Origin of the sequence: Streptomyces sp. NPDC017202, assembly GCF_044331705.1 — a bacterium.
Taxonomy (GTDB): domain Bacteria; phylum Actinomycetota; class Actinomycetes; order Streptomycetales; family Streptomycetaceae; genus Streptomyces.
The window spans coordinates 56,599-112,793 of the sequence record NZ_JBIRNP010000023.1 but is presented as its reverse complement, the minus strand read 5'-3'; the positions used below and the strand labels follow the sequence as shown (position 1 = coordinate 112,793).

The following is a 56,195-nucleotide window of genomic DNA, read 5'->3' as shown; positions in this document are numbered from 1 at the left end:
GTCGTGTCCGCCGGGTTCATGAAGATCGTCGGCAAGGAGTTCCTGGCGCGGTTCGGTGGGCGGTTCGTCAACACCCACCCCGCCCTGCTCCCCAGTTTCCCGGGTGCCCACGGGGTGCGGGACGCGCTCGCGTACGGCGCCCGGGTGACCGGCTGCACCGTCCACTTCGTCGACGACGGCGTCGACACCGGCCCGATCATCGCGCAGGGCGTGGTGGAGGTCCGGGACGAGGACGACGAGAGCGCGCTGCACGAGCGCATCAAGGAAGTCGAGCGAAGGCTGCTCGTCGAGGTCGTGGGGCGCCTCGCCCGCAACGGCTATCGCATCGAGGGACGAAAGGTAGTTATCCAGTGACCGCCGAGAGCAACGAGAGCACCCAGCGGCCGATCCGTCGCGCGCTCGTCAGCGTCTACGACAAGACCGGCCTCGAAGAGCTGGCCCGCGGGCTGCACGAGGCCGGTGTCACCCTCGTCTCCACCGGGTCCACCGCCTCCCGCATCGCCGCCGCCGGCGTCCCCGTCACCAAGGTCGAGGAGCTGACCGGCTTCCCCGAGTGCCTGGACGGCCGCGTCAAGACCCTGCACCCGCGCGTGCACGCCGGCATCCTCGCCGACCTGCGGCTGGAGGACCACCGGCGGCAGCTCACCGAGCTGGGCGTCGAGCCCTTCGACCTCGTCGTCGTGAACCTCTACCCGTTCCGCGAGACGGTCGCCTCCGGTGCCTCGCCCGACGAGTGCGTCGAGCAGATCGACATCGGCGGGCCGTCCATGGTGCGCGCCGCCGCCAAGAACCACCCGTCGGTCGCCGTGGTCACCAGCCCCGAGCGCTACGGCGACGTCCTCGCCGCCGTCCGGGGCGGCGGCTTCGACCTCGCCACCCGCAAGCGGCTGGCCGCCGAGGCCTTCCAGCACACGGCCGCCTACGACGTCGCCGTCGCCTCCTGGTTCGCCGACGACTACGCGGCCGTCGACGACAGCGGCTTCCCCGACTTCCTGGGCCACACCTACGCGCGCAAGAACACCCTGCGGTACGGCGAGAACCCGCACCAGGGCGCGGCGCTCTACGTCGACGGCACCGGCGGTCTCGCCGAGGCGGAGCAGCTCCACGGCAAGGAGATGTCGTACAACAACTACACGGACACGGACGCCGCCCGCCGTGCCGCGTACGACCACGACGAGCCCTGCGTCGCGATCATCAAGCACGCCAACCCCTGCGGCATCGCGATCGGCGCGGACGTCGCCGAGGCGCACCGCAAGGCGCACGCGTGCGACCCGCTGTCGGCGTTCGGCGGCGTCATCGCGGTCAACCGCCCGGTCTCCAGGGAGATGGCGGAGCAGGTCGCCGAGATCTTCACCGAGGTCATCGTCGCGCCCGGCTACGAGGAGGGGGCCCTGGAGGCCCTCGCCAAGAAGAAGAACATCCGGGTGCTCAAGGCCGAGGGCGCCCCGGCCGCCCCGGTCGAGGTCAAGCCCGTCGACGGCGGCGCCCTCCTCCAGGTCACCGACCGCCTCCAGGCCGACGGCGACGACCCGGCCCACTGGACACTGGCGACCGGCGAGGCCCTGAGCGAGACCGAGCTGGCCGAGCTGTCCTTCGCGTGGAAGGCCTGCCGGGCCGTGAAGTCCAACGCGATCCTGCTCGCCAAGGACGGCGCCTCGGTCGGCGTCGGCATGGGCCAGGTCAACCGGGTGGACTCCGCGAAGCTCGCCGTCGAGCGGGCCGGCGCGGAGCGCGCGCAGGGGTCGTACGCCGCCTCCGACGCGTTCTTCCCCTTCCCCGACGGGCTGGAGATCCTCGTTGAGGCCGGGGTGAAGGCCGTCGTGCAGCCGGGCGGTTCGGTCCGTGACGAGCTGGTCGTCGAGGCCGCGAAGAAGGCGGGCGTCACCATGTACTTCACGGGGACGCGCCACTTCTTCCACTGACGCCGACGGTCCGCCGCTGACGCGGGGCGGGCGGCTCGGCACCTGCCGGACCGCCCGCCTTCCGCCGTCGACGCCCGGTGGCTCACGTCAGCCGCCGCGCGCAGGAGCCGGAGGTCACCCACTTGTGGGAGCGGATGTCGTTGTTCACGACGGACCCGTCGGTGAAGGTGTGGTCCGTCAGGTTGTCCGCGAAGTACTCGTCGGGCGACAGGCAGGTGCAGCCCCCGCCGTAGTTCTCCGGGTACCGGAACCGGACGACGTCGTTGCCGCCCGTGCGACCCGCGTTCCTCACGGACGACGCGCGGTCCCGGGCGTCGACGAAGCCGCCGCCGGCCGCGCCCCGGTCGGCGGCGTTGCCCGCGTGACCCTAGCCCTCGCAGTCCAGGGTGTCCCGGGCGTGGACGTTGCCGTTGCGGCCCGGCCACTTGTTGTTGCGTCAGTGGCGCGGCCGGCGGAACCAGCCCGCGCTCTCGCGCTTCGCGCAGAAGACGATCACCAGGATGCTGACGGCGATGAGGACGAGGCCGAGGCCCCAGGCCGACAGCATGAAGATGCCGGTGACGATGGCGAACGAGCCGTACACGATGGAGCACACGCGCACGGCGTTGCCGCCCTTGGCGTACTGCAGGAGCAGCACGACGCCGAGGATCGCGAACACGGTGGCCAGGCCCGCCATGAACACCACGATGCCCTTGCCCAGGTCGGCGTAGCGCTCCACGTCCGGGTCGTCGGTCACCCCGGCCTTCAGCATCTCCTCGTCCCACCGGGACAGCACCCACACGTACGAGCCCGCGACGATCAGGTGGGCCAGGGCGATCACGCCCACCAGGACCTGCGCGACGCGCGTCGGCCGCGGCATCTGCGCCGGGCCGCCGGGGTGGTGGCCGCCCTGGAAGTACGGGTCCCCGCCCGGGTGCTGCGGGTACGCCTGCTGCGGATACGGCTGCTGCTGGTACGGCGGGGCCTGCGGGACGCCGTACCCGGGGGCGGGCGGCTGCTGCGGGTGGCCGTAGCCGGGCGCGGCCGGGGGCTGCTGGGGCGGCGGCCCGTAGGGGTTGTTCGGCTCGCCGAAGCTCATGGCGGTCCTTCCTCCGTGTGCACTCGGGTGCGGGGACGACGCGTGGCACGTGCGGAGGAAGTTCTCACGGTGCGGTGCGTCCCCCCGGTACTGCCCGCGGCACTGGACGTCAATCGTTCGTCAGCGACCGGTTCGTTGTCCAGCCGGTGACCCGGGACGTTGTGCAAGTGCAACTCGGTGGATCACCGCCGGAGCGGTCGCCGCACCGGCCCGGCGGGCATGTCCGGCGGCGGGGTCACCCGGATTGGAACCGGGAGGGCGTCATCCGGGAAGATGGGCCCATGACCGCCCAGATTCTCGATGGCAAGGCCACCGCAGCCGAGATCAAGTCGGACCTGACCGCCCGAGTGGCGGCGCTGAGGGAGAAGGGCGTCACGCCCGGCCTCGGCACGATCCTCGTCGGGGACGATCCCGGCAGCCAGAAGTACGTCGCCGGCAAGCACCGTGACTGCGCCGAGGTGGGCATCGCCTCCATCCAGCGCGAACTGCCCGGCACGGCCACGCAGGAGGAGATCGAGGCGGTCGTCCGCGAGCTGAACGAGGACCCGGCCTGCACCGGTTACATCGTGCAGCTCCCGCTGCCCAGGGGCATCGACGAGAACCGCGTCCTCGAACTGATGGACCCCGCCAAGGACGCCGACGGCCTGCACCCGATGAACCTCGGCCGCCTCGTCCTCAACGAACCCGCCCCGCTGCCCTGCACCCCCAACGGCGTGCTGACCCTGCTGCGCCGCCACGGCGTCGAGATCAAGGGCGCCGAGGTCGTGGTCGTCGGCCGCGGCGTCACCATCGGCCGCTCGATGCCGCTGCTGCTGACCCGGCGCAGCGAGAACGCCACGGTCACCCAGTGCCACACCGGTACCCGCGACCTCTCGGCGCACCTGAGGCGGGCGGACGTCATCGTCGCCGCCGCGGGCTCGGCCCACCTGATCCGCGCCGAGGACGTCAAGCCGGGCGCGGCCGTCCTCGACGTGGGCGTCTCCCGCAACGCGGAGGGCCGGATCGTGGGCGACGTCCACCCGGACGTCCGCGAGGTGGCCGGCTGGATCTCCCCGAACCCGGGCGGCGTCGGCCCGATGACCCGTGCCCAGCTGCTCGTCAACGTGGTCGAGGCGGCGGAGCGCAGTGTCGGCTGACCGCGGGAACCACCCCGACCGCACCCACGCCGACGACCGCACCGAAGCGGGCGACCGCACCGAATCGGGCGACCGCACCGAATCGGGCGACCCGGCCGACGCCACGGAGCGGACCGATGCCGCGGACCGGACCGATGCCGCGGACCGGACCGATGCCACGGAGCGCGCCGATGCCGCGGACCGGGCCGACGGCGTGGAGCACCCCGGCGCCGCGGACCGCGCCGACGGCGGTGAGCCGGCCCCGTCCGCCGAGGAGCGTGCGTTCGTGGAGCCCGTCGTCCGCGACCCGGTCAGCGCACCCGACGCCGACGGCGTCCCGCGCCGCACCACCCGCCGCTTCCCCCTGTTCACGCGGGACACCGCCCGTCCCGAGGGCGGCGGCCGGGCCGCACCCCAGGACGCGCCCGCGCCCGCCCGGCAGTGGCCGATCCTGGCCGTCCTCGGCCTGGTCGCCCTCGGCCTGCTGGTGACCGCCTTCGACCAGTTCCGTGTCGGCACGATCCTGATCGGCGCCGCCCTGCTCGGCGGCGCCGCCCTGCGCTGGTTCCTGCCCGGCGTCGGCATGCTCGCCGTCCGCTCCCGGTTCACCGACATCGCGACGTACGGCGTGCTGGGGGCGGCGATCGTCCTGCTGGCGCTGATGGCCCAGCCCGGCCCGTGGCTGCAGATCCCCTTCCTGAAGGACACCCTGCACTTCACGGTCGACGGCTGACGGCCCCGCCCCGGCGCGCGTACGGCGGCCCGTCCTCTCCCCCGAGAAGGACGGGCCGCCGTCGTGTCCCACGCTGCCGCACGGGGAGCGCGCCGTTCAACGCCCGGCCGCGCGCTGTGGCACAGCGGTGACCGTTCCGCCACCGTGTGCGCGCCCGGCCACAGTCACCCCCGGACCGGGAACCGGTCCCGCCGGGGGAGCCGCGGTGCCCGGCCGGGCGCTACCGTGGCCGCGGGGGACACGGCGGCGGAAGGGGGACCGATGCCTCGCTGGAATGATCTGCCGGACGCGCTGGATCCGCAGGTCCGGGAGTTCGTCACGCGGCTGCGCCGGATCGCGGACGACAGCGGTGCGGGCCCGGCCGCGCTCGCCGACGGCACCGGCTACGGCGAGGCATCCTGGGAGCGCTACCTCGACGGCCGGCTGCTCGCCCCCAAGGGCGCGGTCGTCGCCCTGGCCGAGGTCACCGGCACCGACCCGGTCCCGCTGATCACCCTGTGGGAACTGGCCGAGCGGGCCTGGAGCCGCTCCGCGCTGCGCCACGGCGACGCCACCGAGGCCGTCCTGCTGTCCCGTGCCCGCACGGTGACGACCCCGGCGCCCGGCCCCGGCCGGCCCGCGCGGCGCCCGGCGGTGTTCCTGGCCGGCGCGCTCGGCGCGGTGACCGTCACCGTGGGCGCCTTCCTCCTGACCGACGGCGGACCCCCCGACAGCGGCCGGACCGCCGCCCGGACCCCCGCCCCCTCCGCAGCCTCCACCCCCGGCCTGCCGCCGGGCGTGCTGTGCGCCGGCCCCGGTTGCACGGGCAAGGACCCGGAGAAGATGGGGTGCACGGGCGAGCACGTCACCACGGCACGGAGCGTCACCGTCGGCGCGGCCCTGCTGGAGGTCCGCTACAGCGACACCTGCGGCGCCGCCTGGGGGCGCCTCACCGGGGCGGTACCGGGCGACACCGTCCGGGTGACCGTGGGCGGGACGAGCGGGACCGGCGGCATCACCGGCGGCGGCGAGACGATCGCGTACACCCCGATGGCGGCCGTGAAGGAGCCGGGCGAGCTGCGCGCGTGCGCCGAACTGGCCTCGGGGCAGCGGGGCTGCACGTAGGGTCTTTCGTTCGGGTCAGGCCGGATCAGGGAGCGTGGGCCGGCCTGACCCGAACGAAAGACCCTGGCCGGGGACCGGTCCGGCCGCCGGAACCGGCCGGGGAAAGAAATCGGCGCGCGCAGGCATACCCCGCTCCGCCCCGGGCACGCGAACGGTAACCCCACGGGAGTCCGGCACGACCCGGCACCCCCACCGGCGGCCGCCCGGTTCCCCCCTCTCCCGGACCGGCGGCCGCCTTTCGCGCCCTCGGGCCGGGGAACGCACGACGTGGTGCGGCGACCGCGACCGGATGTCACTCTGTGGGACGGGCCACACAACCCCGGACGTACGGCATCCCGGATGCGCGGTAGCCTGACCGCTGGTCGATCTCTTGACGCCAAGAGATCGATCAAACGTCCGGGGCAGGGACGCCCCACCGCCAGCTGTCATACGGAGAACGCCATGACCCGCACTCCCGTGAACGTCACCGTCACCGGCGCGGCCGGCCAGATCGGTTACGCACTGCTCTTCCGCATCGCCTCCGGCCAGCTGCTCGGCGCGGACGTGCCGGTCAAGCTGCGCCTCCTGGAGATCACGCCCGCGCTGAAGGCCGCCGAGGGCACCGCCATGGAGCTGGACGACTGCGCGTTCCCGCTGCTCCAGGGCATCGACATCACCGACGACCCGAACGTCGCCTTCGACGGCACCAACGTCGCCCTCCTCGTCGGCGCCCGCCCCCGCACCAAGGGCATGGAGCGCGGTGACCTCCTGGAGGCCAACGGCGGCATCTTCAAGCCGCAGGGCAAGGCCATCAACGACCACGCCGCGGACGACATCAAGGTCCTCGTCGTCGGCAACCCGGCCAACACCAACGCGCTGATCGCCCAGGCCGCCGCCCCGGACGTACCGGCCGAGCGCTTCACCGCGATGACCCGCCTGGACCACAACCGCGCGCTGACCCAGCTCGCGAAGAAGACGGGCTCCACGGTCGCCGACATCAAGCGCCTGACCATCTGGGGCAACCACTCCGCCACGCAGTACCCGGACATCTTCCACGCCACGATCGCCGGCAAGAACGCCGCCGAGGTCGTCGACGACGAGAAGTGGCTGGCCGAGGACTTCATCCCGACCGTCGCCAAGCGCGGTGCGGCCATCATCGAGGCGCGTGGCGCGTCCTCCGCCGCCTCCGCCGCCAACGCGGCCATCGACCACGTGTACACCTGGGTCAACGGCACCGCCGAGGGCGACTGGGCCTCCATGGGCATCCCGTCCGACGGCTCCTACGGCGTCCCGGAGGGCCTCATCTCCTCCTTCCCGGTCACCACCAAGGACGGCAAGTACGAGATCGTCCAGGGCCTGGACGTCAACGAGTTCTCCCGCGCCCGCATCGACGCCTCCGTGCAGGAGCTGGCCGAGGAGCGCGAGGCGGTCCGCGCGCTCGGCCTCATCTGAGCCACGGCTCACCGCACCACCGCACCACCGCACTTCCCGATCCCCGGACGGCACCCGCCGCCCGGGGATCGGTGCGTCCGGGGCCCTGCCGGGCCCGCGCCGTCCGGGGTTCCACCCGTTTTCATCTGCTTCTGTCCGCATTTTCAGTGACGCCGCGCACTTTCGGCCATGGATTGCGCATGCGATCGGGGTCGAAGGGCATGCGCTCACGGTCCCGAGGGGTGACGCCGGCGTCACCGAGGGGAACGGAACCGGAACGGAAGGCGATCCCGATCATGACGGACACCGCGGACAGGACGGACAGGGCGGACGGTACGGAACTCCAGGCGCGCAGGACCGTCTGCGCGGGCGGCGAATGGCGCGCGGCCGTCTCCGGCGCCACGCGCGAGATCCTCGACCCCGCGGACGCCCTGCCGTTCGCCCTGGTCGCGGAGGGCGACGAGAAGGACACCGATCTCGCGGTGGCGGCGGCCCGGCAGGCCTTCGACCACGGTGACTGGCCGCGCACCCCCGCCGCCGAGCGCGCCGCGCTGCTGCGCCGCGTCGCCGACCTCCTCGTACGCGACCGCGAAGAACTCGGCCTGCTGGAGAGCCGGGACGCGGGCAAGACCGTCGAGGAGGGCCGCGTCGACATCGACTGTGTCGCCGACGCCTTCCGCTACTTCGCCGACCTCGTCGCCGCGGAAGCCCCCGGCCGGGTCGTCGACGCGGGCTCGCCCGACGTCCACAGCGTCGTCGTCCACGAACCGGTCGGCGTGTGCGCGCTGATCACCCCCTGGAACTACCCTCTCCTGCAGTCCAGTTGGAAGATCGCCCCGGCGCTCGCCGCCGGCAACACCTTCGTGGTCAAGCCCAGCGAGATCACCCCGCTGACGACGGTCGCGCTCATCGGCCTGCTCGCCGAGGCCGGGCTGCCCGCCGGCGTCGCCAACATCGTCACCGGTCCCGGTCACTCGGTCGGCGCCCGCCTCGCCGAGCACCCCGACGTCGACCTGGTCTCCTTCACCGGCGGCCTGGTCAGCGGCACCAAGGTCGCGCAGGCCGCCGCTCCCGGCGTCAAGAAGGTCGCCCTCGAACTCGGCGGCAAGAACCCCAACGTCGTCTTCGCCGACGCCTGCGCCACCGAGGAGGGCTTCGACACCGCCGTCGACCAGGCCCTCAACGCGGCCTTCATCCACAGCGGCCAGGTCTGCTCGGCGGGCTCCCGCCTCATCGTCGAGGAGTCCGTCCGCGACCGCTTCGTCACCGAACTCGCCCGCCGGGCCGGGCGGATCCGCCTCGGCCGCGGCACCGAGGACGGCGTCGAGTGCGGCCCCCTCGTCTCCGCGCAGCAGCGCGCGAAGGTCGAGGCGTACGTCGAGTCGGCGCTCGCCGAGGGCGCCGTACTGCGCTCCGGCGGCAAGCGCCCCGACCCCTGCCCGCAGCGGCCGCGGGACGGCTACTTCTACGAGCCGACCGTCCTCGACCACTGCCACCGCGAGATGCGTGTCGTCCGCGAAGAGGTCTTCGGCCCGGTCCTCACCGTCGAGACCTTCCGCACCGAGGACGAGGCGGTCGCCCTCGCCAACGACACCGAGTACGGCCTCGCGGGCGCCGTCTGGACCGCCGACGCGGGCCGTGCGCGCCGGGTCGCCGGCCGGCTCCGCCACGGCACCGTCTGGATCAACGACTTCCACCCCTACCTCCCGCAGGCGGAGTGGGGCGGCTTCGGCAGGAGCGGCGTCGGCCGCGAACTCGGCCCCGCCGGACTCGCCGAGTACCGCGAGACCAAGCACGTCTACCAGAACCTGGCGCCGAAGCCGGTCCGCTGGTTCGCGGGCTGACCCGCGGCCCCCGCACCCGGCCCACCCGCGGCCCGCACGTCCGGTCCACCCGCGGCCCGCACGTCCGGTCCACCCGCGGCCCGCACGTCCGGTCCACCCGCGGCCCGCACGTCCGGTCCACCCGCGACCCCGCTCGCCCGCCCTCTCCAGGAGTGCTCATGCCCGAGACCCCCCACGTCTACGACTACGTCGTGATCGGCGGTGGCACCGCCGGCTCCGTCATCGCCTCCCGCCTCACCGAGAACCCCGACGTCACCGTCGCCGTCGTCGAGGGCGGCCCCAGCGACGTCGGCCGCGACGACGTCCTCACCCTGCGCCGCTGGATGGGCCTGCTCGGCGGCGAACTCGACTACGACTACCCCACCACCGAACAGCCGCGCGGCAACTCCCACATCCGGCACAGCCGGGCCCGCGTCCTCGGCGGCTGCTCCTCCCACAACACCCTCATCGCCTTCAAGCCGCTCCCCTCCGACTGGGACGAGTGGGAGGCGGCCGGTGCCGACGGCTGGGGCGCGGCCGCCATGGAGACGTACTACGCCCGCCTGCTGAACAACATCGTCCCGGTCGACGAGAAGGACCGGAACGCCATCGCCCGCGACTTCGTCGACGCGGCGCAGGCCGCACTCGGAGTACCCCGCGTCGAGGGCTTCAACCGGCGGCCGTTCACCGAGGGGGCCGGCTTCTTCGACCTGGCCTACCACCCCGAGGACAACAAGCGCTCCAGCGCCTCGGTCGCCTATCTGCACCCGGTCATGGACGAGCGCCCGAACCTGCGCATCCTCCTGGAGACCTGGGCCCACCGGCTGGAGCTGGACGGCACCCGGGCGACGGGCGTACGCGTACGCGCCGCCGACGGCGAGGAGTTCACCGTCCGGGCCCGCCACGAGGTCCTGCTGTGCGCGGGCGCCGTCGACTCGCCCCGCCTGCTCCTGCACTCCGGCATCGGACCGAAGGCCGACCTGGACGCCCTCGGCATACCCGTCGTCCACGACCTGCCCGGCGTCGGCGAGAACCTCCTCGACCACCCCGAGTCGGTGATCGTGTGGGAGACGCACGGCCCGATCCCCGAGAACTCCGCGATGGACTCCGACGCGGGCCTGTTCGTGCGCCGTGACCCCGAACAGCCGGGCCCCGACCTGATGTTCCACTTCTACCAGATCCCCTTCACGGACAATCCGGAGCGCCTCGGCTACGAACGCCCGCCCCACGGCGTCTCGATGACCCCCAACATCCCGAAGCCGAGGAGCCGCGGCCGCCTGTACCTGACCAGCGCGGACCCCGCCGTGAAGCCCGCCCTGGACTTCCGCTACTTCACCGACGAGGACGACTACGACGGCCGCACCCTCGTCGACGGGATCAGGATCGCCCGCGAGATCGCGAAGACCGAGCCGCTCGCCGGCTGGCTCAAGCGCGAGGTGGCCCCCGGCCCGCACGTCACCGGCGACGAGGAACTGAGCGAGTACGCCCGCAAGGTCGCCCACACCGTCTACCACCCGGCGGGCACCTGCCGCATGGGCGCGCCCGACGACGAACTGGCCGTCGTCGACCCGCGGTTGCGCGTCCGCGGTCTGGACGGGCTGCGCATCGCCGACGCGTCGGTGTTCCCGACCATGACCGCCGTGAACCCCATGATCGGCGTGCTGATGGTCGGCGAACGGGCCGCCGAACTGGTCGGCGGACGGCCGGACGCCGAAACCGGTGGAACCGGTGAACGGCCGGGCGGCTTGACCGCCGAAACCGGTGAACGGCCGGGCGGCGTGACCGCCGAGCGGGCCGCGGGCCCGGTCGGGGGCGGTGCGCGATGACCACGAGCCCCGCCGGCCCCGCGGCCCCCACCCCCGCGGCCTCCGCCCCCGTCTTCTCCGTCGAAGGCCTCTGGAAGGTCTTCGGCCCGAAGTCCGAACGCGTCCCCCTCGACCCGGAGCTGGCCGCCCTCCCGGCCGCCGAGCTGCGCTCCCGCACCGGCTGCACGGCCGCCGTCCGGGACGTCTCCTTCGACGTCCGCAAGGGCGAGGTCTTCGTCGTGATGGGCCTGTCCGGCTCCGGCAAGTCCACCCTCGTGCGCTGCCTGACCCGGCTGGTCGAGCCGACGGCCGGCACCATCGTCGTCGACGGCGAGGACGTCCGCGCGATGGACCGCACCCGCCTGCGCGAACTCCGCCGCCACCGCGCCGCGATGGTCTTCCAGCACTTCGGCCTGCTCCCGCACCGCACGGTCCTCGACAACGTGGCGTACGGCCTGGAGATCCAGGGCGTCGGCAGGTCCGAGCGCCGCGAGCGGGCCGGCGAGGTCGTCGCCAAGGTCGGCCTGGCGGGCATGGAGCACCGCAGGCCCGGCCAGCTGTCCGGCGGCCAGCGCCAACGGGTCGGACTGGCAAGGGCGTTGGCCGTGGACCCGGAGGTCCTCCTCTTCGACGAGCCGTTCAGCGCGCTCGACCCGCTGATCCGCCGGGACATGCAGGAGGAGGTGATCCGCCTGCACCGCGAGGAGGGCCGCACGATGGTCTTCATCACCCACGACCTGAGCGAGGCGCTCAAGCTCGGCGACCGCATCGCCCTCATGCGGGACGGCCGCGTCGTCCAGCTCGGCACCCCGGAGGAGATCGTCGGCTCGCCCGCCGACGACTACGTCCGCGCGTTCGTCCGCGACGTCCCCCGCGAGCAGGTTCTCCCCGTCCGCACCGCCATGCGCGCCGCGACCCCGGCGGACGCGGGCCACGGCCCGGCCGTCGCCTCCGACGCCACGGTCTCCGAGGCCATCGAAGCGGTCGCCCGCACCGGCATCCCGGCCCGGGTGATGGACGACGGCCGCTGCGTGGGAGTCGTCGACTCCGACGCCCTGCTGGGGGTCGTCGCGGGGACGACGCCCGGTGCCGCGACAGGGGCGGAACCCCGTGAGGAGGCCGTCTGATGGCGACGATCACCGCCCCCGCCCTCCGCGTCCCCCTTCCCGGCGTCCTGCGCGGCCGCGCCGTCCGCAAACTCCTCGTCCTCGCCCTCGCGGCGGCGGTCCTCGTCCCCCTCGCCCACGCCCGCTGGCACAGCGGGACCTGGCCCGCGGCCCTCACCGTCGACCTGACCGGCCCGCTGACCCGCGCCAACGACTGGATCATCGACAACCGCGACAGCCACCCCCTGTTCCTCTACTTCTTCGGCCACATCAGCAACGCCGTCGTCCTCTCCGTGCGCGCCGTCTACCTGTTCCTGCTGGCCGCGGGCTGGGCCGGCGTCACCGCACTCGGCGCGGTCGTCGCCTGGCGCACGGCGGGCGTACGACCGGCGCTCGGCACGGCCGCCGCGTTCCTGACCTGCGGCCTGCTCGGCATGTGGGTGCCGACCATGCAGACCCTCGCCCTCATGGTGGTCGCCGTCCTCGCGTCCGTCGTCGTGGGCGCGCTGCTGGGCCTCGCCGCCGGCCTCTCCGACCGCATGGACCGAGCCCTGCGCCCGGTCCTGGACACCATGCAGGTGCTGCCGGCCTTCGCCTACCTGCTCCCCGTGGTCCTGGTGTTCGGCATCGGCGTCCCGGCGGCCGTCCTGGCCACCGTCGTCTACGCCGCCCCGCCCATGGCCCGCCTCACCTCGCTCGGTCTGCGCGGCGCCGACAAGGAGGTCCTGGAGGCGGTCGAGTCGCTCGGCGCCACCGCCCGCCAGCGCCTGCTGACCGCCCGCATCCCGCTGGCCCGCAGGGAGCTCCTCCTCGGCCTCAACCAGACGATCATGATGGCGCTGTCGATGGCGGTCATCGCGTCGGTGATCGGCGGCGGCGGACTCGGCGACCGCGTCTACCAGGCGCTCGCCTCGGTGGACGTGGGCGCGGCCCTCGCGGCCGGCATCCCCGTCGTGCTGCTCGCGGTCGTCCTCGACCGGGTGACGGCCGCCGCCGGACGCGGCACCGGGCCGGCCCACGGCCGCCGCACCACGTACGCCCTGCTCGCCGCCGCCGCCGCCGCCGCGGCCCTCGCCGTCGCCGTACGGCTGGCCGGCCGGCCCGACTGGCCGGACGCGTGGACGGTCGCCGTCGCCGAACCGGTCAACCGCGTCGTCGACTGGATGACCGGCCACCTCTACTCCGGCGTGCCCGTCGTCGGCGGCACCGCCGACTGGGCGGCCCACTTCACCACCTGGGTCCTGGACCCGGTCCGCGACGGCCTCCTGTGGCTGCCCTGGTGGTCGGTGCTGCTGCTGGTCGCCGCGCTCGCCTGGCCGATCGGCACCTGGCGCACCGCGCTGACCGCCGTCGCGGCCATGGCCGCGACCGGTGTGCTCGGCGTGTGGGAGCCGTCCCTGGACACGCTGTCGCAGGTCCTCGCGGCGGTCGCCGTCACCCTCGTGCTGGGCTTCGCCACCGGAGTCGCGGCGGCCCGCAGCGACCGCGTCGAGCGGCTGCTGCGCCCCGTCCTGGACGTCTTCCAGACGATGCCGCAGTTCGTCTACCTGATCCCCGTCGTCGCCCTGTTCGGCGTCGGCCGCGCACCGGCGGTCGCCGCGGCCGTCGTCTACGCGCTGCCCGCCGTCGTGCGCATCACCACCCAGGGCCTGCGCCAGGTCGACCCGGCCGCCCTGGAGTCCGCCCGCTCGCTCGGCGCGACCGGCGGCCAGCAACTGCGCCAGGTCCAGCTCCCGCTGGCCCGGCCCGCGCTGCTGCTCGCCGTCAACCAGGGCGTCGTCCTGGTCCTCGCCGTCGTCGTCATCGGCGGCCTGGTCGGCGGCGGCGCCCTCGGCTACGACGCCGTCTTCGGCCTCGCCCAGGGCGACCTCGCGACCGGTCTGGTGGCCGGCGCCGCGATCGTCTGCCTCGGCCTGATGCTCGACCGCGTCACCCAGCCGGCCGCCCGGCGCACCGGGAAGGGAGCCTGACATGCGACTGCGTACGACCGCCGCGGCGGCGGGCCTGCTGCTGCTGACCGGCTGCGGCGCCGCCGACATGACCGAGCAGGCCTCGCCCTTCGCGGGCGCCCGGGGTGCGAGGACCGTGACCCTGTCCGTCCAGTCCTGGGTGGGCGCGCAGGCCAACGTGGCCGTCGCCCGGTACCTGCTGGAGCACGAACTCGGCTACCGCGTCGACACCGTCCAGGTCGACGAGGTGCCCGCCTGGGACGCCCTCAGCCAGGGCCGCGTCGACGCGATCCTGGAGGACTGGGGCCACCCCGACCAGGAGCGGCGCTACGTCGACGACAAGAAGACCATCGCGCGCGGCGGCGACCTCGGCGTCACCGGGCACATCGGCTGGTACGTCCCCACGTACTTCGCGAAGGCGCACCCCGACGTCACCGACTGGAAGAACCTGAACAAGTACGCCGGGCGGTTCCGCACCGCGGAGAGCGGCGGCAAGGGCCAGCTGATGGACGGCTCCCCGTCGTACGTCACCAACGACAAGGCCCTGGTGGAGAACCTGGACCTGGACTACCAGGTCGTCTTCGCCGGCTCCGAGGCCGCGCAGATCACCCAGATCCGCCGGTTCGCCGAGGAGAAGAAGCCGTTCCTGACCTACTGGTACGCCCCGCAGTGGCTGTTCGAGAAGATCCCGATGACCGAGGTGAAGCTGCCCGCCCACGAGGAGGGGTGCGACGCCGACCCGCAGAAGGTCGCCTGCGGCTATCCGCACACCCCGCTGGAGAAGTACCTCAACGCGGACTTCGCGAGGACCGGTGGCCGGGCGGCGGCCTTCCTGAAGAAGTTCAGGTGGACCACCGAGGACCAGAACATGGTCTCCCTGCTGATCGCCGACCGGAAGCTCAGCCCGGAGGAGGCGGCGGAGAAGTGGGTGGACAGCCACGAGCCGACCTGGCGCGCGTGGCTGTCCTGACGGGACCGGCTACGGCCGCTCGCGCAGCCGCGCGGCGATCTCCGTGACCGCCGCCGTCGCCCGCTGCTGCACCCCCGGCCCGAACGTGACCCGGGTGGCCCCGAGTTCGCCGAGTTCGGCGGGCGAGGGGCCCTCGCCGACCCGCGCGAGCACGTTGACCGGCCCCTCGGTCCCGGCCCGCAGCAGCGGCAGTACGGCGGTGGGGACGCCGATCGGGTACACGCAGTCGGCGCCGGCCGCCACGTACAGCGCGGCCCGCTCGAGGGCCCGCGCCGGGTCGGGCTCGCCCCGTAGGAAGGTGTCGATCCGCGCGTTCACGAACAGCCGGCCGGCGGCGGCCGCGCACACCTCGGCGAGCCAGTCGGCGTGGGCGTGCGCGTCCTTGAGGACGCCCCCGCGCGAGTCCTCCAGGTTGCAGCCCACGGCCCCCGCCTCCAGCAGCCGCTCGACCAGTTCCCCCGGCGGCAGGCCGTAGCCGTCCTCGACGTCCGCCGAGACCGGCACGTCCACGGCGCGGGTGATGCGCCCGACCGCCGCGAACATCTCCGCGGCCGGCGTCTCCCCGTCCGCGTGGCCGAGCGAGGCGGCGACCCCCGCGCTCGGCGTGGCCAGCGCCGGGAAACCGGCGTCGGCGAGGGCGCGGGCGCTGGCCGCGTCCCAGGGCCCCGGCAGCACCAGGGGGTCGTCGGGGAGCCGCCCGCGGTGCAGGGCGCGGAAGGTGTCGGCCTTGGTCACCACGACGCGCTCCCCGGTAAGGCGTCACGGGTGTCCGCCGTGCGGAGGGCCACCGGCGCGCGGAGGATCACCGGCGTGCGGAGGGTCGTCGCGGGGCGGAGTGCCACCGCCGTGCGGAGGATCACCGGTGCTGCCCCGGCCGGTAGTGGCCGGGCACCAGGCGGCAGGTCACGCCGAACCGGTTCCACGCGTTGATCACCGTGATCGCGGCGATCAGCTGCGCCAGCTCCGCCTCCCCGAAGTGCTCGGCGGCCCGCTCGTACACCGCGTCCGGCACGAAACCGTCCGTCAGCACCGTCACCGCCTCGGTGAGCGCCAGCGCGGCCAGCTCCCGCCCGGTGTAGAAGTGGCGGGACTCCTCCCAGGCGCTGAGCTGCACGATCCGCTCCACGCTCTCCCCGGCCGCGAGGGCGTCCTTGCTGTGCATGTCCACGCAGAGCGCGCAGCGGTTGAGCTGCGAGGCGCGGATCTTCACCAGCTCCAGCAGCGTCGTGTCGAGGCCCTTGCGGGCGGCGGCGTCCAGCCGGACCATCGCCTTGTAGACCTCGGGGGCCAGTTCGGCCCAGGCCAGCCGGGGGGTGTGCTCGGGGGCGTACTCCACGCTGGTCGTACTGGTCGTACTGGTCGCGCTGGTCGTCCTGGTCGTGCTGTCGGTCGCGTTCGTCATGCCCTCGACCCTAGGAGCCGGGCTGCCCACGGGTATGGTCCATTTCCATGCCGGAATCCTGGGCCACTCTGGGCGTCGACCTGCACCTGGAACCGACCGGTCACGGCCTGCGGCGCGGGCTGACCGACGCCCTGCGCGAGGCCGTCCGCGGCGGCCGGCTGGCCCCCGGCACCCGGCTGCCCTCCTCCCGCACGCTCGCCGCCGACCTCGGCATCGCCCGCAACACCGTCGCCGACGCCTACGCCGACCTGGTCGCCGAGGGCTGGCTGACCGCCCGGCAGGGCTCCGGCACGCGCGTGGCGGACCGCGCCGTCGTCCCCCCGGCCGATGCGGCGGCCCCGCACCGGCAGCACCGCCGCCCGGCGTTCGACCTGCGCCCCGGCACCCCCGACCTCGCCTCCTTCCCCCGGACCGAATGGCTCAAGGCCGCCCGCCGCGCCGTCACCGCCGCCCCCCACGACGCCCTCGGCTACGGCGACCCGCGCGGCCGCGTCGAGCTGCGCACCGCCCTCGCCGGCTACCTCGCCCGCGCCCGCGGCGTGCGCACCGACCCCGGGCGCGTCCTCGTCGTCGCCGGGTTCGTGCACGGCCTCCAGGTGCTCGGCACCGTGCTGCGCGCCCGCGGGGTCCGCACGGTCGCCGTCGAGTCGTACGGCCTCGACGTGCACGAGCGGCAGCTGAGGGCGGCCGGACTGCGGACCGTGCCGCTGCCCTTCGACCGGCTCGGCACCGACCCCGCGGGCCTGAGCGGCGTCGGAGCGGTCCTGCTCACCCCCGCCCACCAGTTCCCGATGGGCGTGCCCCTGCACCGCGACCGGCGGGCGGCCCTCGTGCACTGGGCGCGCGGCACCGGCGGACTGGTCCTGGAGGACGACTACGACGGCGAGTTCCGCTACGACCGCCAGCCCGTCGGCGCCCTCCAAGGACTCGACCCCGACCACGTCGTCTACCTGGGCACCGCCAGCAAGTCCCTCGCCCCCGCCCTGCGGCTCGGCTGGGCGGTCCTGCCGCCCGGCCTCGCCGAGGAGGCCGCCGGCGCCAAGGGCGGCATCGACACCTGCGGCGTCCTCGACCAGCTGACCCTGGCCGAGTTCCTCACCTCCGGCGCCTACGACCGCCACGTCCGCTCGGCCCGCCTGCGCTACCGCCGGCGCCGCGACGCCCTGGTCGCGGCCCTGGCCGCACACGCCCCCGAAGCCCGTGTGACCGGCATCGCGGCCGGCCTGCACGCCGTGGTGGGCCTCCCGCCCGGCACCGAACAGCCGGTGATCCAGGCGGCGGCCTGGCAGGGCCTGGCCCTGTACGGCCTCTCCCGCTTCCGTCACCCGTCGGCCCGCGCCGCCCCCCTGGACGCCCTGGTGGTCGGCTACGCCACCCCACCGGACCACGCCTGGACGGGAGCCCTGACCGCACTGTGCCGGGCCCTGCCGTGACCGCGGGACGTCCCACGCCGGTCGCCCCACGCCGACCGACCCCCGCGTACGCCGCCGTCCCGCTCCGCGGCCCGCGCGACGCGTCCGCCACTTCGCTCCGCGGCCCGCCTGCCCGGCCGTGGGCATCACCCTTCCGGATGACCCGGCTGCTCGTGCGCGCCGCCCCTGCGCCCCGTCGGCCGTGAGCCCCGCGACCCGGGCGACACCGTCGGCGTTCCGTTGCTCGTGCGCGCCGCCCCTGCGCCCCGTCGGCCGTGAGCCCCGCGACCCGGGCGACACCGTCGGCGTTCCGCTGCTCGTGCGCGCCGCCCCTGCGCCCCACCGACCGTGAGCTCCGCGGCCCGGGCGACACCGTCGGCTTTCTGCTCCGCGCGCCGCCCTCCGGCCCGCCGGGCCCGCACCGTTGCGAGAGGGACGTACGCCCACTCCGGGGGCGGGGCCGACCGCCCCTCCGCCGCCGCTCGCATGGTGGACGTCGCCCCTGCGGCCGCCGGCGGCCCCGGTAGGCTGGCGGTCAGGCCGTGACTGGCGCGCTGGGATGGGACGGACCATCGGGGAGCGGCCTGCAGTGACCGAGTGCCGTGCGCCTGGGCCAGACCGAGACCGTGACCGCTTGCACGCCACGCCATCCGGAGGCCGACGTCATGTCAGAGCAGCAGCCCCTCTCCACCGAGTCCACCGCCTTCCGCGCCGCCCTCGACGCGGTCCGCGCCGTCGAGCCGCGCGTCGCCGACGCGATCGGCCAGGAGCTCGCCGACCAGCGCGAGATGCTCAAGCTGATCGCCTCCGAGAACTACGCCTCCCCGGCCACCCTCCTCGCGATGGGCAACTGGTTCAGCGACAAGTACGCCGAGGGCACCGTCGGCCGCCGCTTCTACGCCGGCTGCCGCAACGTCGACACGGTCGAGGCCCTCGCCGCCGAGCACGCCCGCGAACTCTTCGGCGCCCGCCACGCCTACGTCCAGCCGCACTCCGGCATCGACGCCAACCTGGTCGCCTTCTGGGCCGTCCTCGCCGACCGGGTGGAGGCGCCCTTCCTGGAGAAGACCGGCGCCCGCCAGGTCAACGACCTCTCCGAGGCCGACTGGGCCGAACTGCGCCGGGCCTTCGGCAACCAGCGCATGCTCGGCATGTCCCTGGACGCCGGCGGCCACCTCACCCACGGCTTCCGCCCCAACATCTCCGGCAAGATGTTCGACCAGCGCTCCTACGGCACCGACCCGGCCACCGGCCTGATCGACTACGACGCGCTGCGCGCCACGGCCCACGAGTTCAAGCCGCTCATCATCGTCGCCGGCTACTCCGCGTACCCCCGGCTGGTGAACTTCCGGATCATGCGGGAGATCGCCGACGAGGTGGGCGCGACCCTGATGGTCGACATGGCGCACTTTGCCGGCCTGGTCGCGGGCAAGGTGCTGACCGGCGACTTCGACCCGGTCCCGCACGCCCAGATCGTCACGACCACCACCCACAAGTCGCTGCGCGGCCCGCGCGGCGGCATGGTCCTGTGCGACGACTCCCTCAAGGACCAGGTGGACCGCGGCTGCCCGATGGTCCTCGGCGGCCCGCTCCCGCACGTCATGGCCGCGAAGGCGGTGGCCCTGGCCGAGGCCCGGCAGCCCGCCTTCCGGGACTACGCGCAGCGCATCGTCGACAACTCCCGTGCGCTGGCGGAGGGGCTGACGCGCCGCGGCGCGACCCTCGTCACCGGCGGCACCGACAACCACCTCAACCTGATCGACGTCGCCACGTCCTACGGCCTCACCGGCCGTCAGGCCGAGTCGGCCCTCCTCGACTCGGGCATCGTCACCAACCGCAACGCGATCCCCGCCGACCCCAACGGCGCCTGGTACACCTCCGGCATCCGGGTCGGCACCCCCGCGCTGACCACGCGCGGCCTCGGCACGGCCGAGATGGACGAGGTCGCGGCCCTGATGGACCGCGTCCTGACGACGGCGGAGCCGGGCACGACGAAGTCGGGCGCCCCGTCGAAGGCCTCCCACGTCCTGGACGAGAAGGTCTCCGACGAGATCTCCCGGCGGGCGACCGACCTGGTGGCGGGCTTCCCGCTGTACCCGGAGATCGACCTCGGCTGAGGCATCCCGCGCGGGGGGCGGGGCCGCGACCGGGCCCCGCCCCCCGCGGCACTCCCCACCCTCCTGAACCACCCCCGCGGCTCTGAGACAATGGTGGGCATGGCGAATGACCGTCCCCGCGTGCTCTCCGGGATCCAGCCCACCGCAGGCTCGTTCCACCTCGGCAACTACCTCGGCGCCGTCCGTCAGTGGGTGGCCCTCCAGGAGTCCCACGACGCGTTCTACATGGTCGTCGACCTGCACGCGATCACGGTCCCGCAGGACCCGGCGGAACTGACCGCCAACACCCGGCTGGCCGCCGCGCAGCTGCTCGCGGCCGGGCTCGACCCGGACCGGTGCACGCTGTTCGTGCAGAGCCACGTCCCCGAGCACGCCCAGCTCGCCTGGGTCATGAACTGCCTCACCGGCTTCGGCGAGGCCTCCCGCATGACCCAGTTCAAGGACAAGTCCGCCCGGCAGGGCGCCGACCGCGCCTCGGTCGGCCTGTTCACCTACCCGATCCTCCAGGTCGCGGACATCCTGCTGTACCAGGCCGACGAGGTGCCGGTCGGTGAGGACCAGCGCCAGCACATCGAGCTGACCCGCGACCTCGCCGAGCGCTTCAACGGCCGCTTCGGCGAGACCTTCACGATCCCGAAGCCGTACATCCTGAAGGAGACCGGCAAGATCTACGACCTCCAGGACCCGTCGATCAAGATGAGCAAGTCGGCGTCCACGCCGAAGGGCCTCATCAACCTGCTCGACGAGCCGAAGGCGACCGCGAAGAAGGTCAGGAGCGCGGTCACGGACACCGACACGGTCATCCGCCACGACCCCGAGAACAAGCCGGGCGTGAGCAACCTCCTCGGCATCTACTCGACCCTCACCGGCACGAGCGTCCCGGAGCTGGAGCGGCAGTACGAGGGCAAGCTGTACGGCGCCCTCAAGACGGACCTCGCCGAGGTCGTCGTCGACTTCGTCACGCCGTTCCGGGACCGCACCCAGCAGTACCTGGACGACCCCGAGACGCTCGACTCGATCCTGGCCAAGGGCGCGGAGAAGGCCCGCGCCGTCGCCGCGGAGACGCTGGCCCAGACGTACCAGAAGGTGGGCTTCCTGCCCGCCAAGCACTGAGGGCGCACCACCGCACGCACGTTCCACCGGGCAGAGCGCTGCACATCACTTCCGCTGCGCCTGCCCTCGACACGGCCGTGGCCGTACAGTCGATAGCCGTACGACTGAGTACGAACCAGGCACCAGGTGCCGGGCCGGCGCCCGGCCCATCCGACGCGACGAAGGAGACGACGTGGGGACCGTAACGATCGGCGTGTCGATCGCGGTCCCGGAGCCTCACGGCAGCCTGCTCCAGGAGCGGCGCGCGGGCTTCGGCGACGCCGCGGCTCACGGTATCCCCACGCACGTCACGCTGCTGCCGCCGACCGAGATCGACCCCGGCGACCTCCCGGCCGTCGACGCGCACCTGACCTCGGTGGCCGAGGCGGGCCGCCCGTTCCCGATGCGGCTGAGCGGCACCGGCACCTTCCGGCCCCTGTCGCCCGTGGTGTACGTGCAGGTGGTCGAGGGGGTCTCGGCCTGCGCCTGGCTGCAACAGCGGATCCGTGACGCCTCCGGGCCGGTCGCCCGCGACCTCCAGTTCCCCTACCACCCGCACGTGACGGTGGCGCACGGCATCGACGAGGCGGCCATGGACCGCGCGTACGAGGAACTCGCCGACTACCGTGCCGAATGGTCCTGCACCGGCTTCGGCCTCCACGAGCAGGGCGCCGACGGCGTCTGGCGCAAGCTCCGCGAGTACGCCTTCGGCGGCCCGGTCGTCCCCCCGCAGGCCGCCCACGGGGACCGCGACTTTCTCCCCCGCCCGCTGATCGACAGGGCCTGATCATCCGGTTCGGAGACGCGTGCGCGGCGGCGGCAGGGTGACGGCGCGGAGTCCGGCAGGCCTGCTCACGCTTCGGGACCCTGCTGGAGCCGATCGGCCACGGCACGGGCGATCGAGTCGGTGACCGAGTCGGGTTGCCATGCCCACTGCCCGTTGGGGTTGCACTCGAGGAAGTACCAGTCACCGGCAGCGGTGACAGCGAAGTCGAACGCGCCGAAGACGAGCCGGAAGGCGGCGAGGTAGGCGGACACCGAGCGCCCGACCCGGTCCGGAACGGCGATCGGCGTGCACTCCATCATGGACTGCCGCCGCCGCCAGTCGAGATCGGGACTGTCGATCCGGACCGCGAACATCCGGTTGCCGACGGCCGTGAGACGTACGTCGTACGCCTTCTCCACCTTCGCTTGGAACAAGTGCGGGCAGACGGCCACGGCGGCGGTGATCTCGTGCGGGAGCACCTCGCGCACCCATACCTGTCGTGCTCGGCCGTCGACCTTGTAGGGCGTGTTCCAGAGCGGCTTGTAGACCACTCCGCCGGCCTGTCCGGAAGCGAATTCCCTGGCCTCCTCCGGGTCGTTGGTGATCAGCGTGCTGGGGACCGGCAGACCGCCGCGCTGTGCGGCGGCGAGCTGGGCCGGTTTGTGTTCCGCCGCCCGGTTGTTCCACGGGTGGTTGACGTAATGGGCTCCGGGAAGCGACGCGAGGATGCCGCCGACGCCCCACAGGGATTGCGAGGCCGCGAACCGGCTCTCCTCTCCGTCCAGTTCGGGCGGGCCGTCGAAGGGTGAGGGACGGCGCGTCCAGACGGAGCGCACTTCGGTGAGGTCGAGTTCGCGGCTCGGCGTGCGCAGGGTGCCGCGCTGATCACCTGTGCGGTACGTGGCGGTCAGTGCGGCACCTCTGTGCAGGTCCGTGCCGGGGTCGAGACGGGCCACCGGGACCCGGCGCCCCGCGAGGATCCGCAGGACCAGGTCCGTGGTCACGTCCTGAGGGTTGGTCAGCACCAGCACCGACCCGCTCGGTCCTGTCATCGTCAGTCGTGGTCGGAGTCCGACGAGTGGTCGGAGTCGTAGCTGTCGGCGGTGCTCGTGCTCGTGGAACTCGAAGTGCTGCTGCCGGTGTGGTGGTCGTGCAGTTCGACCATGAGGCCGTGTTCGTCGACGACGCGGGCGACCTGGGTCTGGGGGTCGATCGCCGGGGTGATCAGGGCAACCGGTTCGGTCTCGGCGTACGGTGCCATCCGGGTGGTGCCCCAGGGGGCGCCGGGGTTTCGCGTGTCCATCGTTTCGCTCCCTCGTTTCGGACTGTTCGTGCGGATGCCCTTCCCCCGTCCGGGGAGGTTTCGTCGCCGCCCTCACGCTCTCCGGACGAAATCGATCTGGACCGACGCGAGGAACGGCTGCACGTCGACGCAGTCCCAACCGATCGGCTCCACCGAATTGATGATCTTGTCGATCTCCTTGCGGATCGCCCGCATGGACACCCTGGCGCGGGTGTCGATGTCGAACCCGGCGACGAACTCCGCATCGCCCTTGGCATAGGCGGTTCTGGCGTCGGAAACGACCTTTTGCATACGCCACGCGTGCAGCAGTCCCATGTCGGTCCTCTTCGTCGGATCCACCGCCGTTCCGAGCGGTTCACGGCGCGGTGTTCATCCTGGCGAAGGGCGTTGAAAGAAGGATGAAATCCCGGTTCGGCGGACGGGGGCACCGGTGCGGAGATCCGGGCCCGTGCCGCGTCGACCGGTTCCCGGTCGCAGCCGAGGCACGCGGCCGTGCGTCGCGGGTCTCCGACCGCCGCACCCGCGCGCGTGCGCCGTGTCTACGCGAAATCCCCTGATCCGGTACGCGAGTGGGCGACGGCCCGCTCGAACCGGTCGCGTGCCCGGACGAGGTCTTCCGTCGCGGCCTGGGGCCAGCCCAACCGGTTGCGGATCTCGGCCCTCACTCCGGTGCCGGGCCGTTCGCCGACCGCCGCAAGTGCTCGGGAATGGAATTCCGCCGCCCCGGCCAGGTTGCCCAGACGTTCCTCAGCAACGGCGAGTCTGCTGAGGACTGCGGCGAACAGCGGAATGTCTCCCACCCGCTCGGCAAGCCCGGCAGCCCTGCCGAGCGCGTCGAGGGCCTCCGCGTAGCGCCCGCGGTCGAGTTGGAGCGCGCCCATGCGGAAGAGCGTCTTGCCCAGGATCCTGGGCCTGCCGGTCCTCTCGGCGAAGCCGACCGCGGCCTCGTAGCACTCCCGCGCCCTTTCGTGCCGTCCCACCTGATGGTGGACGGCGCCGACGTTGGCCAGGTACATCACCGTGAGCCAGTCGTCCTCCGTGCCCCGGGCGAGGCCCGCCGATTCGGACAGGAGCACGGCGGCCTCGGCCGGTTCCCCCGCCGCGTTCGCGAAAATTCCGAGGGAGCCCAGAGCCCGGGCCTGCTCGATCACGTCTCCGGTCCGGCGGCTGATCTCCAGAGCGTCACTCAGCCAGCGGCGTGCCTGCTCGTAGTGGCCCTGCAGTCCGTACGCTATGCCCATGCAGGTGCGCAGTTCGGAGACCATCCGCCGGTCGGTGACCTGCTCCGTGAGTGGCAGCACGATCTCGACGGCGGCCCGGCACTCGTGGTACCGGCCCTGCCGGGTGAGGTAGTCGCACAGTCCTTCGACGAGCCAGCAGGCGTCGTTCACATGGCCTGCGGCCGCCGCGTGGGCGACCACGTCGACCAGTTCGCCGCCCACCGCGTCCAGCCACGCCGACGCCTCCTCCCCGTCGGCGAAAGGGGCGGTGTCCACCCTGGGGCCGGTCGGGAAGGCGAAGGGGCCCCAGTCGCTCGCGCGGCGGGCGGCGGCCACGTAGAGCCTGAACACCCCGGCCCGGGCCGCCGCGACTTCCCCGGGGTGCGCGGCGGCGATGCGCCGGGCGTAGACGGCAACCAGGCCGTGCAGGCGGTAGCGGCCCGCGACGGTCTGCTGGACGAGACTCGCCTCGACCAGGCTCTCCAGGACACGCTCGGCGTCGGACGACGCGGTGCCCAGCATGGCGGCCGCCGCCAGCCGGTCGAACTCCACGGTCGGTGAGAGGCCCAGCACGCGGAACGCCCGACGTTCCGCCGCCGTAAGCTGATCGTAGGAGACCCGGAAGGCCGCCTCCACGCTGCGGTCCTCGACCGCGAGCTCACCAAGACGGTGCTCGTCGTCGGCCAGCCGGACGGCCATGCGCTGCAACGCCCACGACGGACGGTTCTGCATCCGAGCCCCGACGATCCGCAGTGCCAGCGGCAGCCGGTCGCAGAGGCGGGCCAGCTCGCGCACCGCCGCACGCTCCGGGGCGGAGCCCGGATCGCCGACCGCGTCGGTCAGCAGGGCCACCGCCTCGTCCATGTCCAGCGGCGCCAGCGAGATCCTCCGGTCGGCGTCCAGCCCGGTCAGCCGCTGCCGGCTGGTCACCAGCACGAGGCTGCCCGGACCGCTCGGCAGCAGGGGGAGTACCTGTCCCGCGGCGGACGCGTCATCGACCACCAGGATCAGTCGGAGGAACTCGGTCGCCGCCCTCCATGACGCCGCCAGGCCGTCAAGGTCCTCCGTCGGGTCGTCGTCGCCTTCGCCGATCTCACCTACCGCCCGCAGCAATCGGTGCAGCACGCGCTGCGAGTCCGCGGCTTCCCGCCCCTCGCGGTGACCGTTGAGGTCCACGAACAGGCAGCCGTCCGGAAAACGGTCCCGCGCGGCACGCGCGGCACGCACTACCAGTGCGGTCTTGCCGACCCCGGCCATGCCGTCCACCGCACGGACCGTGACCACCCGTTCATCGGCCGGTCCGAGGAGCACGCCCAGTTCGTGCTCCCGCCCGGTGAAACCGCTGACGTCCACCGGCAGTTCGTTCCGTACGCGTCGGCGTGGGGGGACGGTTGCGGGGGCCTGGCCCGTTGCCCGGCGCGTCCGCGGCGACGCGCCGACGAGGAAGGTTTCGTCCGAGCGCAGCACCGCCTCGTGCACCCGCCGCAGTTCACGGCCCGGCTCAGCTCCCTGCTCCGCCACCAGACGACGGCGCACCTTGGCGAAGACGGACAGCGCGTCGGCCTGCCGCCCGCCGGCGTGGAGAGCACGCATCAGCAGGCCGGCCAGGGGCTCGTGGTGCGGATGCGTCTCCGACAGGGCAAACAGCTCTCCGACGACCTCGGCATGGCGGCCCAGCCGCAGTTGGCACTCCACCTTGTCCTGCACCAGCGCGAGCCTGTGTTCCGACAGCCGTAGACGCTCGGCCTCGGCGAACGGCCCGGGAATCGCGGCCAGGGGCTCGCCCCGGAACAGCTCCAGAGCGGTGGACCACGCGCTCACCGCGGCGGCCAGGTCACCGCGATCCCGTGCGGCGTGCGCCTCGGCGACGATCCCCTTCAGCCGAGCCGTGTCCGTCGAGACGTCGTGCGGTTCGAAGCGGTAGCCGTCCCGGTCGGTCGCGATCACCGAGCCGGAGGTGTTCCCGCCCCCGGGGTTCAGACGTTTGCGCAGCTGGTGAACGTAGACCGGAATCACCTTGGCACCGGTGCCGGGCGGCTCCGAACCCCATACCCCGTCGAGCAGTTGCTGCCGGCTGACGGTCGTGCCGGGTCGCAGCAGCAGCGCCGTCAGCAGTGCCTGCTGGCGAACCGGACCGAGGTCCAGCTGCACGTCGCCGCGCCAGGCCCGAAGCGGACCGAGTACGGCAAGCCGGAGCCGATTACCGTCCGTTGACCACAACCCCCTCGATGGCACGCTGGAGAGTGTACGTCCGCCTCCCCCCTCACGGGCTTCAGACCGGCAGCCTGCGGAACAGTCCGCGCGGCAGGTGCCGCAGGCCCGACATCACCACGCGCAGCACCCCCGGCACCCACACCGTCTCCGAGCGCCGCCGCAGCCCCAGTTCGACGGCCGCCGCGACCTCCTCGGGGGTGGTCGCCAGCGGCGCCTCCGCCAGCCCGGCGGTCATCCTCGTCCGGACGAAGCCGGGGCGTACGACCATGACGTGGACGCCCGTCCCGTGCAGCGCGTCGCCCAGCCCCTGCGCGAACGCGTCCAGGCCGGCCTTGCTGGAGCCGTAGATGAAGTTGGCGCGGCGGGCCCGCTCGCCGGCGACGGACGACAGGACGACCAGGGAGCCGTGGCCCTGGGACTGGAGCGCGCGGGCGGCGACCAGGCCCGCCGACACCGCGCCCGTGTAGTTGGTCTGCGCGACGCGCACGGCGGCCACCGGGTCGCGCTCGTCGCGGGCCTGGTCACCGAGGACGCCGAAGGCGAGCAGCACCAGGTCGACGTCGCCCTCCGCGAACACCTTGCCCAGCGCGCTCTCGTGCGCCTCGGGGTCGAGGGCGTCGAAGGCGACGGTGCGCACGTCGGCGCCGAGGGCGCGCAGCTCCGCGGCGGCCGACTCCAGGGCGGGCGAGGGGCGTCCGGCCAGATGGACCGTGCGGGTGCGGCGGGCGACGAGCCGGCGCGCGGTGGCCAGCGCGATCTCGGACGTGCCTCCCAGCACGAGGAGGGACTGGGGGAGGCCGAAGGCGTCCTTCACGACTGCTCCTGGGGTTCTAGAGGGTGAGTCGGCGCGCGAGGTCGGACACGAACACCCCGCGGGGGTCCAGCTCCGCGCGCAGCGCGCGGAAGTCGTCCAGCCGCGGGTACATCGCGGCGAGCAGGTCCGGCCGCAGCCGGGAGTCCTTGGCGAGGTAGACGCGCCCGCCGGCGGCGGCGACCTCCTCGTCGAGTCCGTCGAGGAGGCTGCCGAGGCCGGGCAGGCCCGCCGGGACGTCCAGGGCCAGCGTCCAGCCGGGCACGGGGAAGGAGAGCCAGCCGGGGTCGGCCTCCCCGAACCGTTTGAGGACGGCGAGGAAGGACGGGCAGCGGCGGCGCGCGATGCGGTCCACGATCCGGCGCAGGGTCTCCTCCCGGCCGTGGCCGACGACGAACTGGTACTGCACGAAGCCGCCGCGGCCGTAGACGCGGTTCCAGTGCGGGACCCCGTCGAGGGGGTGGAAGAAGGTGGACAGCCGCTGGAGTTCGCCGGTACGCGCGCGTGGCGCCCTGCGGTACCAGAGTTCGTTGAAGAGGCCCACGGTCCGGCGCGTCAGCAGGCCCTCGGGCAGGCAGGCGGGCGCGGCCGGGAGCCGGGCGGGGCGGAAGGACAGCGGGGCCCGGCGCGCGCGGGCGGGCAGGGCGGCGAGGGGGGCGTGGTCGCCGCGGGTCAGGACGGCCCGGCCGGTGGCGGCGCCGCGGGCGAGCAGGTCGATCCAGGCGACCGAGTAGCGGTAGCGGTGGTCGGTGGCGGTCAGCCGGGCCATCAGGTCGTCGAGGTCGGTCGCGCGCTCGGTGTCGACGGACATGAGGCTCGTCTCGACGGGCCGCAGCCGCACGGTCGCGGTGAGGATCACGCCGGTCAGGCCCATGCCGCCCGCGGTCGCGTCGAAGAGGGCGGTGCCGGGGCGGACCGTGCGGACCGTGCCGTCGGCGGTGAGCAGTTCCAGGCACACGACGTGCCGGGAGAAGGAGCCGGACACGTGGTGGTTCTTGCCGTGGATGTCGGCGCCGATCGCGCCGCCGACGGTCACGTAGCGGGTGCCGGGCGTCACCGGCACGAACCAGCCCAGGGGCAGCAGGACTTCCATGAGGTGGTGCAGGGAGACGCCCGCGTCGCACAGGACGCTGCCGCCGGCCACGTCGACGACGTGGATCCGGTCGAGGCCCGTCATGTCGAGCACCGCCCCGCCGGCGTTCTGCGCCGCGTCCCCGTACGCCCGTCCCAGGCCCCGGGGGATGCCTCCGCGCGCCCCGCAGTCTCGGACGGCGGTCACGGCCTCCTCGTACGTCCTGGGACGGATCAGACGGGCGGTGGAGGGAGCGGTGCGGCCCCACCCCGTGACGGAAACGGTCTCGGCAGGCATGTCGGTGACCGTATCGCCCCTGAGTGGGTGATTAGTTTTCAAACATTCCACCGTCCCCGGAATGGGTGATTAATGGTATGTCGCTCGATATTGCCCGGAATCCGGCGTGCCCGGCGTGAACAGTGAATCGGCATGGACGACATGGACGACATGGACGACACCGGCGGCATCGACAGGGTGGACGGCATCGACAGGGTGAACGGCATCGACAGGGTGGACGGCGCGGCGGCCGGCATCGACCACCGCATCCTCACGGCGGTCCACGCCCGCGGCGCCGATCCACGCCTGGCGGCCGCCGCGCGCGCCCTGTCCCGGGCGGGCGAGCACGGCGCGCTGTGGCTCGCGGCGGGCCTCGCCGGAGCCGCCCTCGACGGCGCCCGGCGCGGCGCCTGGCTGCGGGCCACCGCGCTCACCGCGGGCGCCCACCTCGCCAGCATGGGCGTGAAACGGATGGTGCGCCGCCCGCGCCCGACACACGTCGCGCCCCTGGTCCGCACCGCCGGCCGGCACTCCTTCCCGAGTTCGCACGCGACCTCCGCCGCGGCCGCCGCCGTCGCCTACGGCGCCCTGGGGGCGTACGCCGTGCCCCCGCTCGCCGCCGCGATGTGCCTGTCGCGCCTGGTCGTGGGCGTGCACTACCCCTCCGACGTGGCCGCGGGAGCGGCCCTCGGGGCCCTCGCGGCGCGCATCGGCACCCCCTGGATGAAAGCCGGCGCGCACCGGGTCGGGGGAGGCGTCCGTGACTGAGGCCGCGCCCCTCGCCGGGACCCCCCGCCGCGCCGAGCCGCACCCCCCGGAGGCCGCCCTCCCCGGCCGGCGCACCCACCACCACCCCGGCGCGGACCCCGGCCCCGCCCCGCACCCCGGCGACACCGCGCCCACCGGCTCCCTCCCGGCCGGCCTGCTGCGCACCGCCCGCCCCAAGCAGTGGGTCAAGAACGTCCTGGTCGTCGCCGCCCCCGCCGCGGCCGGGCAGCTGTTCACCGTCCACGCCCTCACCGAACTCGCCCTCGTCCTGGCCCTGTTCACCGGCTGCGCCGCCGCCGTCTACCTCGTCAACGACGCCCGTGACGCCGCGGCCGACCGCGCCCACCCCACCAAACGGCACCGCCCGGTCGCCGCCGGACAGGTCCCCGTCCCCGTCGCCTACGCCGTCGGAGGCGCCCTCGCGGTGCTGGCCCCGGCCGTCGCGGCCTGGCTGACCAACCCCGCCGTCGCCGGACTCCTCACCGCCTACCTGGGCATGCAACTGGCGTACTGCGTCAGCCTGAAGCACGTCCTCGTCGTCGACCTCGTCGTCGTCACCACCGGCTTCCTGATGCGCGCCATGGTCGGCGGGCTCGCGCTCGGCATCCCGCTGTCGCGCTGGTTCCTCATCACCACCGGCTTCGGGGCGCTGTTCATGGTGTCGGCCAAGCGCTACTCCGAGGCCGTGCAGATGGCCGGGACGGCCGGCGCCACCCGCGCGCTGCTCACCGAGTACACCACCGGCTACCTGCGCTTCGTCTGGCAGCTCGCGGCCGGGGTCGCCGTGCTCGGCTACTGCCTGTGGGCGCTGGAGGAGGGCGGCGTCCCGCACACCAGCGTGCTGCCCTGGCGCCAGCTGTCCGTGGTCGCCTTCGTCCTGGCCGTGCTGCGCTACGCCGTCTTCGCCGACCGCGGCACCGCGGGCGAACCCGAGGACGTCGTCCTCGGCGACCGCGCCCTCGCCCTGATCGGCCTGGCCTGGCTCACCATGTACGGTCTGGCGGTGGCCGACTGGTGACACGCCGTACCGCCGTGGGTCACCGTCCGGCGGTTTCGGGGTAGACGGACACCCACGATGCCCGGCCGGAGCACCGCGCACATCTCACCACGGGAGTCGGATCATGGACTGGCTGAAAAAGCTCCCCGGGATCGGGCCGTGGATCACGCGGGTGACGGCCACGCACGCGTGGCGGTCGTACGAGCGGCTGGACCGGGTGCGGTGGACGATGCTGGCCGCCGCGATGACGTTCACCAGCTTCGTCGCGCTCTTCCCGCTGCTCACCGTGGCCGCCACGATCGGCGCCGCCACCCTCGGCCCCGAGCGGCAGAAGGAGCTCCAGGACCGGATCACCGACCAGGTGCCCGGCATCTCCGACCGGTTGAACGTCGACAGCCTGGTGCAGAACGCCGGCACCGTCGGCCTCATCGCCGGCGCCGCCCTGCTGTTCACCGGCGTCAACTGGGCCGGCTCGACGCGCGAGTGCCTGCGCGCGGTGTGGGAACTGCCCGACGAGGAGGAGAACCCGCTCCTGCGCAGGCTCAAGGACCTGGGCATCCTCCTCGGACTCGGCGGCGCCGTCCTCGTCACCCTCGCCATCTCCACCGTCGCCTCCGCGATGGTCGGCTGGATCATCGAGCAGGCGGGCATCGACCAGTCCGGCTGGGGCGGCGTCCTGCTGCGCCTCGCCGCGTTCCTCGTCGCCGTCCTCGCGGACTTCCTGCTCCTGCTGTACGTCCTGACGCTGCTGCCGGGCGTGGAGCCGCCGCGCCGCCGCCTGATCGTGGCGGCGCTCACCGGCGCCGTCGGCTTCGAACTGCTGAAGCTGCTGCTCAGCGGCTACCTGCAGGGCGTGGCCACGAAGAGCATGTACGGCGCTTTCGGCGTGCCCATCGCCCTGCTGCTGTGGATCAACTTCACGGCGAAACTGGTCCTGTTCTGCGCCGCGTGGACCGCGACGGGATCCGCCGGCGCGGACAGCGGCACCGACACCGGTTGCGGCGCCGAGTCCGACCCCGGAACCGGCGCCCCGGCCGGGGTCAGCGGCGGCGGCGCACCAGATCCGGCAGCGGCCACCGGCGGTTGACCAGGAACGCCGCACCGGCGAGCAGCACCAGCGCCCCGCCGGCGATCGCCATGGCGGTCCCGACGCCACCGGAGCCGTTCTTCGCGACCGCGCCCGCCACCGGCCGCTCGGACACGTTGCCGACGCCGCCGGCCTCCCCGCCCCCGCCGGGGTTCGCGCCGGGCTGCGCGCTGGCCCGCGCGGCACTCCTGGGCGGGACCAGCTCGCCCACCGGGGCCACCTTGCCGGCCGCCTGGAAACCCCAGTCGAAGAGGGCGGCGGTCTCCTTGTAGACCTCGTTGTGGTCGTCCTTCTCCGGGTTCATCACCGTGACCAGCAGGACCCGTCCGCCCTGCTCGGCGACGCCGGTGAAGGTGGCGCCCGCGTTGGTGGTGTTGCCGTTCTTGACGCCCGCGATGCCCTGGTACTGGGTGATGTCGTAGTCGCCGGTCAGCAGCCGGTTGGTGTTCTGGATCTCGAAGGTCTCGCGGACCGTCCGGCCCTTCTTGTTCTTGGTCGTGGCGCCCGGGAACTTCGCGGTCAGTGTCGAGCAGTACTCGCGGAAGTCCTGCTTCTGGAGGCCGGAGCGGGCGATCAGCGTCAGGTCGTAGGCCGAGGAGACCTGGCCGGGGGCGTCGTAGCCGTCGGGCGAGACCACGTCGGTGTCCAGGGCCTGCAGTTCGTCGGCGTGGTCGTTCATCTGCCGCACGGTGGCCGCGACGCCGCCGTTCATGGACGACAGGACGTGCACGGCGTCGTTGCCGGAACGCAGGAAGACGCCGAGCCACAGGTCGTGGACCGAGTAGGTCTCGCCCTCCTTTATCCCGACCATGCTGGAGCCGGCGCCCACCCCCTCCAGGTCCTCCGTCCGGACCTTGTACTGCGTGGCCTTGGGGAACTTCGGCAGGACGGTGTCGGCGAAGAGCATCTTCAGGGTGCTCGCCGGGGGCAGCCGCCAGTGCGCGTTGTGCGCGGCGAGCACCTCGCCGGACTCGGCGTCCGCGACGATCCAGGACCGCGCGGTGAGGTCCTTCGGCAGCACCGGCGCGCCGCCGGCGAGCTGGACCTGCGTCCCGGCCTGCCCGAGGCGGACGCCGCCCAGCGACGACATCTTCGCCGGGGGAGTGGCGGACGCACTGGCCGAAGCCGAAGCCGAAGGGGAGGCGGACGGCGAACCGGAGGCCGGGGCCGAGGGCGACGGGGTCGGCGCGGCGAGGGACACGGGCGCCGTCAGCGCGAGGGACGCGAGGGTCGCGGAGGTGACCAGCAGGGTTCGCCTGGCGGTCTGCTTCAAGGGTGCGGGCACGACGGAGAAAGTACCTGGCGGACGACGGGAAGTCCCGCCCCCCTCCCCACCCCCGTCATGGAACCGGACACCGGGCGGCGATACTGAACGCATGAAGCTCAGCCGACCGGTGTCCTGGTTCCTTCTCGCCTTCGGGGTGTGGAGCTGGGTCATCTGGGTCACTTTCGTCAAAAACCTGATCAAGGACGGCAGCGGGCTCGCGTTCGACGACGGCGACCCCACGGCCTACTTCTGGGTCCATCTGACGCTCGCCGTCGTCTCCTTCGTACTGGGGACGGTCGTCGGGGCCATCGGGTTGCGCGGACTGCGCGCCCTGCGCCGAACGTCATAGCCCGACGCCCGACCTCCGACGCCCGACGCCGACCTCCGACGCCCACAGCGGGGATACGAACACCGTGGCCATCCTTTTCGTGCTGCTCGCCCTGGCTTTCCTGGCCGTCCTGGTCGTGGCCAACTGGTACCTGTGGCGCCGCCTGTTCCGCGACACGACCCGCGCCCCCGGCTGGGTCCGGCGCGGCGGCGCGGTGCTGATCGCGGGCGGCTGGGTCCTCGCCGTCGGCGCCCTCGTCGCCGAACGCGCCGGCGCCCCCTTCTGGCTCCAGCGCGTCCTGGCCTGGCCCGGCTTCCTGTGGATGGCCCTGTCGATGTACCTGCTGCTGGCGGTCCTGGCGGGCGAGGCCGTACGCCCCCTGCTGCGGCGCGTCCTGGAGCGGCGGGCGGCCGCCCGGGTGCCGGTGCCGGTGGAGGCGCGGGACGAGGAGCCCGAGACCGTGCCCGCGTCCCCGCCCGGACCCGGCACGCCCGCGCCGCCCGAGGAGCCGCGGCCCCCGCGGGACACCGGCTCCCCGCGCCCCGCCGCCCCCTCCCGCCGCCTGTTCGTCTCCCGCGTCATCGGCGGCGCCGCGGCCGCGGCCGCCGCCGGGACCGTCGGCCACGGCACCTACGGCGTGCTGCGGGGCCCCGGGGTGAAGCGGGTCACCGTCCCGCTGGCCAGGCTGCCGCGCGCGGCGCACGGCTACCGGATCGCGGTCGTCAGCGACATCCACCTGGGCCCGGTCCTCGGCCGCGGTTTCGCGCAGAAGGTCGTCGACACCATCAACGGCACGCAGCCCGACCTGATCGCGGTCGTCGGCGACCTGGTCGACGGCAGCGTGAAGGACCTGGGTCCGGCGGCGGCCCCGCTCGCGCGGCTGCGGGCCCGGCACGGCAGCTTCTTCGTCACCGGCAACCACGAGTACTTCTCCGGCGCCGAGCAGTGGGTCCAGGAGGTGCGGCGGCTCGGCCTGCTGCCCCTGGAGAACGCGCGGACCGAACTGCCGTGGTTCGACCTGGCCGGCGTCAACGACGTCGCGGGCGAGAGCGAGGGCCAGGGCCCCGACTTCGCGAAGGCCCTCGGCGACCGGGACCGGGCCCGCGCGTGCGTGCTCCTCGCCCACCAGCCCGTGCAGATCCACGACGCCGTCGAGCACGGCGTCGACCTCCAGCTCTCCGGCCACACCCACGGCGGCCAGCTCTGGCCCGGAAACCTCCTCGCCGCCGCCGCGAACCCGACCGTCGCGGGCCTGGAGCGCTACGGCGACACCCAGCTGTACGTCTCGCGCGGCGCCGGCGCCTGGGGCCCGCCCACGCGCGTGGGCGCCCCCTCGGACATCACGGTCATCGAACTGGCGTCGAAGCAGGCCTGACGACCGCCCGGCGACCGCCCGGTGTCCGGCGGAGCGGCTAGCCCCACTCCGCCGCCCGGCCCGGCAGCCGGACCGTCACCGTCAGGCCCTCGCCCGGCGCCGTGCGGACGTCCACCTCGCCGCCGTGGGCGTCCACCACGCCCTGCACGATCGCCAGGCCCAGCCCGCTGCCCGCGCCGCCGCCCGCGCGGAAGAAGCGGTCGAAGACCCGCGCCGCGTCCTCCGCGGCCAGCCCCGGCCCCTCGTCCCGCACCGACAGCCTCACGGCGCCTTCGGCGTGCTCCACGGCCAGCCGGACCGGCACGTCGGCGGGCGTGTGCGTGCGGACGTTGGCCAGGAGGTTGCCGAGGACCTGGCGCAGCCCCGACTCGTCGGCCTGCACCAGGACCGCGCCGGCCGCGTCGACCGTGACGGGCCGGTCCGGCTGCTGGGCCCGCAGGTCCTGCGCCGCGTCCCGCACCAGCCGGCTCACGTCCACGTCGCGCAGCCGCAGCTCGGGCCGCTGGTCGAGGCGGGCCAGGACGAGCAGCTCGTCGACGAGCCGGCCCATGCGGTCCACCTCGCCGTTCATCCGGTCCCAGGCACGCCGCCGCTCGGCCGGGTCGCGCAGCATGCCCCGGTCGTACAGCTGGAGGTAGCCGCGGATCGCGGACAGCGGGGTGCGCAGCTCGTGCGAGGCGTCCGCGACGAACCGGCGCAGCTGGGCCGCGCTGCGCTCGCGCGTGCGGTACGCCGTCTCCACCTGCTGGAGCATCGAGTTGAGGGCCAGGCGCAGTTGCTCGACCTCCTGGGTGGGGTCGTGGCGGGAGGGCACCCGCCGGGTGAGGTCGCCCTCGGCGATCGCCGAGGAGGTCTCCACCATGTCCTCCAGCGGCCGCATCCGCCGCCGCACGCTGAACAGCGTCAGGCAGGCCAGCAGCGCCAGCAGCAGGGAGCCCACGGCGAGGTCGAGCTTGAGCGCCTTGACCATGGCCTTGTGCACGGCGTCGGTGGAGGTGGCCAGCAGGATGTAGGTGCCGTCGGAGAGCCGGATCGCGGTCGCCCGGTAGGCGGCGCCGTGCACGGTGACGTCGTGCGGCTCCGGGTCGCGGGCGAGGGCGGCGGGGTCCTCGACGGCCCGCGCCAGCCCGGTCTGGGCGTCGGTCGGCGCGACGCCGAAGACGGCCACCGCCGCTCCGTCGCGGCCGACCGCGGCGAAGACGGAGTCGGGCGTGGGCAGTTCGCCGGACCGCTCGGGCATCAGGCGGTCGCGGACGAAGCCGAGCACGCTCAACGAGTCGATCTTCCGCAGGGTGAGGCCCGAACCGCTCAGCGAGGCACGGGTCTTGGTCAGTTCGGAGTCGGCCTGGTCCAGCAGGTAGTGCCGCATGGTCATCAGGCTGAAGGCGGTCGCGGCGACGACGCCGAGCGCGAGCAGCGCCACGTTGGCCGCCGTCAGCTTCACGCGCAGGGAGTGCATGCCGCGCCGGTGCAGCCGCCTCATGCCAGCCCGTATCCCACGCCCCGCCGCGTGGTGATCACGGGCGGTCCCAGCGCGTCGAGCTTGCGCCGCAGATAGCTGATGTACGTCTCGACGACGGTCGACTCGGCCGGGGCGTGCTCGTACTGCCAGACGTGGCGCAGGAGTTGCTCCTTGGGCACGATCCGGCCGCCGTTGCGCACCAGGAAGCGCAGCAGCGCGTACTCGGTGGGGGTCAGCTCGACGGTGCGGCCCGCGCGGTGCACCGAGTACGTCGCCTCGTCCAGCTCCAGGTCGCCGTAGCGCAGCGGCGGGCGCGGGGGGAGGGCGTCGGCGGGCCGGGTGCGGCGCAGGACCGCCGTGACGCGGGCGACGACCACGTCGATGTCGAACGGCTTGGTGATGTAGTCGTCGCCGAAACCGAGGGCGCCGACGATCTCCGCGGGCGCGTCCCGCGCGGTCAGGAAGACCAGGGCCAGCTCCGGCCGCCGCGCGCGCAGCTCCCGCCCGAGGGCGCGGCCGTCGCCGTCGGGCAGCATCACGTCGAGGAGTGCCACGTCGGGCCGGACACGGCCGGCGAGGGCGAGGGCCTCGCGGACGGTGCCCGCGGTCAGGACCTCGAAGCGGTGGAAGCGCAGGGCGATGGCGAGGACGTCCGCGATGCTCGGCTCGTCCTCCACGACCAGCACGGTGCCGGGGGCCGTCGTCATGCCCCCAGTATCGGCGCGGCCACCGGCGGCGGGACCGGTTCCCGCTTTGGAGTTTCTTGAGAGTCACGGCAGTTGGCCGCCACGCGCGGGCGGCGGCGCCGATCCTGGTGGCCAGGACCCGGGGGACCGACCGACGACGAAGGAGCTGAAGCGTGGCGGCATTGGCGCGATGGTGCTACCGGCACCGGCTGGTGGTCCTGTTGCTGTGGGTGGGGGCGTTGTGCGGACTGGGCTTCTCGGCCTCGTCCGCGGGCACGGACTACGCGAACGTGTTCTCCCTCCCCGACACGGACTCCAAGAAGGCGTACGACCTGATGGAGGAGGCGTTCCCCGCGCGCGCGGGCGACACCGACACGGTCGTCTGGAAGGTGGACGAGGGCTCGGTCCGGGACGCGGGGGTACGGGCCCGCATCCAGCCCGCGCTGGAGGAGATCGCCGGCATGAAGGGCGTCGGCGGCGTCACCGGCCCGTACGCGGGCGCCGAGGGCGCGGCCCAGGTCAGCCGGGACGGGCGGATCGCGTACGCCCAGGTCACCTTCACCGACCAGGCGAACGCCGTCCCCAAGGAACTCGTCCAGGACGTCGTCGACACCGCGCGGGACGCGCGGCGCGACGGCCTCGACGTCGAGCTGGGCGGACAGGCCGTCCAGCGGGTGCAGGAGCCGCCGACCGGTCTCGCGGAGATGGTCGGGCTGGCCGCCGCGGCGGTCGTGCTGTTCCTCGCCTTCGGCTCGCTGTTCGCGATGCTGCTGCCGATCGGCGTGGCCGTCTTCGGCGTCGGCACCGGCATGTTCTCCACCCAGCTGCTCAGCCACGTCACCGACATCCCGGACCTGGCGCCGCTGCTGTCCTCGCTGATCGGCCTGGGCGTCGGCATCGACTACGCCCTGTTCATCGTCACCCGGCACCGCAAGGGCGTCCTGCGCGGCATGGACCCGGAGGAGTCGACGGTCACCGCGCTCGACACCTCGGGCCGCGCGGTGCTGTTCGCGGGCGGCACGGTGTGCATCGCGCTCGCCGGGATGCTGGTGACGAACCTGCGCTTCCTGGACGGCGTCGTCATCGGCACCTCCCTCACGGTCGTCCTCAGCGTGCTGGCCGCCACGACGCTGCTCCCGGCGCTGCTCGGCTTCCTCGGCCCGCGTGTGCTCAGCCGCAGGCAGCGGCGCCGGCTCGCGGCCGAGGGCGGTCTTTCCGGCGTGGGCGAGGCCGGAAACGGTGCCGGCGAGGCAGGAAGCGGTGCCGGCGAGGCGGGAAGCGGTCCGGGCGGAGCCGGGAGCGGGGCGGGCCCGGTGCCGGAGCAGGCGGGCGGACTGGCCCACCGCTGGTCCGCGGCCGTCCAGCGACGGCCCCGGACGACCGCCGTGCTGGCGCTGGCGGTCATGGCGGTCCTCGCACTGCCGGTCCTCTCGCTGCGCCTGGGCGCCACCGACCAGGGCAACGACGACACCACCACGACCACCCGGCAGGCCTACGACCTGCTCGCCGAGGGCTTCGGACCGGGCTTCAACGGCCCGCTCCAGGTGGTCGTCCCGGACGGCGACGCCACCACCCTCGTCCGGGACGTCCAGGCCACCGAGGGCGTCGCCCGGGTCGTCGCGCTGCCGCCCGTCCGGGGCGTCACCGTCGTCCAGGTGGTCCCCACGACCTCGCCGCAGTCCGAGGAGACGGACACCCTCATCGACCGGCTGCGCGACGAGGTGATCCCGGGGGCCGGTGTCGAGGCGCACGTCGGCGGGGTCACCGCGGTCTCCAAGGACTTCGCGACCGTCACCGGGGACCGCCTGCCCCTGTTCGTCGCGACGATCATCGGCCTGGGCTTCCTGCTCCTGCTGGTGGCCTTCCGCTCCCTGGTGGTGCCGCTGACGGCGGCCGTGATGAACCTGGTCGCCGCGGCGGCCTCCTTCGGCGTGCTCGTCGCGGTCTTCCAGTGGGGCTGGGGGCTCGACCTGCTCGGCCTCGGCAAGGAGGGCCCGATCAACGCCTTCCTGCCGATCATCATGCTGTCGCTGCTGTTCGGCCTGTCGATGGACTACCAGGTGTTCCTGGTCAGCCGGATGCACGAGGAGTGGGTGCACACGCGCGACAACGCCCGCGCGGTGCGCGTCGGCCTCGCCGAGACCAGCCGGGTCATCAACTCCGCGGCCCTGATCATGGTCTGCGTGTTCCTCGCGTTCGTCCTCAGCGGCGACTCGGGCGCCGCGATGGCCGGCGTGGGCCTGGCGGCGGCGGTCGCGCTGGACGCGTTCGTCCTGCGCACGGCCCTCGTCCCGGCCGTCATGCACCTGCTGGGCACGTCCAACTGGTGGCTGCCGGCCTGGCTGGACAAGCGGCTGCCGCACCTGGCGGTCGAACCGCGGGAGGAGGCCGGGGAGACCGTCGCGCACGCCGGCGGCCCCGCCTCGGCCGTCCACGGCTACGTCCGCGACCCGGCCGGCGACCCCGTCGAGGGCGCGGCGGTCACCCTGATGTCGAAGGGCGGACGCCAGGTGGACCGGGTCGTCTCGCTCGCCGACGGCTCCTACGTCCTCTCCGTCCCGGCGCCGGGGACGTACCTGCTGGCGACCACGGCACCTTCGTACGCCTCGTACGCCCGCCAGGTGCTGGTCGCGGACGAGCCGCCGGCCGTCGACGTGGAACTGGAGCCGGGGGAGGTCGACGCGCCGCGCTGACGCGGACCGCCTATTCGGCCGGGCCCGGCGGCTGCTCCTTCTGCTCCTGCTCCTCCTTCTGCCTCTTCGCCGGGTCCGGCAGGGCCTTCGTCATACCGGGCAGGAAGTCCGTGAACAGCTCGTGCACCTCGTGGACGAGCGGCCGCAGCACCCGGAAGCGGGCCAGCGTCACCCCGCGCGCGGTCAGGCGCGCGCCCCGCTCGGCGAGCCGGTAGCTGCGCTCGCGGTCCTCGGTGCGGTCGAAGATCCAGTACAGGACGAGACCCATCTGGGCCAGCCACATCAACTCGGGCAGCACCTCCCGCAGTTCCTCCGGCACCTTCGCCTTCGAACCGGCCAGCACCGCCCGGTGGACGCCGATGGCCTCGTTGCGCGCGTGCTCCGACTCCGGGGAGAAGGGGCTGAGCGGGCTGTCCGGGTCGGCGGCGTTCTTGAAGAACTGCACCGCGAACTCGTGGTACGGCGTCGCCACGTCCAGCCAGATCCGCAGCACGCCCGCCAGCCGCGCCTCCAGGTCCGTCTCCCGCTCCAGCAGCTCCCCGATCGCCACCCGGTGCTCGGCGGCGAGCCGGTCGTAGAAGCCCTGGATCAGGTGCTCCTTGCCGGCGAAGTAGTAGTACGCGTTGCCGACGGAGACCCCGGCCTCCTGCGCGATGGCCCGCATCGTGGTCCGGTCGTAGCCGCGCTCCTGGAACAGCCGCATCGCCGTTTCCAGGATCCGCGCGCGGGTCTGCTCCGACTTGGTCGGGGCGACGGCCTCGGAGGACCGGTTCGGGGGAGCGGCCTCGGCGGGGCCGTCGTCGTTCGCTGGCACGGGAGGGAGCCTAGGGCCTGTCCGGCGGATCATGCCGGAGACGCGGGGGCTGGCACGCGCATCTGCGGCGTTGTCGTCGGTTGCCGACGCTCCGCGTCGACGCCCTCCTCCGCCTTGCAGCTGCACGCATCAGCCCCCGCTCACCTCGGCTGCAAGGCGCCGCCGGTTTCCTCCGACTTGATCCGCCGGACAGGCCCTAGTCAGTGGGGGCGGGGGCCGCCGTCACCGGCGGGGCGCGCGGGTCCGCCCCCGCGCCGGGCGGTACGACCGCCCGCCCGCCCGGCGGCACCGGGGCCGCCCGCCCCGTGCCCCGCCCCCTGTCACGTCCGGCGACCCAGCTCCGGCCGCTTGGAGTAGTCCGTGAGGCCGAGGACGTTCCCCCAGGGGTCGGCGACCTCGACGGTCCAGCCGGTGGCCACCGGGAACGGCCCGTCCAGGGGCTGGATGCCGGCGTCCGCCAGCACGCGGGCCGCCGCGCGCGCGTCCGGCACCTCCAGCCACAGGCGCGGTGCGGCCCACGGCGGCGGCCGGTGCCCGAGCGCCTCCTCCACGCGCAGCAGGACGCCGGGCGTCTCGCCCCCGACCTTCAGCAACGCGATCCCTGCCTCGTCGAACCGGAACGCCACCGCGAACCCGGCCCGCTCGTAGAACCTCACGGCCTCGCCGAGATCGCCGACGGGCAGCAGGACGTTGTCGAACCCGAGCAGTTCGTAGGACTGGTCGTCTGACATAACGTCAGAATAGGTGGGGAGTCAATTGAATCGGATGATTTCCGGCACGTCCTCGTGCGGTCCGTGCAGCCGATGACGGTGCGCGTGCAGGAGGTGAAGCGTCGGTCCGCGATGCAGGACGGGGAGGGAGCTGCGGCGTCGGGCTCGGAACAGCCGAGGCCCACATGCTCGCTACATCTGGCTGCCGGCCCTCCGGCTCAGCGGAGGTACGTCTGCTGCCACTCGATCGAGGTCATGGTGAGCGCGGCGTCGGCGAGGGACCGGGCGGAGGCCGTCTTGAGCTTCGCGAGACTGCTGTCGATCCAGGGCTGGACGTTCGAGCAGCCCTGCTCGCGGTACTCGACGGCTTGGAGGAGACATTCGAGCTTGTCCGCGTCGTGCGCGCAGATCACTTCGAGGGAGTCGCCGTTCTCGTACTCCTCCACGATCCGCTGTGCCCCGGCCTTCACCGCCGGATGCGCGGCGGACACCTGGTCTGCGGTGACCTTCTCGTTGCCGGCGGCTTCGAGGTAGCGGCGACCGATGTGCGGGATGTCGCTGACGCGGGTCTCCTGGGTGTCGTGCCAGAGCCCGAGGAGCGCCGTCTTCGCAGGGTCGGCGCCCTCCATCATGGCGAGTACGGAGCCGATGAGCGCCACGCGGAACGAGTGCTCGGCGATCGTCTCGGGGTCCTTCACCCCGGCGATCCACCATCCTGATCGTTTGGCGCGCTTGAGCATCCCCATCTCCAGCAGGAAGCCTGTGGTGCCCTTCGCCTGCTCCTGTTGCTCTGCGTCCGCCATGAAATGCGTCCTCCGATGTGTCATGTGCGGTTCTCGCGTAGAACGTAATGCACTGAACTGAGGTCCCGCCTCGCTCGCGGGGAGATCCGGTCGTGATCGAGGAGCCGGGTGGTGTGTGCGCTCAGTCTTTCCGTCAGGTCAGGGTCTGCCAGGGGAAGCCATCGATTGGTGATCAGCAGGGCCCAGAGCGAGTGGACGTACAAGTCCGTGTATGCCGGAGCCTGGTGGAGACCTTCGGTGAGACCGCGCAGGAGCCGTACGGGCTCCCAGTGAGTCGGTCCGTGCCGCATGAAGCCGTCGTCAGGCTGCGGCTCCCGGATGGAACCGAGCCAGTAGGCCCAGTAGTTGAGGTTCGCGGTCTCGGCGGCATCGTCGTCCGTCAGGCCCCGGTCGATGAAGTCCAGCAGTGGCTGGGGATCCCCGAGCCGCGCCAGTGCGACGGCAGTTGACCGTGCCGTCGCCCAGTGAGGGGTCCAGCCACGGGCGGCAATCAAGCCATGGGGCGTGTGCAGAGTGCGGCTCATCCACGACGTCGCCTCGGAGGTCCGGTCATAGGAGCACAGGTAGAGCGCCTGGCGGTGAAGCAACAGCCCGTCGTCTCCGGCGCGCAAGGCGGACTCGGCGGTGTCCCAGAGGTGGGAGAAGAACACGCTGCGGTCGGGGGCTGCCAGGAGCGGGGCCTTGGCGACGGGGCCGCGACGTCCCGGTACCGCTCTACGGGCGAGGGCAGGCGGGACGGTGCCGTTCAGCGCCCAGGCGATCATGTGGGCCGTGTCGCGGGTGTGCACCCACTCCGCCAGCGGGTGGCGGGTGTTGCTCTCCGGATGGATCGTCGCGGCGAGAACGCGGTCCGCGTCCATCGCCGGGTCGAGAAGGTGGAGAACGTGGGGATCGGCTCCCAGCGCGAGTAACCGGCGCCGCAGGTTCAGGAGGCCGCTGGCCTTCACGTTGGCGAGCGGCCGACGTCCGCTCTCCCAGCCCTGCCAGGTGGCGAGGTCGACCCCCATCGCTTCGGCCATACCGACCTGTGTGCGGTTCGCACTCTCCCGGGCGAGGCGAAGTACGAACCCGGCGATCGTGCCCATGGCCGCGCGTTCGCGCGCAGCTCGTTTCGCAGCCACGCCACCCCCTGTGCCCTCGGCCGTTCAACCCGTACCCACAGTCAGTTCTACTCCACTCACGGTGACCGTAGCTTCTGGTTCGGCAACAGTCACCGTCATGAAGGAGGTCGGAATGGCTACCGCAGTGGAGACCGGCATGCGTCCCTGGGGAGCCGGCCGGCTCGCCCCGTACCCGACCGTCACCCGCCGCCCCCACGCGTTGGTCACGCTCGACGCCGACACTCAGCTCGGCGTCTACACCGACCGCGCCGGCACAGTGATCGAGATGGGTAAGCACGGGACCGGCAAGGGCACCGAGACGAGCACGACCACGAACTCGGACTCCGCACCCGACCAGGGGCACGACCAGGACTCCGAGCAGGACTGACCCGTGACCGACGAGAGGCCGGTGCTCGTGGCCACGGAGGCGGACGACCTGACCGCCGACATGGTGATCAGCGAGCTGAACCGGCGCAACGTGCCGGTGACCAGGTTCAACCCCGCCGATATCGGCGCTGCCCTGACGGTCTCCGCTCGGTTCGGATGCTGCCCGGCCCCCGTGGTTGGACAGCTTCGTACGCCGTCACGGACCGTTGACCTGGCCCAAGTCCGGTCGGTGTACTGGCGCCGCCCGGTGTGGCCCGCCTTCGGCCACCTCGGCGCTGACGACGCGCGGTTCGCGGCGGCCCAGGTCCGCTACGGGCTCGGTGGCACCCTGTACGCCCTCGACGGGCCTCTGTGGCTCAACCACCCACTGTGCAACGCCGCCGCGGACTACAAACCCCACCAGCTCGCCGTCGCTCAGCGCCTCGGGCTCGCCGTGCCGCCGACCCTGGTCACGAACGACCCGGACGAGGCGCGGGCTTTCGTCGCGAGCCACGATCAGATGATCTTCAAGACGCTCCGATGGACGCCCTACCAGCGCGACGGCGTTCCTGTCACCGGCTGGGCCGATCCGGTGACGGCGGCCGAGATCGACGAGAGCGTCTCCTTGGTGCCACACCTGTTCCAGGCCGTCGTGGACAAGGTGGCCGACCTCCGCGTGCTGGTCGTCGGCCGCGAGGCGTTCGCCGTGCGGATCGAGTCCGGGATGCTGGACTGGCGCAAGGACTATTCGGCGCTGTCCTACCGCGTGGTGGACCTGCCCGACCGAGTGGAGAAGGCGCTCCTCGCGTACCTCGATCACTTCGGGCTGGTCTCGGGGAGCTTCGACTTCGCCGTGGACAAGGCCGACGATCTCTGGTGGTTGGAGCTGAACCCGAACGGACAGTGGGGGTGGCTGGAGGAATCCACCGGCCTCGCGATGTCCGCCGCATTCGCTGAACTGCTGACGCAAGGAGTGGCCCATGACCGACACCGCCGATGAACGGCGCGCCCTTGCCGCCCGCCTGACGCGGGCGGGCGTCCTCTCCAGCCCCCGCTGGCGGGCGGCGGTCGAGACCGTGCCGCGCGAGCTGTTCCTGCACCCCGGGGTGTTCCTGCCCGCAGAGGGTGGCCGGTGGCACCCGGTCACCGTGGTCGGCACCGACCCGACGGAGTGGGCGCGGATCGCCTACCGTGACGAGTCCCTGACCACCCAGCTCGACGGACATCTCACCGCCGACCAGGCCGGCGGCACGGTGGAGGGCTCCCCGACCTCCTCGTCCACCACCCCGGTCACCGTCGTGGACATGCTGGAGAAGCTGGAGGTGGAGGACGGGCACCAGGTGCTGGAGATCGGCACGGGGACCGGCTACTCCTCCGCCCTGATGTGCTTCCGCCTCGGCGAGGACAACGTCACCACGGTCGAAGTGGACCCGGACGTCGCGGCCCGCGCGGACGCCGCCCTGGAGACCGCCGGGTTCTCGACGTGGACCGTCACCGGGGACGGGCTCCTCGGTCACCCGCGCCGCGCACCGTACGACCGCGTCATCGCCACCTGCGCGGTGCGCCGCATCCCCTACACCTGGATCAGGCAGGCCAAGCCGGGCGGCATCGTCCTCGCCACGGTCGGCGGATCCTGGCACTACGGCACCGGACTGGCGAAGGTGACGGTGGCCGAGGACGGTACCGCCGAGGGCAGGATCATCGGCCGCAGCTCGTTCATGCAGGCCCGGTCCCAGGCCGAGGTACCGATCGCCGGTGACCTGTCCGCCCGCGCCGCCTACGCCGACAGCGAGCGCGAGACCAAGGTGCCCCCGCTGCTGCTCGAAGAGTGGATGCCTGCCTTCCTCGCGCAGATCGCCGCCCCGGGGGTGCGTTTCGTCCGCGCCACCTCGCTGGAGGGCAACCGTCTGCTGTACCTCTTCGACCCGGACCGGGAATCCTTCGCCTCGTTCACGGAGCACGACGGCACCTGGACGGTCCGCCAGGGAGGCCCCACGGCCCTGTGGGACACGATCGAGCAGACCCTCACCGCCTGGCAGGACGCGGACAGCCCTGACATCACCGCGGTACAGCTCCGCATCACGCAGGGGACCCACACCTACTGGATCGACGGCCACCCCGCGCTCCGTTGGCAGCACCACATCGCCTGATCGAGGTACCGCGATCACCAGCGAAGCGCACCACCCTGCTGGGACAGGACGCCGACCGGGCCTGGTCGGCGGGAACCTTCGCGTCCTGCCCCGTGTCCTCGGTGTGGAGACGCGGCTCGTCCGCCGTGCGACGCGGCTGTCCGCGTCCGCCGGGTGGGCGGCCGAGGACTACGGACGAGCTGTGGCGGCGGTGCGCGAGGCGAAGCGCCACACCGGCCTGCCCCCGGACGCCCACGACGTTCCCGATCCTCGGCTGGCCACGCTCTGTGGGTGCTGCGGGAGGCGGGGCCGCAGGCACGCGAGACGGCCGTACTCGGCCGGAGGCTCGCGGAGCGGCTACAGGGGCTGCTGGACGACCAGGATTCTCCGCTTCACCCAGCACTGGCCCTGGACCGGCGAGATCACCACTGCCCTCGAACGGCTCGCGCTCCTGGCCGCCCCGGCTGATCAGCAAACTTCCGCCATCCCGACGACAACAGCACCTGCCCCGGGCAGTGGAACCCGGCGCCCACCCGACGCGACAACCGGGCCGCCGGCCTGCCCACCATCAGCTCCGGAAAGCGAAAGGGCCCACCGACTCCGTCGGCGGACCCTCACGAAAGATCGCGGCTTATGAGAGATTCCGTGCTCGCTCGATGAGCTCCCTGACCAGGGAAAATTCTTCAGGGCTGCCACGGTGATTAAAGGGAGACGTCACTTCGGTTCTCGCTATGCCCCTCGTCACGGATTTCAGTACTTCGTCATCCGGCCTTGCGCCTCTTTCCAGAAGGAGCTGTACTGTTTCCGGATGCCCGCTCTCGGCCGCGCTGGACAAAGGGCTGTGCCTTGTGGGGATCCCAAGTTTTTCGGCGACGCCTTCAATCAATTGAAGTTCTATTATGAGATTGGGAGAAGCTCCCCGGTCTAGCAGCATCCTCACCATTCCGACATCGCCTTGCGCGGCAGCGAGCATTAGTGGTGTGGTTTGATCGGTACCGACTGGACCGTCGGGGCGCGCACCCGCATCCAGGAGATGTTGAGCCACCTCGTGCATACTTCTTGGTGCGGCGTATCGTAGTGCATATGTCTCGTGGTATTCGCCCATCTTGGCGTCAGGGTCAGATCCGGCGGCCAAGAGAACACGTACCACGTCAGGATGATTGTTCCAGACGGCCTGATCGAGAGCGGTGCGACTCCTGTCGGTCTCGCGCAGGTCGGGGGAAACGCCCGACGCCAATACCTCGGCGACCTGCTGTGCATCCCCAGAAGCAGCAGCTTGACGTAGCACACGGGCGACATTTTTCACTTCCAATGTACTCTTTTCTGTAGATGGCGAGTTGCCTAGATTGCGAAAAATTAAAAAGGGCAGGGGGCTGCCGCCCTGCTCGCGCTGTGCCTGGTCGTTGTTCTCGGCGGAGCCGGAGCCACATCCCTGGCCGCCATCACCCGCTTCGCTGCCGACACCGACTACGACCTGAGCGAACAACTCGGGCTGTCCTCCAGCACGCCGAACGCCTCCACGCTGGGACGACTTCTTGCCCGCCTGAACGGCGACGCGCTCGGCGACGCCGTGGGCGCCTGACTCGCCCGATACGCCATCGATCCGGTCGACGAACCCGACGACACATTGGTCGGCGTGGCCGTCGACGGCAAGACCGTGCGCGGATCCCGCACCAACGGCTAAGCCGTCCACCTGTTCGGCATGGCGCTCCACGTTTGTCAGACCGTGATCGCCCAGCGCCAGGTCGCCGCGAAGAGCAACGAAATCCCCGCCTTCACCCCCACTACTGGACAGGACCGACCTGCATCGCATCGTCGTCACCGCCGATGCGATGTGCACCCAGTGCGCCCACTCTGAGCACGTCATCGCCGCCAGAGGCCACTACCTCCTGGCGGTCAAGGGAACCCGAAGAAGCTGCGCAAACAGCTGCGGCGCCTGCCCTGGCGCCAGATCCCGCAGCAGTCCCAGCAGCCCCAGCAGTCCCGGCACCCCTGGCGGTCCTCGGCCGGCGAGCCCTGGGAGTACGACCTCCACGTCCCCAACGACCCCCGGGCCGTCACCGTCTGCCGCCGCACGCTCCGGCTGATCCTGACCCTCCACGGGCTGATCGGCCTCGTCGACACCGCCGAGCTGCTCGCCGCCGAGCTGGTGTCCAACGCCGTACGGCACACCGAGGGGCCCGCGACGCTCCGCGTGCGGTGGGCGGACGGGGTGCTGTGGATCGGGGCCTGGGACACGGACCCCGAACCGCCCCGGTTCCCGGCGGAGTCCGCCGATCTCGGTGACGGTGAGGACGGGCGCGGGCTCGTGCTGGTGCGGGCCTGTTCCCGGGGCTGGGGGTGGCGGCCGGCGGCGGGATCCGGGAGCCGGGGGAAGTACGTGTGGTGCGAACTCGCCACCGCGTAGGACGATGGACCACCTGACTTCTTCAGGGCACGTCGTGTCATGCAAGATGACGTGCATCCGATCGATCGTGTGACTTCGGGGGAGAACCCACCGTGACAGAGCAGCCCCAGCAGCCCCAGCAGCCGCCCCAGCCCGGCTACGGGTACCCCAACGCGGGCCAGCCCGGCCCCTACGGGTACCCGCAGGGCGGACAGCAGCAGGGCGGCTACCAGCAGCCTGGGTATCAGCAGCCCGGCTACCCGCAGGCCGGTTACCAGCAGGGCGGCTACCCGCCCCCCGGCGCCGTCCCGCCCGGTGCCTACACCGGTGACCCCAACGCCCCCTACGGCTACGACCCCTACGGGCGGCCCCTGTCCGACAAGTCGAAGATCATCGCGGGCATCCTCCAGCTCTTCCTCGGCACCTTCGGTGTCGGCCGCTTCTACATCGGGCACGTCGGCATGGGCCTCGCCCAGCTGTTCACCTGCGGCGGCTTCGGCATCTGGGCGCTGATCGACGGCATCATCCTGCTCACCAGCAACGACAAGACCGACGCCCAGGGCCGGATCCTGCGTGGCTGACGTGGTGGGCGGGGAGCCCGGCTCCCTCCTGCGACGCCCGGCGGCGGCACCCCTCGCGGTGCTCGCCGCCGGTCTGGCCGGTTCGGCCCACCTGTACGTCACCGACCCGCACGAGGGCGGGCATCTGCTGCCCCGGTGCCCGTTCCGCTTCGTCACCGGCCTGCTGTGCCCCGCGTGCGGCGGCACCCGCATGACGTACGACCTGATGCACGGTCACCTCGGCGCCGCCTGGCTGGACAACCGGGCCCTGCTCCTCGCCTCGCCCTTCGCCCTCGTGCTGCTGGGCCGCTGGATGTGGGAGGGGCTGCACGGCCGCCGCTGGCGCCCCGCGCTCGGCCCGCGCGCCCAGGCCGTGATCCTGGGCCTCGCCGTGACGTGGACCGTCGCGCGCAACGTCCTCTAGAGCGCCCCGCCCCACCGAGCCCGCCTGACCCCGCCCGACCTCGTGACCCCGCCCCGCGCCGCCCGGACGACGATGCGCAAAACCTTCCGGGTACCCGGCGATTGGCGGGAATTGATCACGGAATAGGAACGATCGTTCGTTCCTACTCCCCTCTTACCTTCGGCGTTCTCTAGGCTCACGGCTCACAGGGGGGACGTCCGCACGGCCGAAAAGCGTGCTCGGACGTTGCCGACGCACGGTCGGCGCAAGCTCGGCGCATGTAGAACGCGCATCCCTCCTGGACTCCCCGGCCCGGAGCAACCAGTTCCGGGATCGCCGCAACACGAAGCAATCCAGGAGCAGTTCTCATGACCGTCCCCACTCCCGACGCCCCCTACGGCGTCGACCCGCTGGGCCGTCCGTACTCCGACAAGTCGAAGATCGTCGCGGGCATCCTCCAGCTCTTCCTGGGCTACCTCGGCATCGGCCGCTTCTACGTCGGCTCCGTCGGCGTGGGCGTCGCCCAGCTCCTCACCTGCGGTGGCCTCGGCATCTGGGCGCTCATCGACGGCATCCTGTTCCTGACGAGCAACGACCGCACCGACGCCCAGGGCCGCGTCCTGCGCGGCTGATCCCCGCCCGCTCGACGCCGAGGGCCCCGCTCGCGCATCGCTGCGCGGAGCGGGGCCCTCGGCGTGTCGCCCGGACCGGGACGGCCCGGACCGGTGCCGCCGGGATCAGAAGCGGCGGGTGATCAGCGCCCGCTTGACTTCCTGGATCGCCTTGGTGATCTCGATGCCGCGCGGGCAGGCGTCCGTGCAGTTGAACGTCGTACGGCAACGCCACACGCCGTCACGGTCGTTCAGGATCTCCAGGCGCTGCTCGCCGGCCTCGTCGCGCGAGTCGAAGATGAAGCGGTGCGCGTTGACGATGGCCGCCGGGCCGAAGTACTGCCCGTCGTTCCAGAACACCGGGCACGAGGACGTGCACGCGGCGCACAGGATGCACTTCGTGGTGTCGTCGAAGCGCTCGCGGTCCTCGGCCGTCTGGAGCCGCTCACGCGTCGGCTCGTTGGTGTCCTTCGTGATGAGGAAGGGCATGACGTCGCGGTACGCCTGGAAGAACGGCTCCATGTCGACCACGAGGTCCTTGAGGACCGTCAGGCCCTTTATGGGCTCGACCGTGATCGGCTTCGCGGGGTTGATGTCCTTGATCAGCGTCTTGCACGCGAGGCGGTTCTTGCCGTTGATCCGCATCGCGTCGGAACCGCAGATGCCGTGGGCGCAGGAACGGCGGAACGTCAGGCTGCCGTCCAGCTCCCACTTGATCTTGTGGAGGGCGTCGAGGACGCGCTCCTTGGGGTCGATCTCCACCTGGAAGTCTTCCCAGGTCGCCTCGGCCGAGACCTCCGGGTTGAACCGGCGGATCCGGAAGACGGCGGTGATGTACGGGGAGTCGGCGAAACCGGGCTCGGGGGCCGCGTCCGACTTGTCCAGAACGGGGGTAGCCATCAGTACTTACGCTCCATCGGCTGGTAGCGGGTCTGGACGACCGGCTTGTAGTCGAGACGGATGGACTCGGTGCCGTCGTCGCCGACCTCGCGGTACGCCATGGTGTGGCGCATGAAGTTGACGTCGTCGCGGTTCGGGTAGTCCTCGCGGTAGTGACCGCCGCGGGACTCCTTGCGGGCGAGGGCGGAGACGGCCATGACCTCGGCCAGGTCGAGCAGGTTGCCCAGCTCGACGGCCTCCAGCAGGTCGGTGTTGAACCGCTTGCCCTTGTCCTGGATCGAGACGTTCAGGTAGCGCTCGCGCAGCTCGGCGATCTTCTCGACCGCCGTCTTGATCGTCTGCTCGGTGCGGAACACCATGACGTTGGCGTCCATGGTCTCCTGCAGCTCGCGGCGGATCGTCGCCACCCGCTCGGTGCCCGTCGAGTTGCGCAGCCGCTCGATCTGCGCGACGACCAGGGACGCGGGGTCCTCCGGCAGCTCGACGTAGTCGGCCTTCTGGGAGTACTCGGCGGCGGCGATGCCCGCGCGCTTGCCGAACACGTTGATGTCCAGCAGCGAGTTCGTGCCCAGCCGGTTGGCGCCGTGCACGGACACGCAGGCGACCTCGCCGGCGGCGTACAGACCGGGCACCACCGTGGTGTTGTCGGCCAGCACCTCACCCGCGACGTTCGTCGGGATGCCGCCCATCGCGTAGTGCGCGGTGGGCTGGATCGGGATCGGGTCCGTGTACGGCTCGATGCCGAGGTAGGTGCGCGCGAACTCGGTGATGTCCGGCAACTTGGCGTCCAGCTGCTCCGGCGGCAGGTGGGTCAGGTCGAGGTAGACGTGGTCGCCCTCGGGACCGCAGCCGCGGCCCTCGCGGATCTCCGTGTAGATGGAGCGCGAGACGACGTCGCGGGACGCGAGGTCCTTCATGACCGGCGCGTACTTCTCCATGAAGCGCTCGCCGTCCTTGTTGCGGAGGATGCCGCCCTCACCGCGGGCGCCCTCCGTCAGCAGGATGCCCATGCGCCAGATGCCGGTCGGGTGGAACTGGAAGAACTCCATGTCCTCCAGCGGGATGCCGCGGCGGTAGACCGCCGCCTGGCCGTCACCCGTCAGCGTGTGCGCGTTCGACGTCACCTTGAAGAACTTGCCGGTGCCGCCCGAGGCGTAGATCACGGCCTTCGCCTGGAAGACGTGGATCTCGCCGGTGGCCAGCTCGTACGCCACGACGCCGGCCGACTTCTTGACGCCGTCGACCTCGGTGATCAGCTGGTCGAGGACGTAGAACTCGTTGAAGAACTCCACGCCCTCCTTCACGCAGTTCTGGTACAGCGTCTGGAGGATCATGTGGCCGGTGCGGTCGGCCGCGTAGCAGGACCGGCGGACCGGGGCCTCGCCGTGGTTGCGGCTGTGACCGCCGAAGCGGCGCTGGTCGATCGTGCCGTCCGGGGTGCGGTTGAACGGCAGGCCCATCTTCTCCAGGTCGAGGACCGAGTCGATGGCCTCCTTCGCCAGGATCTCGGCGGCGTCCTGGTCGACCAGGTAGTCGCCGCCCTTGATCGTGTCGAAGGTGTGCCACTCCCAGTTGTCCTCCTCCACGTTGGCCAGCGCGGCGGCCATGCCGCCCTGCGCGGCGCCCGTGTGGGAGCGGGTGGGGTAGAGCTTCGTCAGGACCGCGGTCCGGCTGCGCTTCGTCGACTCGATCGCCGCGCGCATACCGGCGCCGCCGGCGCCGACGATGACGGTGTCGTACTTGTGGATCTTCATCAGTGGTTGCCTCAGCCCCGTGCCTAGCGGATGTTCGGGTCGAAGGTGAAGATCACCAGCGTGCCCAGCAGGATGGTGAACACCGTGGCGGTGTAGAGCAGGCCCTTCAGCCACAGGCGGGTGTTCGCGCGCTCCGCGTAGTCGTTGATGACCGTGCGCAGGCCGTTGGCGCCGTGCAGCATCGCCAGCCACAGCATCAGCAGGTCCCAGACCTGCCAGAACGGCGAGGCCCAGCGGCCGGCCACGAAGGCGAAGCCGATCTTGGAGACGCCGCCGTCCAGCACCAGCTGGATCAGCAGGTGACCGAGGACCAGGACGACCAGCACCACGCCGGACAGGCGCATGAACAGCCAGGCGGCCATCTCGAAGTTGCCCCGGGTCGACTTCGGGGACTTCTTGGTCCGCTTGCGCGGCGCCTCGATCAGGGGTGCCGGGTGGTCGACGTCGTACAGGGAGGCGCCGCCCTCGACGGGGCCGACCCCGGACGCGGTGGTTTCAGTGGTGGCCATCTGTCTCAGCTCCCGAAGACTTCACGAGCGGCGTGGCCGAGGACGGGGTAGATCGCCCCGAGCATCAGCACGACCCAGATGCCGACGACGGTCCAGAGCATCTGCTTCTGGTAGCGCGGGCCCTTCGACCAGAAGTCGACGGCGATGACACGCAGACCGTTCAGCGCGTGGAAGAGGATGGCGGCGACCAGGCCGTACTCCAGCACGGCGACGATCGGCGTCTTGTACGTGGCTACGACCTTGTCGTAGTCCTCGGGGGACACCCGCACGAGTGCGGTGTCCAGCACGTGTACGAACAGGAAGAAGAAGATGAGGACGCCGGTGACTCGATGAGCCACCCAGGACCACATTCCTTCCCGGCCGCGGTACAGCGTTCCAGCCGGCACGGAAGAACCCTCCGGGAGCGGGGATTGGGGCCTGCCGGCTTCGGCGTCGGACGGGCCCGGCCGGGTACGGTCCACCGGCCCCCAGCATCGTAGCCACGCGGCGGCGCAGGGCTTACAGGGGGCCTGCTTGTGTGATCAAACTGGCACGCGTATGGGTGAGCATTGCGGCATCCGGGGTGGGATGACCCCTTCGTCCCGGTCTGTGGTGGCGTCCTGGCTGGTGGGGCCCCGTGAGCCGGGAGGCCGCGGGCCCGCGGCGTCAGAGCAGCCCGGTCAGCCGCTGCCTCGCCAGCCGGCGGAGTTCCTCCGCCGTCACCACCCGTTCCTCCTCGGGATCGTTCGCCAATCGTGACCGGATGGCCGCAAGGACGTGGTCCAGGGCCTCCGGCGGCGGGACACCGTCCAGGCAGACGACGAACGGGTGGCCGAAGCGGGCCTCGTAGGCCGCGTGCGCGGCGCCGAGCGCCATGTGGGCCGCCCCGTAGGCGTCCGCCGGCAGGGGCGGCAGGGACTCCGCCGCCAGCGCTTCCGTGAGGTCCCCCGCCGTCAGGTCGTACGCCGCCTCGTCCGACGCCGCCAGCAGGGCGTCCAGGGTGGGGTAGGGGCGGTGGGCGGTGACGAGGTGGGCCCAGCGCGGGCTGCGCAGGCAGGTGAGGAGGGCGCGGCGCGTCTCGGCGGCGGGCGCGCCGTTGAACCCGTCCAGGGCGGTGGGGGCCGGCGGAGAGGTCCTGGCCTGTTCCGGGAGGGCCGGCAGGACGACGCGGTCCGGAAGGTCGGAGAGACGGTGCGCAGGCAGTGGGGATCCTCGCGTCACGTGCGGTGCGGCAGGGGGTGTGGTGAAAGGTGTGACGTCACGTTATCGAGAGTGCTCATGACGTGTCCGGCGGATATCCGAATTTCACCCGCACGGGAGAGTTTCGCCACGGGGGGTGGACTCCCTCGGCGCGCCCCGGCCGGACGCGGGCCGTAGGTTGTCGGGGTGAGCAGGCACAGGCATCGGCGCCGGGCGCCGCGGAAGAGGCCGCAGGAGAAAGTCGTACGACGGGCCCTGCTGGCCGGCGGTCTCGTCGTCGTGCTCGGGGCGGGGGTGGGTGTCTGGGCCTCCGGGGACGGCGGCGGGGCGCCCGCGGGATCGGCGGACCGGGCCGGCGCCGCGTCCGGCGGCGCGAGCGGTGACCCGGCCCCGTCGGCGTCGAGCGCGAGCCCCGCGCCCAGCCGGTCGTACGCCCTCTCCACGGCCCCGCGGACGATCCCCGCCGTCCGCGCGCACACCCCCGCACGCGGTCCCGGCTGGCGGCCGGCGGCGAAGCAGCGGGTCGTGGTGAGCGACGCGGACCTGGCCGACGAGGGCCGGATGGTCGCCGGTGAGCTGGGGATGACGTACGCGGGCGAGCGGGACGACGTGCGCGCCGGGGACCTGCGGCTGGCGCTCAACGACGACGAGGGCGCGAACCCCGAGTCCTACACCATGACCGTGCGCGGCGGGCGGGTGACGGTCAGCGGGCCGTCCGACGCGGGCGTGTTCTACGGCACCCGCACCCTGAAGCAGGAGGTGCACGGCGGCGGTACGGCGCCGGAGGGCGTCGTGCGCGACGAGCCGGCCAAGCCGCGGCGCGGGTTCATGCTGGACATCGCGCGCAAGAACTTCACGCCCGGGTGGATCGAGGACCGGGTGCGGGAGCTGGGGGACCTGAAGTTCAACGAGATCGGGCTGCACTTCTCCGACGACCAGGCCTTCCGGATCGAGTCCGACACCCACCCCGAGATCGTCTCCCGGCAGCACCTGACCAAGGCGCAGGTCACGAAGATCGTCGACCTGGCGGAGAGCCGGCACATCACCGTCGTGCCCGAGATCGACTCGCCCGGACACCTGGGCGCCGTCCTCGCCGCCCACCCCGAGCTGCAACTGCGCAACGCGCGCGGGGTCGCCACCCGCGGGGCGATCGACATCTCCAAGGACGCCTCCGCGGCCCTTCTCGACGACCTGCTCGACGAGTACGCCGAGCTGTTCCCCGGCGGGCAGTGGCACCTGGGGGGCGACGAGTACCAGGCCCTGACCGTCGCGGACCCGGAGGCCTCCTACCCGCAGCTCGCCGCCGCCGCGCGCGAGCGGTACGGCGCCGGCGCCGGCGTCGCCGACCTCGCGACCGGCTGGCTCGACGACCGCGCCGACACCGTCCGCGCCCACGACCGCACCGTGCGCGCCTGGAACGACGGCTTCTTCAAGGGCACCTCCGTGAAGGCCGACGCCGCCCTCCAGGTCGCCTACTGGACCGGCAAGGAGATCGGGGCGCGCCCGCCCGTCGACTACCTGGCCGCGGGCCGCGAGGTCGTCAACTACAACGACGAGTTCCTGTACTACGTCCTCGGCGAGCCCCAGACCTTCGTCTACCCCACCGGGAAGCGGATCTACGAGCAGTGGACCCCGCGCGTGCTGCGCGGCACCACGCCGGTGCCCGCGCGCCACGACGACCAGATCCTCGGCGGGACCTTCGCCGTCTGGTGCGACCTGGCGAACTCCCAGACGCAGGACCAGGTCGCGGCCGGCATCCGGATGCCGCTGCGGGCGACCGTGCAGAAGCTGTGGGACCCGCGCGCGCCGCAGCTGTCCTGGACGCGGTTCAAGGCACTGGCGGACCGCCTGGGGTGAGCCCCGCGGCGCCGCCCCGGCCGTGCGCGTGGCGCCTCCGCGGCGCTGCCCGCGGCCGTGCTCGTGGCCGTGGTCGCGGCGCCACCCCCGGCCGTGGTCGCGCCGCCCCCGCCCGCAATCGCGGCGCCTTCGCCGTGCTGCTCGTGGCCCTGCCCGTGGCGCCCTCGCAGCTTGGCCGAAAAGTTTCCTTCCTCTTCCCTGTGACACTCCTCGGCTGTCGCACGCAGTAAGGGGAAGTGCGGGCTCCGTAAGGGCGGCGCCCCGGACAGGGAGGCGTGCATGAGCCTGGTGGACCTCATCGCCCGGGCCGACGAGCGTGGACTGGCCGCGAGCGGACTGGCTTGTTTGGACCGGTGCGTGCCCCTCCTGGGGGGCGACGACGAGATCCTGCGCCCGCTGTGGGGGAACCTCACGGACGCCTCCGACGCGGCCGACTGGGGCGGACTGCTGGAGCAGATCCGCGGCAAGCTGGGCGTCGGCGGGGACCCCGCCGAGGAGGACGGCGACGGTGGCGACGAGGCCGTCCTGCTCGCCCGGCGGATGCTGGCGGCGGCCCCCGCCGAACGCACCACCGCGCGGCTGCGGGCCTGGGCGGACGCCTGCTCGGTCGCCGCGCTCCTGATCCACCGGCTCCTCGACCCGGCCGACGACCCCGCCCCGCTCGACTCCCGCCGCGCGGGCGGCACCGAGGGCATGCCGCCGCTGGCCGCCGCGGAACTGCGCCGCCAGGTCACCGTCCTGGAGGTGCTGG

Annotated in this window: 53 protein-coding genes and 1 riboswitch (2 of these 54 only partly in view); of the genes, 30 read left to right on the top strand and 23 right to left on the bottom strand. The window is 72.7% G+C overall.

Features of this window, described 5'->3' with window-relative positions; all coding sequences use genetic code 11:
• Positions 1-354, top strand: the 3' portion of a protein-coding gene (gene purN / locus ACH4N1_RS30475) for a phosphoribosylglycinamide formyltransferase (RefSeq protein WP_398102447.1). It extends 276 nt beyond the left edge of the window; 354 of the gene's 630 nt are visible here — the last part of the coding sequence; its start codon lies beyond the left edge, outside the window; its stop codon occupies positions 352-354.
• Positions 351-1,922, top strand: coding sequence for a bifunctional phosphoribosylaminoimidazolecarboxamide formyltransferase/IMP cyclohydrolase (gene purH, locus ACH4N1_RS30470; RefSeq protein ID WP_398102444.1), 1,572 nt, complete (start codon positions 351-353; stop codon positions 1,920-1,922). Before purN ends, purH begins: the two co-directional genes overlap by 4 nt.
• An 82-nt stretch (positions 1,923-2,004) precedes the next feature.
• On the opposite strand, the gene ACH4N1_RS30465 is transcribed toward purH, so the two are convergent.
• Both ACH4N1_RS30465 and ACH4N1_RS30460 read right to left on the bottom strand, forming a co-directional pair.
• Positions 2,005-2,214 (bottom strand): hypothetical protein, encoded by a 210-nt coding sequence (locus ACH4N1_RS30465; protein WP_398102441.1) that lies wholly within the window; start codon positions 2,212-2,214, stop codon positions 2,005-2,007.
• 144 nt (positions 2,215-2,358) lie between these two features.
• Positions 2,359-3,000 (bottom strand): hypothetical protein, encoded by a 642-nt coding sequence (locus tag ACH4N1_RS30460; RefSeq protein ID WP_398102438.1) that lies wholly within the window; start codon positions 2,998-3,000, stop codon positions 2,359-2,361.
• A 281-nt stretch (positions 3,001-3,281) separates the two neighbouring features.
• Between ACH4N1_RS30460 and ACH4N1_RS30455 the strand changes: the two genes are divergently transcribed.
• The 9 genes from ACH4N1_RS30455 (at position 3,282) to ACH4N1_RS30415 (ending at position 15,015) form a co-directional block, all read left to right on the top strand.
• On the top strand, positions 3,282-4,136 hold the full coding sequence (locus ACH4N1_RS30455) for a bifunctional methylenetetrahydrofolate dehydrogenase/methenyltetrahydrofolate cyclohydrolase (RefSeq protein ID WP_398102435.1): 855 nt from the start codon (positions 3,282-3,284) through the stop codon (positions 4,134-4,136).
• A gap of 265 nt (positions 4,137-4,401) precedes the next feature.
• On the top strand, positions 4,402-4,848 hold the full coding sequence (locus ACH4N1_RS30450; RefSeq protein WP_398102484.1) for a DUF3017 domain-containing protein: 447 nt from the start codon (positions 4,402-4,404) through the stop codon (positions 4,846-4,848).
• A gap of 261 nt (positions 4,849-5,109) precedes the next feature.
• Positions 5,110-5,952 (top strand): DUF2690 domain-containing protein, encoded by an 843-nt coding sequence (locus tag ACH4N1_RS30445; protein WP_398102432.1) that lies wholly within the window; start codon positions 5,110-5,112, stop codon positions 5,950-5,952.
• 441 nt (positions 5,953-6,393) lie between these two features.
• A complete protein-coding gene (locus tag ACH4N1_RS30440) occupies positions 6,394-7,383 on the top strand; it encodes a malate dehydrogenase (protein ID WP_398102429.1) in 990 nt (329 codons plus the stop codon).
• A gap of 275 nt (positions 7,384-7,658) precedes the next feature.
• On the top strand, positions 7,659-9,206 hold the full coding sequence (locus tag ACH4N1_RS30435; RefSeq protein WP_398102426.1) for an aldehyde dehydrogenase family protein: 1,548 nt from the start codon (positions 7,659-7,661) through the stop codon (positions 9,204-9,206).
• 158 nt (positions 9,207-9,364) lie between these two features.
• Positions 9,365-11,011, top strand: coding sequence for a GMC family oxidoreductase (locus tag ACH4N1_RS30430; protein ID WP_398102423.1), 1,647 nt, complete (start codon positions 9,365-9,367; stop codon positions 11,009-11,011).
• The gene (locus ACH4N1_RS30425) at positions 11,008-12,117 is read left to right on the top strand and encodes a glycine betaine/L-proline ABC transporter ATP-binding protein (RefSeq protein WP_398102420.1); all 1,110 of its coding nucleotides are present in this window, start codon (positions 11,008-11,010) and stop codon (positions 12,115-12,117) included. Before ACH4N1_RS30430 ends, ACH4N1_RS30425 begins: the two co-directional genes overlap by 4 nt.
• The gene (locus ACH4N1_RS30420; protein WP_398102417.1) at positions 12,117-14,066 is read left to right on the top strand and encodes an ABC transporter permease; all 1,950 of its coding nucleotides are present in this window, start codon (positions 12,117-12,119) and stop codon (positions 14,064-14,066) included. The genes ACH4N1_RS30425 and ACH4N1_RS30420 overlap by 1 nt, the downstream gene beginning before the upstream one ends.
• A gap of 1 nt (position 14,067) precedes the next feature.
• Complete coding sequence (locus tag ACH4N1_RS30415; protein ID WP_398102414.1) at positions 14,068-15,015, top strand: ABC transporter substrate-binding protein; 948 nt, start codon at positions 14,068-14,070, stop codon at positions 15,013-15,015.
• Positions 15,016-15,024: 9 nt separating this feature from the next.
• Here ACH4N1_RS30415 and ACH4N1_RS30410 read toward each other — a convergent pair whose 3' ends face one another.
• Positions 15,025-15,750, bottom strand: coding sequence for an isocitrate lyase/phosphoenolpyruvate mutase family protein (locus ACH4N1_RS30410; protein ID WP_398102481.1), 726 nt, complete (start codon positions 15,748-15,750; stop codon positions 15,025-15,027).
• Positions 15,751-15,871: 121 nt separating this feature from the next.
• Positions 15,872-16,417, bottom strand: coding sequence for a carboxymuconolactone decarboxylase family protein (locus ACH4N1_RS30405; protein ID WP_398102411.1), 546 nt, complete (start codon positions 16,415-16,417; stop codon positions 15,872-15,874).
• Between the two features lie 47 nt (positions 16,418-16,464).
• On the opposite strand from ACH4N1_RS30405, the gene ACH4N1_RS30400 reads away from it, so the two are divergent.
• From ACH4N1_RS30400 to ACH4N1_RS30385, 4 genes are all read left to right on the top strand, one after another.
• Positions 16,465-17,850 (top strand): PLP-dependent aminotransferase family protein, encoded by a 1,386-nt coding sequence (locus tag ACH4N1_RS30400; protein WP_398102408.1) that lies wholly within the window; start codon positions 16,465-16,467, stop codon positions 17,848-17,850.
• Positions 17,851-18,361: 511 nt separating this feature from the next.
• Positions 18,362-18,450: riboswitch (ZMP/ZTP riboswitch) on the top strand.
• Positions 18,451-18,494: 44 nt separating this feature from the next.
• The gene (locus ACH4N1_RS30395) at positions 18,495-19,946 is read left to right on the top strand and encodes a glycine hydroxymethyltransferase (protein WP_398102405.1); all 1,452 of its coding nucleotides are present in this window, start codon (positions 18,495-18,497) and stop codon (positions 19,944-19,946) included.
• A 99-nt stretch (positions 19,947-20,045) separates the two neighbouring features.
• Entirely contained in the window at positions 20,046-21,059 is a 1,014-nt protein-coding gene (gene trpS / locus ACH4N1_RS30390; RefSeq protein WP_398102402.1) for a tryptophan--tRNA ligase, read from the top strand.
• A gap of 172 nt (positions 21,060-21,231) precedes the next feature.
• Positions 21,232-21,825 carry a 2'-5' RNA ligase family protein gene (locus tag ACH4N1_RS30385; protein ID WP_398102399.1) on the top strand — a complete coding sequence of 198 codons (594 nt, stop codon included), beginning with the start codon at positions 21,232-21,234 and terminating at the stop codon, positions 21,823-21,825.
• Between the two features lie 65 nt (positions 21,826-21,890).
• Here the strand turns inward: ACH4N1_RS30385 and tgmB (ACH4N1_RS30380) are convergent, their stop codons facing one another.
• The 6 genes from tgmB (ACH4N1_RS30380) to ACH4N1_RS30355 form a co-directional block, all read right to left on the bottom strand.
• A complete protein-coding gene (tgmB, locus tag ACH4N1_RS30380) occupies positions 21,891-22,856 on the bottom strand; it encodes an ATP-grasp ribosomal peptide maturase (protein WP_398102396.1) in 966 nt (321 codons plus the stop codon).
• 2 nt (positions 22,857-22,858) lie between these two features.
• On the bottom strand, positions 22,859-23,107 hold the full coding sequence (gene tgmA, locus ACH4N1_RS30375) for a putative ATP-grasp-modified RiPP (RefSeq protein ID WP_398102393.1): 249 nt from the start codon (positions 23,105-23,107) through the stop codon (positions 22,859-22,861).
• Positions 23,108-23,179: 72 nt separating this feature from the next.
• Positions 23,180-23,422 carry a hypothetical protein gene (locus ACH4N1_RS30370; RefSeq protein ID WP_398102390.1) on the bottom strand — a complete coding sequence of 81 codons (243 nt, stop codon included), beginning with the start codon at positions 23,420-23,422 and terminating at the stop codon, positions 23,180-23,182.
• Positions 23,423-23,646: 224 nt separating this feature from the next.
• Complete coding sequence (locus ACH4N1_RS30365; protein WP_398102387.1) at positions 23,647-26,478, bottom strand: BTAD domain-containing putative transcriptional regulator; 2,832 nt, start codon at positions 26,476-26,478, stop codon at positions 23,647-23,649.
• A gap of 121 nt (positions 26,479-26,599) precedes the next feature.
• Positions 26,600-27,355, bottom strand: a complete 756-nt coding sequence (locus ACH4N1_RS30360) for a decaprenylphospho-beta-D-erythro-pentofuranosid-2-ulose 2-reductase (RefSeq protein ID WP_398102384.1) — start codon at positions 27,353-27,355, stop codon at positions 26,600-26,602.
• A gap of 16 nt (positions 27,356-27,371) precedes the next feature.
• Positions 27,372-28,721, bottom strand: a complete 1,350-nt coding sequence (locus ACH4N1_RS30355; protein ID WP_398102381.1) for an FAD-binding protein — start codon at positions 28,719-28,721, stop codon at positions 27,372-27,374.
• Positions 28,722-28,853: 132 nt separating this feature from the next.
• Here ACH4N1_RS30355 and ACH4N1_RS30350 point away from each other — a divergent pair, with 132 nt between their 5' ends.
• The 3 genes from ACH4N1_RS30350 to ACH4N1_RS30340 all read left to right on the top strand — a co-directional run bounded on the left by ACH4N1_RS30350 (position 28,854) and on the right by ACH4N1_RS30340 (position 31,552).
• Positions 28,854-29,468, top strand: coding sequence for a phosphatase PAP2 family protein (locus ACH4N1_RS30350; protein WP_398102378.1), 615 nt, complete (start codon positions 28,854-28,856; stop codon positions 29,466-29,468).
• A gap of 154 nt (positions 29,469-29,622) precedes the next feature.
• Entirely contained in the window at positions 29,623-30,486 is an 864-nt protein-coding gene (locus tag ACH4N1_RS30345) for a decaprenyl-phosphate phosphoribosyltransferase (RefSeq protein ID WP_398102478.1), read from the top strand.
• 103 nt (positions 30,487-30,589) lie between these two features.
• Positions 30,590-31,552, top strand: a complete 963-nt coding sequence (locus tag ACH4N1_RS30340; RefSeq protein ID WP_398102375.1) for a YihY/virulence factor BrkB family protein — start codon at positions 30,590-30,592, stop codon at positions 31,550-31,552.
• Here the strand turns inward: ACH4N1_RS30340 and ACH4N1_RS30335 are convergent.
• The gene (locus tag ACH4N1_RS30335) at positions 31,506-32,837 is read right to left on the bottom strand and encodes a D-alanyl-D-alanine carboxypeptidase family protein (RefSeq protein WP_398102372.1); all 1,332 of its coding nucleotides are present in this window, start codon (positions 32,835-32,837) and stop codon (positions 31,506-31,508) included. The two genes, ACH4N1_RS30340 and ACH4N1_RS30335, sit on opposite strands and share 47 nt — an antisense overlap.
• 91 nt (positions 32,838-32,928) lie before the next feature.
• On the opposite strand from ACH4N1_RS30335, the gene ACH4N1_RS30330 reads away from it, so the two are divergent.
• Both ACH4N1_RS30330 and ACH4N1_RS30325 read left to right on the top strand, forming a co-directional pair.
• Positions 32,929-33,168, top strand: a complete 240-nt coding sequence (locus ACH4N1_RS30330) for an SCO4848 family membrane protein (RefSeq protein ID WP_392240552.1) — start codon at positions 32,929-32,931, stop codon at positions 33,166-33,168.
• A gap of 64 nt (positions 33,169-33,232) precedes the next feature.
• A complete protein-coding gene (locus ACH4N1_RS30325; RefSeq protein ID WP_398102369.1) occupies positions 33,233-34,522 on the top strand; it encodes a metallophosphoesterase in 1,290 nt (429 codons plus the stop codon).
• Between the two features lie 37 nt (positions 34,523-34,559).
• On the opposite strand, the gene ACH4N1_RS30320 is transcribed toward ACH4N1_RS30325, so the two are convergent.
• On the bottom strand, positions 34,560-36,005 hold the full coding sequence (locus ACH4N1_RS30320) for an ATP-binding protein (RefSeq protein ID WP_398102366.1): 1,446 nt from the start codon (positions 36,003-36,005) through the stop codon (positions 34,560-34,562).
• Positions 36,002-36,691, bottom strand: coding sequence for a response regulator transcription factor (locus tag ACH4N1_RS30315; protein WP_398102363.1), 690 nt, complete (start codon positions 36,689-36,691; stop codon positions 36,002-36,004). The genes ACH4N1_RS30320 and ACH4N1_RS30315 overlap by 4 nt, the downstream gene beginning before the upstream one ends.
• A gap of 161 nt (positions 36,692-36,852) precedes the next feature.
• Between ACH4N1_RS30315 and ACH4N1_RS30310 the strand changes: the two genes are divergently transcribed.
• Complete coding sequence (locus tag ACH4N1_RS30310; RefSeq protein WP_398102476.1) at positions 36,853-39,363, top strand: MMPL family transporter; 2,511 nt, start codon at positions 36,853-36,855, stop codon at positions 39,361-39,363.
• A 10-nt stretch (positions 39,364-39,373) separates the two neighbouring features.
• On the opposite strand, the gene ACH4N1_RS30305 is transcribed toward ACH4N1_RS30310, so the two are convergent.
• The 4 genes from ACH4N1_RS30305 to ACH4N1_RS30290 all read right to left on the bottom strand — a co-directional run bounded on the left by ACH4N1_RS30305 (position 39,374) and on the right by ACH4N1_RS30290 (position 42,775).
• Positions 39,374-40,177 (bottom strand): TetR/AcrR family transcriptional regulator, encoded by an 804-nt coding sequence (locus ACH4N1_RS30305; RefSeq protein ID WP_398102360.1) that lies wholly within the window; start codon positions 40,175-40,177, stop codon positions 39,374-39,376.
• A 320-nt stretch (positions 40,178-40,497) separates the two neighbouring features.
• Positions 40,498-40,908 carry a VOC family protein gene (locus ACH4N1_RS30300; protein ID WP_398102357.1) on the bottom strand — a complete coding sequence of 137 codons (411 nt, stop codon included), beginning with the start codon at positions 40,906-40,908 and terminating at the stop codon, positions 40,498-40,500.
• Between the two features lie 197 nt (positions 40,909-41,105).
• Positions 41,106-41,690: an HD family hydrolase gene (locus tag ACH4N1_RS30295; protein ID WP_398102354.1), complete on the bottom strand. Its 585-nt coding sequence runs from the start codon at positions 41,688-41,690 to the stop codon at positions 41,106-41,108.
• A 20-nt stretch (positions 41,691-41,710) separates the two neighbouring features.
• Entirely contained in the window at positions 41,711-42,775 is a 1,065-nt protein-coding gene (locus ACH4N1_RS30290) for a helix-turn-helix transcriptional regulator (protein WP_398102351.1), read from the bottom strand.
• A 148-nt stretch (positions 42,776-42,923) separates the two neighbouring features.
• Between ACH4N1_RS30290 and tgmA (ACH4N1_RS30285) the strand changes: the two genes are divergently transcribed.
• From tgmA (ACH4N1_RS30285) to tgmC, 3 genes are read left to right on the top strand one after another with little or no spacing between them, the layout of a single operon-like run.
• Positions 42,924-43,178 (top strand): putative ATP-grasp-modified RiPP, encoded by a 255-nt coding sequence (gene tgmA / locus ACH4N1_RS30285; protein WP_398102348.1) that lies wholly within the window; start codon positions 42,924-42,926, stop codon positions 43,176-43,178.
• Positions 43,179-43,181: 3 nt separating this feature from the next.
• Positions 43,182-44,156: an ATP-grasp ribosomal peptide maturase gene (tgmB, locus tag ACH4N1_RS30280; RefSeq protein WP_398102346.1), complete on the top strand. Its 975-nt coding sequence runs from the start codon at positions 43,182-43,184 to the stop codon at positions 44,154-44,156.
• The gene (gene tgmC, locus ACH4N1_RS30275; RefSeq protein WP_398102343.1) at positions 44,137-45,306 is read left to right on the top strand and encodes an ATP-grasp peptide maturase system methyltransferase; all 1,170 of its coding nucleotides are present in this window, start codon (positions 44,137-44,139) and stop codon (positions 45,304-45,306) included. The genes tgmB (ACH4N1_RS30280) and tgmC overlap by 20 nt, the downstream gene beginning before the upstream one ends.
• Positions 45,307-45,916: 610 nt before the next feature.
• Here tgmC and ACH4N1_RS30270 read toward each other — a convergent pair.
• Positions 45,917-47,125 (bottom strand): ankyrin repeat domain-containing protein, encoded by a 1,209-nt coding sequence (locus tag ACH4N1_RS30270; RefSeq protein WP_398102341.1) that lies wholly within the window; start codon positions 47,123-47,125, stop codon positions 45,917-45,919.
• A gap of 111 nt (positions 47,126-47,236) precedes the next feature.
• On the opposite strand from ACH4N1_RS30270, the gene ACH4N1_RS30265 reads away from it, so the two are divergent.
• From ACH4N1_RS30265 to ACH4N1_RS30250, 4 genes are all read left to right on the top strand, one after another.
• On the top strand, positions 47,237-47,692 hold the full coding sequence (locus ACH4N1_RS30265) for an ATP-binding protein (protein WP_398102473.1): 456 nt from the start codon (positions 47,237-47,239) through the stop codon (positions 47,690-47,692).
• Between the two features lie 92 nt (positions 47,693-47,784).
• Positions 47,785-48,252 carry a TM2 domain-containing protein gene (locus tag ACH4N1_RS30260; protein ID WP_398102338.1) on the top strand — a complete coding sequence of 156 codons (468 nt, stop codon included), beginning with the start codon at positions 47,785-47,787 and terminating at the stop codon, positions 48,250-48,252.
• On the top strand, positions 48,245-48,655 hold the full coding sequence (locus ACH4N1_RS30255; RefSeq protein WP_398102335.1) for a DUF2752 domain-containing protein: 411 nt from the start codon (positions 48,245-48,247) through the stop codon (positions 48,653-48,655). Before ACH4N1_RS30260 ends, ACH4N1_RS30255 begins: the two co-directional genes overlap by 8 nt.
• 347 nt (positions 48,656-49,002) lie before the next feature.
• Entirely contained in the window at positions 49,003-49,266 is a 264-nt protein-coding gene (locus ACH4N1_RS30250) for a TM2 domain-containing protein (RefSeq protein ID WP_398102333.1), read from the top strand.
• A gap of 105 nt (positions 49,267-49,371) precedes the next feature.
• Here ACH4N1_RS30250 and ACH4N1_RS30245 read toward each other — a convergent pair whose 3' ends face one another.
• The 5 genes from ACH4N1_RS30245 to ACH4N1_RS30225 form a co-directional block, all read right to left on the bottom strand.
• A complete protein-coding gene (locus ACH4N1_RS30245; protein WP_398102330.1) occupies positions 49,372-50,145 on the bottom strand; it encodes a succinate dehydrogenase iron-sulfur subunit in 774 nt (257 codons plus the stop codon).
• On the bottom strand, positions 50,145-51,899 hold the full coding sequence (gene sdhA / locus ACH4N1_RS30240; protein WP_398102327.1) for a succinate dehydrogenase flavoprotein subunit: 1,755 nt from the start codon (positions 51,897-51,899) through the stop codon (positions 50,145-50,147). The genes ACH4N1_RS30245 and sdhA overlap by 1 nt, the downstream gene beginning before the upstream one ends.
• A gap of 23 nt (positions 51,900-51,922) precedes the next feature.
• Positions 51,923-52,408 carry a succinate dehydrogenase hydrophobic membrane anchor subunit gene (locus ACH4N1_RS30235; protein WP_398102324.1) on the bottom strand — a complete coding sequence of 162 codons (486 nt, stop codon included), beginning with the start codon at positions 52,406-52,408 and terminating at the stop codon, positions 51,923-51,925.
• Positions 52,409-52,413: 5 nt separating this feature from the next.
• Positions 52,414-52,794, bottom strand: a complete 381-nt coding sequence (gene sdhC / locus ACH4N1_RS30230) for a succinate dehydrogenase, cytochrome b556 subunit (protein WP_363091276.1) — start codon at positions 52,792-52,794, stop codon at positions 52,414-52,416.
• Positions 52,795-53,053: 259 nt separating this feature from the next.
• Positions 53,054-53,608 carry a 2-oxo-4-hydroxy-4-carboxy-5-ureidoimidazoline decarboxylase gene (locus tag ACH4N1_RS30225; RefSeq protein ID WP_398102321.1) on the bottom strand — a complete coding sequence of 185 codons (555 nt, stop codon included), beginning with the start codon at positions 53,606-53,608 and terminating at the stop codon, positions 53,054-53,056.
• A 237-nt stretch (positions 53,609-53,845) separates the two neighbouring features.
• On the opposite strand from ACH4N1_RS30225, the gene ACH4N1_RS30220 reads away from it, so the two are divergent.
• Positions 53,846-55,444 carry a glycoside hydrolase family 20 protein gene (locus tag ACH4N1_RS30220; RefSeq protein WP_398102470.1) on the top strand — a complete coding sequence of 533 codons (1,599 nt, stop codon included), beginning with the start codon at positions 53,846-53,848 and terminating at the stop codon, positions 55,442-55,444.
• 279 nt (positions 55,445-55,723) lie between these two features.
• On the top strand, positions 55,724-56,195 hold the 5' portion of the coding sequence (locus tag ACH4N1_RS30215) for a hypothetical protein (protein ID WP_398102318.1). Its footprint extends 104 nt past the window's final position; the window shows 472 of its 576 coding nt (coding positions 1-472); it begins with the start codon at positions 55,724-55,726; its stop codon lies off the right edge, out of view.

Coding starts and splice junctions, on each gene's coding strand:
- tgmB (WP_398102396.1), bottom strand. CDS start 22,856: ATGACAGGACCGAGCGGGTCGGTGCTGGTGCTGACCAACCCTCAGGAC.
- ACH4N1_RS30300 (WP_398102357.1), bottom strand. CDS start 40,908: ATGTCAGACGACCAGTCCTACGAACTGCTCGGGTTCGACAACGTCCTG.
- ACH4N1_RS30415 (WP_398102414.1), top strand. CDS start 14,068: ATGCGACTGCGTACGACCGCCGCGGCGGCGGGCCTGCTGCTGCTGACC.
- ACH4N1_RS30350 (WP_398102378.1), top strand. CDS start 28,854: ATGGACGACATGGACGACATGGACGACACCGGCGGCATCGACAGGGTG.
- ACH4N1_RS30340 (WP_398102375.1), top strand. CDS start 30,590: ATGGACTGGCTGAAAAAGCTCCCCGGGATCGGGCCGTGGATCACGCGG.
- ACH4N1_RS30250 (WP_398102333.1), top strand. CDS start 49,003: ATGACCGTCCCCACTCCCGACGCCCCCTACGGCGTCGACCCGCTGGGC.
- ACH4N1_RS30435 (WP_398102426.1), top strand. CDS start 7,659: ATGACGGACACCGCGGACAGGACGGACAGGGCGGACGGTACGGAACTC.
- ACH4N1_RS30315 (WP_398102363.1), bottom strand. CDS start 36,691: ATGACGACGGCCCCCGGCACCGTGCTGGTCGTGGAGGACGAGCCGAGC.
- ACH4N1_RS30235 (WP_398102324.1), bottom strand. CDS start 52,408: ATGGCCACCACTGAAACCACCGCGTCCGGGGTCGGCCCCGTCGAGGGC.
- ACH4N1_RS30455 (WP_398102435.1), top strand. CDS start 3,282: ATGACCGCCCAGATTCTCGATGGCAAGGCCACCGCAGCCGAGATCAAG.
- ACH4N1_RS30430 (WP_398102423.1), top strand. CDS start 9,365: ATGCCCGAGACCCCCCACGTCTACGACTACGTCGTGATCGGCGGTGGC.
- ACH4N1_RS30320 (WP_398102366.1), bottom strand. CDS start 36,005: ATGAGGCGGCTGCACCGGCGCGGCATGCACTCCCTGCGCGTGAAGCTG.
- ACH4N1_RS30425 (WP_398102420.1), top strand. CDS start 11,008: ATGACCACGAGCCCCGCCGGCCCCGCGGCCCCCACCCCCGCGGCCTCC.
- ACH4N1_RS30290 (WP_398102351.1), bottom strand. CDS start 42,775: ATGGGCACGATCGCCGGGTTCGTACTTCGCCTCGCCCGGGAGAGTGCG.
- trpS (WP_398102402.1), top strand. CDS start 20,046: ATGGCGAATGACCGTCCCCGCGTGCTCTCCGGGATCCAGCCCACCGCA.
- ACH4N1_RS30400 (WP_398102408.1), top strand. CDS start 16,465: ATGCCGGAATCCTGGGCCACTCTGGGCGTCGACCTGCACCTGGAACCG.
- ACH4N1_RS30295 (WP_398102354.1), bottom strand. CDS start 41,690: ATGGCGGACGCAGAGCAACAGGAGCAGGCGAAGGGCACCACAGGCTTC.
- ACH4N1_RS30440 (WP_398102429.1), top strand. CDS start 6,394: ATGACCCGCACTCCCGTGAACGTCACCGTCACCGGCGCGGCCGGCCAG.
- tgmC (WP_398102343.1), top strand. CDS start 44,137: ATGACCGACACCGCCGATGAACGGCGCGCCCTTGCCGCCCGCCTGACG.
- ACH4N1_RS30355 (WP_398102381.1), bottom strand. CDS start 28,721: ATGCCTGCCGAGACCGTTTCCGTCACGGGGTGGGGCCGCACCGCTCCC.
- tgmA (WP_398102393.1), bottom strand. CDS start 23,107: ATGGACACGCGAAACCCCGGCGCCCCCTGGGGCACCACCCGGATGGCA.
- ACH4N1_RS30395 (WP_398102405.1), top strand. CDS start 18,495: ATGTCAGAGCAGCAGCCCCTCTCCACCGAGTCCACCGCCTTCCGCGCC.
- ACH4N1_RS30460 (WP_398102438.1), bottom strand. CDS start 3,000: ATGAGCTTCGGCGAGCCGAACAACCCCTACGGGCCGCCGCCCCAGCAG.
- ACH4N1_RS30370 (WP_398102390.1), bottom strand. CDS start 23,422: ATGGGACTGCTGCACGCGTGGCGTATGCAAAAGGTCGTTTCCGACGCC.
- tgmA (WP_398102348.1), top strand. CDS start 42,924: ATGGCTACCGCAGTGGAGACCGGCATGCGTCCCTGGGGAGCCGGCCGG.
- ACH4N1_RS30405 (WP_398102411.1), bottom strand. CDS start 16,417: ATGACGAACGCGACCGACAGCACGACCAGGACGACCAGCGCGACCAGT.
- ACH4N1_RS30420 (WP_398102417.1), top strand. CDS start 12,117: ATGGCGACGATCACCGCCCCCGCCCTCCGCGTCCCCCTTCCCGGCGTC.
- ACH4N1_RS30330 (WP_392240552.1), top strand. CDS start 32,929: ATGAAGCTCAGCCGACCGGTGTCCTGGTTCCTTCTCGCCTTCGGGGTG.
- sdhA (WP_398102327.1), bottom strand. CDS start 51,899: ATGAAGATCCACAAGTACGACACCGTCATCGTCGGCGCCGGCGGCGCC.
- ACH4N1_RS30445 (WP_398102432.1), top strand. CDS start 5,110: ATGCCTCGCTGGAATGATCTGCCGGACGCGCTGGATCCGCAGGTCCGG.
- ACH4N1_RS30245 (WP_398102330.1), bottom strand. CDS start 50,145: ATGGCTACCCCCGTTCTGGACAAGTCGGACGCGGCCCCCGAGCCCGGT.